The sequence below is a fragment of the Echinicola salinicaeni genome (assembly GCF_014280965.1).
In the GTDB taxonomy this organism is placed as follows: domain Bacteria; phylum Bacteroidota; class Bacteroidia; order Cytophagales; family Cyclobacteriaceae; genus Echinicola; species Echinicola salinicaeni.
Genome location: NZ_JACODZ010000007.1, coordinates 1 through 57,671, shown reverse-complemented (window position 1 = coordinate 57,671; position 57,671 = coordinate 1). Strand labels below are relative to the sequence as shown.

Below are 57,671 nucleotides of genomic sequence, written 5' to 3'. Positions count from 1 at the left end.
AATCCATCCTGGACCATGTTATGGTCCACCATCAGGACCGAAAAAGGAAAGTTGCTTTAAAAGATAATAGGAAGAAGTTTCGCCTGTTCAAAATAGACAGGGGTACTGCAGTAATGCTAGCAGCTTGTTTGGCTTTGGTATTACTTTTTACCGCAACAAGCTATTTTGAATTACAGCATGTTGAAGACGAGTCAGAACAAATCGTTTGGATCACCAAGAAAACTGCGAAAGGTGCCAAATCAACATTTTTTCTTCCAGATGGTACGAAAGTTAAACTAAACTCATCCAGTGAATTGAGTTTTCCTTCCACATTTTCGGACAGTCTAAGGGAGGTGAAGCTGGTCGGGCAAGGATTTTTTGATGTTACCAGGAATGAATCCAAACCTTTTAATGTGAGTACTCATGAATTTAATGTCAAGGTACTGGGGACCTCTTTTGATGTAGATGCCTATAGTGAGTCCAATGTTCAGCAGGTGACGGTATTAACAGGAAAGGTGGCAGTGGAAACGCATGAGGGAATTTCTGAATTGGTGTTGCCATCTGAAAGGGTAAGCTTAAGTGTCGATAAAAAGGAGCTCATCAAAACAAATGTGGATGCCGCATTTTTGTCGGGATGGAAAGACGGTGTCATTGTTTTTGAACAGCAAAAATATGCCGAAGTCTTTAAGGATTTGGAAGAATGGTATGGTGTGGATATAGAAGTCCAAAAAGGGGTGGAATTATCTGGGACTTTCAGTGGCCATTATGAAAATGAATCCCTTGAAAATATCCTAAAGGGCATCAGTTATACCAAACATTTTCAATTTCAAATAGAGAATAAGCAAGTCACGATCAGAAAATAGAACGAATATAAACCTATAAATAAAAATGTTATTGCCTATGAAAAATCACCTTTGCCATTTGCATGGCCGTCACCTGATATTTTATTCATCAGGTATTAATGCACATCATTTAGAAACTAATAAGAATTAATTTATGGAAAAATTTATACGTAAGGAGCTCAGTACTGCCCTATGTGTTTTTGCTTTTTGTATGATGCTGATTTCTCCGATTTATGCCAGCCAATATGCATATGGTGCGGTTGAAAGGAGACAGGTGGATATTGCAAAAATGAAAGTCACCTTAAGGTCTGCAGGTAAGCCTATTACTCAAGTATTGCGTGAGGTTGGCGAAAGAACAGGGCTTTTCTTTGCATACGAGGACCAATTGGATAAGAAAATTTCTGCTGTAACAGTCAATGTTGACGATCAATCTGTTCTGGTTTTACTGGAGAATTTGTCAAAGGATTATGGACTTAAGTTCAAGCAGGTCAATAAAACTATCCATGTTAGCCAAAAGGAAAATGATACCCAGGAAATTGTAGCGGGTATCAAAGTAACCGGTACTGTTTATGATGATCAGGATTTTCCAATTCCAGGAGCCAATATCCTCATCAAGGGAACCTCTACAGGAACCATTACTGATCTTGATGGCAAGTTTGTTTTGGAAGATGTGCCTGAGGACGGCGTCCTTATTGTGAGGTTTGTAGGTTTTGAACCAATGGAAGTTCCCGTAAATGGAAGAAGTTCTATTGAAGTGAAGCTTTCCCAAAATACCATGGGCTTGGACGAAGTGGTTGTGGTAGGTTATGGTATGCAGAAAAAAGCGACTTTGGTAGGAGCGGTTAATTCCATTGATACCAAAGACCTTTTGCAGTCACCAACAGCTAACCTTGGTAATGCCCTTGGTGGTAGATTGCCGGGTTTGATTGTTCAGCAAAGAGGTGGTGCGCCAGGTTCTGATGCTCCGACCATTAGGATTCGTGGTGTGGGTACGACCAATAACGCAGATCCTTTGGTTTTAGTAGATGGTGTGGAAAGACCCTTTAATCAGATTGACCCAAATGAAGTAGAGACCATATCGATTTTGAAGGATGCCTCAGCGACGGCGGTTTTTGGTGTACGTGGTGCCAATGGTGTAATCTTGATTACTACCAAAAGAGGTGAGATTGGTAAGCCTAAAGTAACGGCAACTTTCAACCAGGCTACTCAATCCCCTACACAATTGCCTGATTATTTGGACTCCTATAATACGGCCATGTTGATGAATGAGGGATTAAGAAATGAGGGGCAAGAGGCATTGTTCTCTGATGAGGAATTGGAAAAGTTCAGAACAGGTTCAGATCCTTATCTTTATCCAAATACAGACTGGTATGATGCGGTGTTGAACAGTTCTGCTCCACAATCACAAGCAAATATTAAAATTAGTGGAGGTACCAAAACGGCCAGGTATTTTGTTTCAGGTAGTTATTTGACTCAGAGAGGTCTTTATAAGGATGCCAAAACGCCTGATTACGATGCTACTGATAGGTTCCAACGTTATAATTTCCGTTCTAATTTGGACTTTGATGTGACCAATGATTTTACAGCTTCTGTGAACTTGGCTGGTAGGAGAGAAATTAGAAATGGACCTGCAATTGGTTTAGGGACCATTTTCTCAGGAATGGCCAGATTGAAGCCTTATGAGTCTTCTGTTTACAATCCTGATGGTTCTCTTGCTGCATCCAATGTAGGTGCCAATCCTGTAGGGCAGGTAACCCAATCTGGTTATAACAGACAGTATTTGAATACATTTGAGTTGACCGTAAAGCTTAACCATAAACTTGACTTTATTACGGAAGGTTTGTCTGCCAGGGCCATGGGTGCTTATGATAATGTCTATAGGTATAATGAGCGATGGACAAAGTCATTCATGGAAGTGAGATATAGTTTGGACGAAGATGGTAACCCGGTTTATATTCCAAAGACAGGCGTAGAGACTCCGCTTTCCTTTGGATCTGATTGGGATAATAACAGCAGAAGATTCTATACTGAATTTGCTATTGATTATGCCAGGACATTTGATGAGGACCATGCTGTTTCTGCCTTGGCTTTATTCAATACAGATCGTACTTGGAGAAATGCCAACTGGCCAGCTTCTAAGCTAGGCCTAGTAGGTCGTGTAACTTATGGATATAAGGACAAGTACTTGGCCGAGTTCAATATGGGCTATAATGGTACGGATAACTTTGCACCGGGTCTTAGATTTGGTTTCTTCCCTTCGGCCTCTGCTGGTTGGGTAATCAGTGAAGAATCTTGGATCAAGGATTCTGCACCTTGGGTAAGCTTTTTGAAATTGAGAGGTTCTTACGGTTTGGTAGGTAACTCAGGAATTGGAGGTAGAAGATGGTTGTATTTCCCTGATAAATACGGTAGTGTAGACGGTTATCCTTTTGGGGAGAACCCAAATAATACTGGAGGTTTGGGAGAGACAGAACTGGGTAACCCCTTGGTGACCTGGGAAAAAGCCAAGAAAAGCAATATTGGTATAGAAGCCTTCTTCTATGAAGATAAATTCGGAATTGTTTTCGATCTATTCCGTGAAAGCAGAAACGATATCTTGATGACCAGAAGAGATGTTTCTGGCATTTTGGGACAGTCTTCTCTTCCTCCGGTAAATATTGGTGTGATGGAGAACAACGGTTTCGAGATTGAACTAAGTCATAGAAACAGGATTTCTGGCGATTTTGGGTATTTCGTAACAGGAAATATGTCCTATGCGAGAAACGTTCGTAGCAACCTGACTGAGCCTACACCGGAATATCCATGGATGTCTGAAGAAGGAACCCCACTGGGCCAAATCTTTGGTTATCAGAATTTAGGCTTCTTTGATTCTCAAGAAGAAATTGACAACTGGGCTGATCAATCAGCATTTGGAATGGTGCTTCCTGGAGATATCAAATACAAGGATTTGAACGGTGATGGTATCATCAATGCCGAAGATATGGGGCCAATTGGCTATCCGCTGTTCCCAGAGATTATTTATGGTGCTACTGTAGGTTTTGATTATAAAGGATTTGACTTCAGTATGCTGTTCCAAGGTGCCGCCAATGGAAGCTCTTATTTTCTTCAAGAAGCTGGTTGGGAATTCTTTAATAGTGCCAAAGCGATGGAGCACCACTTGGGAAGATGGACACCTGAAACGAAGGACACAGCTACTTATCCTAGGATCAGTAGTGCTTCAGATGGAGCAAATAATAATTTCCAAGTTTCAGATTTTTGGTTGAAAGACGCTTCTTATTTGAGATTGAAAAACTTGGAGATCGGTTATTCCCTTCCTAAGAGCTTCTTATCGAAATTCAATGCAAGCAATTGCAGAATTTATGTAAATGGTACCAATCTTTTGACTTGGGATGATGTAGAATGGCAAGATCCAGAAATGAGAGATAGCTCGGGAAGTAGGTACTTCAGAGGGTGGCAATATCCTATCATGAGGGTCTTCAATGCAGGTCTTTCAGTTACATTTTAAATTTTGAAAGTTGCTTAAGCTAAAAAATATGAATATAAAATTGAACATAAAGATATACACGCTGTTTTCAGTCTTGATTTTAGCTTTGTCTTCTTGTGCTGAATATTTGGATCCCGAACCTCAGCAAGATGACTTGACTAAAGACATCGTGTTCAGTGATATCTTACAAGCAGAGAAAGTCTTGAATAATGTTTACTCGGGAATTAGATCAGGTCTTCAAGCAGGTACCTATAGTTATGCTATGCTGGCCAGTGCTACTGATGAAGGCGTTAACTCCTTCAGTTGGGCCGGTACCTGGCCTGTTACCAATGGCGCTTGGTCTCCCACTAACCAATTTGATAATATCTGGAGCCGTCAATACCAGTTTATTAGAAAGGCACACCTTTTCTTGGAAAATATCGACCAGGTTCCTGGCAATGACGAGCTAAAGACAAGGATGAAGGCTGAAGCAAGATTCCTAAGGGCTTATTATTATTTCACCTTGGTAGAGAGATATGGAGGGGTGCCTTTGGTAACGGAGTTATTGTCTTTGGATGCTGATCTTGCGCTTCCTCGTAATACCATGGAGGAATGTGTGAATTTCATCGTAAGTGAGTGCGATGCCGTATCAGGGATATTACCGGGCACTTATGGTTCATCTGATTTGGGAAGAGTAACCCGAGGAGCAGCCATGGCATTGAAAGCAAGGGCGCTATTGTATTTTGCCAGTCCATTGCATAATCCTTCCAATGAAACCAGCAGATGGGAAGCGGCAGCAAAGGCCGCTAAGGATGTGATCGATTTGGGGACGTATTCCCTATATCCTGACTACCAGGAATTGTTCCTTGAGCCTTTTAATGAGGAAATCATTTATGCCAGAGTAGATTATGGCAATGGTTTCTTTGATACATGGAACAGACCAAGTGGTAATATTAATGGAGGATGGGGAGGTACCAATCCTACGGTAAACTTTGTGGAGTCTTATGATATGGAAAACGGAAAGACCATTGATGATCCTAGTTCCGGATATAATCCTGAGCAACCATTGGAAAACAGAGATCCTAGATTATATCAAACAGTGGTTATTCCAGGTGATACCTGGTTTGGAGATTCCTACGAATCTTGGGATGGTGGAAAAGATGGTAGAACGCCACCTCCGGGACAAGGAAAAGCAGGAGACGGAACGCGCACAGGTTTTAATCTGAAGAAGTATGTGCAGGAAAACTTCCAAAATAATACCAGAACATGGATTGTATTCAGGCTAGGTGAAATGTACCTCAATTATGCTGAAGCAATGAACGAAGTAAATGGACCGGTAGCAGAGGTCTACGATGCATTGGATATGATCAGGGGTAGACAGACTGTTAGCCTTCCAGCTTTGGAAAGAAACCTTAGTCAGGCAGAGATGAGAGAAAGGATTTGGAAAGAACGTCAAGTAGAATTGGCTTTCGAAGAGCACAGATGGTTTGATGTAAGAAGATGGAAGATTGGTGAAGTACTGGGTGGACCGATGTATGGTTATAAAATGACCAAGAACGCGGATGGATCGCTGACTTACGAAAAGAACGTTTTTCAGGAAAGAAGATACGATGCGCCTAAGTTCAATTTGTATCCAATTCCTCAATCAGAAATCAACATCAACGAGAACCTAGAGCAAAACCCATTGTGGTAGGCACAAGTCTCGGGTATTTCATCTCTAAAATAGAAATATATGATACTACAGATAAGAAATAAATTTCGCTTTCTGAGTGCCTTGTGCTTGGTGTTGATGCTAGGCTTATTCACAGGAAAGCAGGTTGCCTTTGCTGCCAAACATTCCTATTCTTTGGGAATGGAGGACAAAAAGGTAAGTGGAAAAGTAGTCAATGCCGATAGTGAGGCATTGATGGGAATTACAGTTACTTCTGTAAATACCCAGGAAGAAGTAGAAACTGATAGGCTAGGAAATTTCACCATCACCGTTAGCGGTGATGATGATTCCTTGACTATAGAAGGAGCGGCTTATATCAGCCAAACCATTACGGTAGAAGATTTACGGGGAGCAGCTTATATCAGCTTGGAGTCTTCTAAGACTCAAAAGGCCGATTTGATGTGGGGCGAGTTGCCTAGTGAGTATACCACTGAGGCAAGAAGTTCCATAGGTATGGAAGAAGTTCGTCAGAGCCCTGTAGCCAATTTGTCAAACGCCTTGGCTGGTAGATTGCCAGGCTTGGTGACTAGGCAAGGTACCGGTGAGCCAGGCTATGATGGTGCATCCCTTTATATTCGTGGATTGTCTACTTTTGGTAATAATTCTATTAAAGTATTTGTTGATGGTTATGAAAGAGATTTCGGTCAGTTTGATCCAAATGAAATTGAATCCATCACTGTATTGAAGGATGGGGCTGCCAATGCCATGTTCGGTATCTTTGGTGCCAATAAAGTATTGATGGTGAAAACCAAAAGAGGTCAAGCAAACCAAACCAGGATTAATTTCAATACTGAATTTGGTTTCCAATCTCCGATCGATTTGCCAGAATACTTGGATTCTTACCAGTATGCGACCTTATATAATGAGGCATTGAGAAATGATGGTCTCCCTGAGCGTTTCAACTCCGAAGCTATCGAGGCTTATAGGACTGGAAGTAATCCATGGCTGTATCCGAATGTAAACTGGCATGATGAAATCCTTAAGGACCAATCTTCTCAACAAAGACATAATTTCAATATCAGCGGTGGAAATGAAACTGCAAGGTACTTTGTGTCTTTGGGGATGTTGGATCAGAAAGGTCTTTATAAATATACCGACCTGAATGATGGTTATAGCACGGATGCTAATTATACCAGATATAATTTCCGAAGTAATATTGATGTCGACCTGAACCCAAAAACAGCAATTAAGTTGGATTTGGCGGGGAGATTGGAAAACAGGAACTTCCCAGGTTCAGGGTCAGGTATGATTTTCAATAACCTTTCAGGCTATCCTCCGGGATTGTTCCCAATGCTTAATGAAGATGGATCCATCGGTGGAAATGCCCAGTATGGAGCTAACCCTTATGGTTTGATCACAAATACCGGTTTTGTGGAAAACCGTTCTAATTTCTTCTTGGGAACTGTAGAGGCTTCCAGAAAATTGGATGAAATTATCAAAGGTTTGAAATTCCATGTAGGATTTACCATGGATAGTTATTATGACCAATTGGTAAGCCAAAGTAAAGACTTTGCTGTTTTCCAATTGAATCAGGATGGTACCTATACGCAGTTTGGTAATGATGAGCCTCTTTCTGGGAGAGGTCAATCACAGCGTCAGAACAGTAGAGTTGGGGTGAAGACTGGTTTTGATTATAATCGTACTTTCGGTACTGATCATGAAGTAATGGCCAATTTGGTTTATTACCAATCAAAATATACCGTGAACAATATTCCTGATCCTTATGCTACACAACTGGTAGCCTTGCGAGGTACCTATGTAAACAAAGGAAAGTATATCGGTCAATTGTCCATGTCTTATTCAGGATCTGAAAATTTTGCTCCAGGTGAAAGATTTGGATTTTTCCCGACAGTTTCTGCTGGATGGATAGCCTCTAAGGAAGATTTCTTGAAAAATAGCAGTGCCATTGATTACTTAAAGGTTAGAGGTTCCTTTGGCCTACTAGGTAATGATCAAATAGGTGGAGGTAGATTCCCTTATTTGAGCAGGTATACCGGTGGTGGAACTGTTCTTTTTGGCAATCAAGATCGTGCAGGAACGAGAAGAGAGGGCAACCTTCCTAACCTAGGTGCTACTTGGGAAAAAGCCAAGATGGGTAATTTTGGTTTTGACCTAGGATTGGTGGACAATCACTTGAACATCAGTGTAGATGCTTTCTATGAAAGAAGAGAGGATATTCTTTCTCAGCTGAACACTATTCCTGATTTGATGGGGGCTATCCTTCCTGCAAGTAATGTGGGCATTGCTACCAATAAAGGATTCGAATGGGATGTGACCTGGAACAATGAAACTGGTGATCTAAGCTATTTTGTAAGGGCCTTAGGTTCTTTTAACAAAAGTAATATTGTTTATCAAGATGAGCCATTCAGAGAAAATGATTGGGAATACAGAAGAGGAAATCCTATTAATCAAGGATTTGGATTGACCGCTGTTGGTTTCTTTGAAGATGAAGCGGATATAGCCAATAGCCCATTGCAAACTTATGGAACTGTAAAACCTGGAGATATCAAATACAAGGACCTGAATGGTGATGATATCATTGATTACAGGGATGAAAGCGCAATAGGTAAACCAACCCTTCCTCAATTATACTATGGTGGTCAGATCGGCTTGAGCTATAAAGGTTTTGATATCAGTGCCTTGGTTCAGGGTGCAGGTAGTAGAGGTGCGTTTATCTTGAACCGTGCAACTATGGGCTTTGCAGATAATGCCAAACCTACTGAGTTTGTATTGAACAGATGGACACCTGAAACGGCTGACACAGCAGATTATCCTAGGTTGAGTGCAGGCGACAATTCAAACAACTACAGAAATTCTACTTTCTGGTTAAGAGATGTGAAGTACCTGAGGTTGAAAAATGTTGAATTGGGTTATACGCTGCCAGGTCAGTTGACAGAGAGAATCGGTGTTTATAAGGCAAGAATCTATGCGAATGGTTATAATCTCTTGACTTTCGATGATCTAGATTTTGATCCTGAGAATATCCAATCTGGTATCTCAAGCTATCCGATTATGAAAACTGTAAGCCTTGGTGTAAGGGTGAGTTTGTAAGCTGAAAAAAGAGACAGAACATGAATAAAATGCATAAATATATAGGGGTGTGCTTGTTGGCATTAAGTATGTCATCATGCCAAGATTATCTGGATCGCCCTGTAGTATCAGATGTAGATGAAGAGCGTGTATTTACAGATTATAACTTGACTTATCAATTTGTAAACGACCTTTATAGCTATAGAATAGACGAATATCGTGGTGCCAATACTACTAATGGAGATATAGGTACTGTTAGCTTTTTAGGAGCAGGAATGTTGGCTTCTGCCACTGATGATTCCAAGTACTCGGAGCTTTCTTCACCGGTAAACTTCCTAAATTCAGGAAACTGGACGCCTTCTTATAATCCAGCCAATATTTGGTCAGATATGTATTCGGCGGTTAGAAAAGCCAATTTGTTCTTTGAAAATGTGGACAGAATGGTCTTGGAAACCTACGATGAACCTATCCGTGATAATAGTGAATTGGCTCCTGATGGTAATTTGATTACTGCAGAGCAGTTAAAGACCAGATTGACCGGAGAGGTATATTTCTTGAGAGCATATTATTATTATGAGTTGATCAGGAGATATGGAGGTGTACCGATTATTGATCAGACCTATGAGTTAGGAGATGAGGTGAATTCTACCAGAGCATCTTTCGAAGCATGTGTGAATTTTATCTTGGATGATTTGGAATCTGCTAGACCATTATTGCCGGAAAATTATAATTATTATCAGGCCAATAAAGGTAGAGCCACCCAACCAATGGTCGATGCCTTTAAAGCTCAGGTGTTGATGTTGGCAGCCAGTCCTTTACATAATTCAGGCAATGACTTGGATAAATGGCAGGCTGCTGCTGATGCTTATAAAGAAGTAATCGAGTCAGGTGCATATAGCCTTAACAATAATTATGACAGGGCATTTGTAAGAAACCAAGGAAGTCCTGAAACCATTTTCGAAATCATTTATTTTAACAGAAATGATATAGAACGTAACCATACGCCTGTAGGCTACGAAGGTGGTGGGGGAGGAATCAACCCTACCCAGGATTTGGTAGAAGCTTATGAAATGGCGGACGGTACTGCCTTTGACTGGAACAATCCAGTGCATGCGGCAGCTCCTTTCGATAATCGTGACCCACGTTTTTATCTTTCTATTCTTTATAATGGTGCTGACTGGAGAGGAAGGCCGGTAGAGAGTTATGTAGGAGGTCTTGATGGAGAAGGTGTGAACGGCGCTACTTTGACAGGTTACTATATGCGCAAGTTTATGGATCCAGAATTGGATATTTTGAGAGACCAGAGAAGTACCAAAAACTGGGTGATTTTGAGGTATGCTGAAATTCTTTTGGGTTATGCTGAAGCACAAAATGAAGCTGTAGGTCCAGATGCATCTGTTTATGACGCTATCAATGAGGTAAGGGATAGAGCCGGAATGCCAGCTCTTCCTGAAGGATTATCTCAGGATGAAATGCGTGCGAAAATCAGGCATGAAAGAAGAATTGAATTTGCATTTGAAGGTCAAAGGTTCTTTGATACCAGAAGATGGAAAACCGCAGAAGATGAATTCAATGGTCCTGTACATGGTTTGAGAATTACCAAGTCGGGGGATGATTTTGAATATGATGTGATTGAAGTGGAAGACAGGGTATTTACGGAAAAAATGTACCTGTTCCCAATTCCTCAGTCTGAAATCAATAATACCAACGGAAATCTTCAGCAAAATCCAATGTGGTAAACTTTAAAAAAGCAAAATCATGAATCTATATAAAAAAATAATCAATCCAATCGGAGGAATGTTCATGGGCCTAGTGCTCATGACTTCCTGTGATCCGGACTTTGTGGTGGAGCAACCAGAGCAATATACCAAATTGTATATGCCACAGGCAGTAAGTGCTTCTTCAAGTCATAGCCTAGTATTGAAGGACAGCGTTCAGTCTATCGTTTTTGGTGCTGCTTATGGTGCGCCTTACACTTTGGGCACTGAAATCAGCGTTAATTTTGCTGCAGATTTGAGCCTAGTGGATGCCTTTAATGATGCCAATGGAACCAGTTACCCTGCATTGCCTACGGAGAGCTTTGAGCTTTCCAGCAGTTCAGTGAGTATTCCTGCTGGTGATATGGCTTCTGAACCCTTGAAGATCAATATTAATCCGATCAATGGATTTGAGTTTGAGACACAATACTTATTGCCTGTTACTATCACCTCTGTGGATGGTAATATCACTTTGAATGAAGAACTGAAAACTTCTTATTTCTTGGTGGAAGCTAATCCTCCAGTTTATGAGCCATTTGAAAGGACAGGTTGGACCATAGCTTCAGTTTCTTCTGAAGAAACTGAAGGATCCGGAGCAACCAATGGCCATGCAATTCATGCTCTGGATGGTGATATAGGGACTTTCTGGCATACTCAATGGTATAGTGCTACACCCGATTTGCCTCATTCTATAGCCATAGATATGGGAGAAGGTAGACTCGTTAGTGGACTTTCAATTGTACAAAGGCAAAATAGAAGTGTAGGAGATGCGAAAGATATTTATGTTGAATTGAGTGATGATGGAGAAAACTGGACCCGAGTGGATATATTCCCTGGTGTTCTTCCTGATGATAATGCAAATAATTCAGTGTTTTTGAAATCACCTCAGGTAGCTAGATATTTCCAAATAACCATTACTAGTACATATGGAGATACTAAGTTTTCACACCTTGCTGAAATCAATGCTTTCTAATAATTAAACCATATCAGGAAAGGCCATCTCAAAAAGATGGCTTTTCTTGATTTTTATTCTGGAGTTATAATAGCGCTAAAAATATTGTAACTTCGAAGCTGCCTTTCCAAAATAGGTTTTAAAGGTCTATTATATTAATTACCAGGGTTTTACTAGGTGTATATTGGAGAGGAATAACAGCATTCACCCAACAAAAAATGATTACTAATGAAAGGAATTGGTCAATATATATCACTTTCCCTAATTATTGGATTATCCTTTAGCTGCCAAAAGGAAGAGAAGAAGTTGATGTTAGAGGAGCTTTCGCCCGAAAGTACCGGACTTCAATTTGAAAATACCATTAAAGAGACCAAAGACCTCAATATTTTGACTTATGAATATCTCTATAATGGTGGAGGTGTTGCAGTAATTGACTTGAATAATGATGATCTGCCTGATCTTATTTTTACGGGTAATATAGTTGCTAATAAAGTGTTTTTAAACAAAGGAAACCTGCAATTCCAAGATGTGACAGCCAGCACGGGATTGTCAGGTAGGGAAGGTTTTAAGACAGGAGTTTCCGTTGCAGACGTGAATGGAGATGGCCTGCAAGATATTTATTATTGTTATTCTGGCCCGGGAGATAATCCTGTAAGGAGTAATGAACTTTACCTCAATAATGGGGATATGACTTTTAGGGAGGCTGCTGCTGAGTTCGGACTTGATGCTGTAGGTACCTTTTCTACCCAAGCCAGTTTTTTTGATTATGATAATGATGGTGATTTGGACATGTTTTTACTCAATCACGGAAAGACATTTTATAACCCTACTTTTAATACTACACAGTTAAGGAGTACCCGACATCCACAATACGGCAATCGTCTTTATCGAAATGAAGGCAATAAATTTACTGATGTAAGTGAGGAAGCGATGATCGATGGTTCTGGGTTGAATTTCGGGCTAGGACTTTATACCAGTGATGTGAATGGTGACGGCTGGGTGGATATTTACGTTTCCAACGATTATAATGAGCAAGATTTTTTCTATTTGAACCAAAAGGATGGAACCTTCAAGGAAAGCTCAAAACAATCTTTTGATCACTTGTCCAAGTTTTCTATGGGAGGGGATTTGGCCGATTATAATAATGATGGAAGGATAGATGTATTGACTTTGGATATGCTGCCAGAGGACAATAGAAGGCAGAAACTACTGAAGGGCCCCGATAAATATAATACCTATAATTTGCTGGTAGATAGTGGATTTCATCATCAGAACATGAGGAATATGCTTCACCTAAACCGTGGAGAAGATGCTGAGGGTAATCCTGTATTTAGTGAGATAGGTCAGCTTGCAGGGGTGTCCAATACAGATTGGAGCTGGACGGGGCTTTTTGCTGATTTGGATAATGATGGCTGGAAGGATATGATCGTGACCAATGGTTACCTTAGGGATTTTACCAATATGGACTTTTTGAACTTTACCTATGCCAATGCAGCCAGAGAGGCAAGGGCATCCGGAAAGGAGCCTGATTTGATTGGTTTGGTCAATAAAATCCCAGCTACTAAAATCCATAATTATATTTATAAAAATGAAGGGGACTTGACCTTCAAAGATGTAACCAATGATTGGGGATTTGACCAGCCTACCATTTCAAACGGGGCAGTATACGTGGATTTAGATTTAGATGGTGACTTGGATATTGTGGTCAATCATATTAATCAGTTTGCATCTGTTTATGAGAATCATAGCAATAGCCTGAATAATCACCATTACCTATCTCTCAAGCTAAAGGGTGAAGGAGCGAATCCATCGGCCATTGGAGCAAAAGTAAAGGTGACTACTGGTCAGGAGATTCAAGTGCAGGAATTGTTTCCAGTAAGAGGTTATCAGTCCTCCATGTCTAATTTGCTTCATTTTGGCTTAGGAGAGCATAAAGAAGTAAAAGCACTTGAAGTGAACTGGCCAAATGGTAAGCAGACCTTGATCAGGGATTTTGTCGCAGATACCTTATTAGTTTTGGATATTAAAGATGCTGAACAAAGTACAGGTGAGGGTTTATCTCCAAGTTGGGAGATTGAAGAAATGCTTGAGGATGCCACTCAAGTCTCTGGGATTGATTTTGTCCATGTAGAAAATGAATATGTGGATTTTAAAAATGAACGACTTTTACATCAGCAGCTTTCCAAGTTGGGACCTAAGATCGGGACTGGTGATGTGAATGGAGATGGTGTTGAAGATGTTTTTATTGGAGGTGCAGCGGGGCAATCAGGTCAGTTGTTTATATCCAATGCTTCAGGACAATATAAAAAAGCAGTTTCCCAGCCTTGGAATGAAGATAAACAAAGTGAGGATTTGGGTATGGCGTTTTTTGATGCGGATGGAGATGGCGATTTGGACCTCTATATTTGTAGTGGTGGGAATGAATTCGTTGCAGGAGCACCGCAGCTTCAAGACAGACTTTATCTGAATAATGGTGCGGGGAAATTTGTTAAGGACAATGCTGCTTTACCTGATTTAAAGGGAAGTAATATAGCTGTATCCGCAAATGATTTTGATGGGGATGGAGACATGGATCTTTTCGTTGGGGGAAGGGTAAGTCCTGGAAGCTATGGTGTTGCACCAAGAAGCTATTTGTTGAGAAATGTTTCTGAAAAAGGAAAAGTGAAATTTGAGGATATTACTCCTGAAATATTGAGAACCCCTGGGATGGTTACGGATGTAAAGTGGGTGGATTTGACAGGAAACGACACCAAAGAATTGGTTGTCGTAGGGGAGTTGATGCCGCTTATGGTTTTTGATTTTTCTAATGAAGAGGTCGAGGAAATTTCTACTAAGCTTGGACTGGAGAATTTGACAGGGATGTATTGTAGTTTGGTAGTCGGTGACTGGAACAATGATGGTCAAAGCGATTTAATCTTGGGGAATATGGGCTTGAATACCCAGTTTAAAGCAGCAAAGGATCAGCCAATGCGACTTTATGTTGGAGATTTTGATGGCAATGGCTCGGTTGATCCAATTCTTACCTATTATATCGACGGGGTGAGTTATCCGATAGCTTCTAAGGATGAACTGATTGAGCAGATGCCAATTTTAAAGAAAAAGTTTATCCGCTTTGAGGATTATGCAGATGCAACTATTGAGGATGTATTAAGTGCAGAACAGTTGGCCAAAGCTAAAGTGCTAGAAGCAGCCTATTTGGAGAATATGGTAGTTATGAGCGATGACCAAGGGAAATATGCAGCGACTTCTCTCCCATTGGAGGCACAGTTCTCTTCAGTTTTTGGAGCTGAAGAAGTTAATATTACCAATGGTCAATATGAAGACCTTCTGATAGCGGGGAATTTTTACCCTAACAGAGTGGAATGGGGTAAATATGATGCGTCGAAAGGAACTCTCTTGAAAAATGACGGGCAAGGTAATTTTTCTACCAAACCAACCATGGTGAGTGAATTGGATATTTCCGGGGATATTAGGGACATGGTAAAAGTCCAATTGAAGGGAGACCAGTACCTTATTATTGTGGCTAAAAATGATGATAGTGTGCAGGTTTTTAAAAACAAAGCTGTTTCCCGTACAAATCAGTTTGAGCAAGAACATTGATGCTTTAATAATATAAATAACCCTTATGCAGTCTTAGTGTAATTTGAATCCTGAAATAAAAGTTTTGGGGTTGGGGGAAAAGTACTGCCTATTCCAAACCAGTGAATAATGGATTTTTGAGTTAAACTTTCACTAATATAAACCTAAATACAAATGAATTTTAATCACTTTTTGTCCTTTATGGGCATTGGACTGGTGGTTTCGTCCTGCTCCACTGCACAGGTAGAGCCGGTATCTCAAGATGTTAAGAAAGAGAAAAGTTATAATACCTTGGTTATCCCAGCCAATAAATCCTATATGGAGCCTTGGGAGGCTAATAATCCAGCAATGAGGTATAATCCTGACGATGAAGAGGATGTGGTTGCTGGCTGGAAGTCCACAGATCATAGTTTGGTAGGATATTATGAGCTGACACCGGGCGAATATATTTCTGGTCTTTCATTAAAAGTTGGAGAAGGAAAAAAGACGGATTTTAAATTAAAAATCACTTCTCCAAATGATGTGGATTTTCAGGAAGAATCTAGAAAAAAAGTAGACGGAACAGGGGATTTTCAGGAAGAGTTTTTTGATACCATAAAGGTCACTCAAAAAGGTTTTTATAGGTTTGAGCTTGACCCGCAGACTGCTACTGGGAATGAGGTGGCTGAAGTAGAAAGTTTTCTTTTTAAAACTGAAAAGGGCTCAGCTCGATATGCGAAGTGGCTTTCGTCTCCTTCCGTACATTTAAGTTATCAGCCTGATGATCAGGTTTCCCGAGAATATGATTGGTTGTATGGAGAAATCAATGTACCAGAAGGCCATGATCCCATGTATTCCTTTTATATGTGCATCGGTTTTTATAGGGGATATTTTGGAATTCAAGTAAACAGTGCTTCGGAAAGAAGAGTGCTCTTTTCCGTTTGGGATAGTTCGGATGTCCCAGATGATCGAAAAGATGTAGATCCTGAAGACTTGGTTACTTTGGTAGATAAAGGAGATGAAGTCTATGCAGGAGGTTTTGGCAATGAGGGTACTGGAGGCCAATCATATTGGAAGTATCCTTGGGAAACGGCAGTTCCTGTCAAGTTCATTATGAACGTAAGGAAAAACAATGATAATACTGTTTTGTTGTCCGCTTGGTTCAAGGATGTAGAGGCTGAAGGTTGGAAATACATGGCTACTTGGAAAGCTCCTAAAGAGCAGCGGTATTTTGATGGTTTTTATTCCTTCCTAGAAAATTTTGGTAATCGAAATGGGCAGGAAGTAAGAATGGCGCAATATTATAATATGTGGGGCAAAGAAGTGAATGGGGACTGGATTAATTTCAATAGGGCCAGGATGACCCATACCGATGGAGTTCCTGAAGGAAGGGATGATTATGCAGGAGGCTTGGTTCAAGGGAATAGTAATCAATTCTATATGAGTTCTGGGGGATATACCCATGCGGATGAGCAGAAAACAAGTGTAGGGAAAATCCAGACTAAGGTGCCTGATGCTAAGCTTTCTTCATTGGATAACCGTGTAGATGAAGCTATCGCCAATCAGGTAATCCCAATGGATAAGTCATCATGGTCCGTGATTGATTTTTCTTCTGAGGAAACTTCGGGTGAAGGTGCTGATAATGGGAGGGCTGAAGATGTCATTGATGATAATCCTGCGACCTTTTGGCACAGCCAATGGGCAGGTGCTCAGCCGGATTACCCTCACTTTCTTAGTTTAGACTTGGGAGAAAATGTCGACGCCAAGGGGCTGATCATTCAAAATCGTTCCAAGCAAAATGGCAGGCCGAAGGAAATAAGTGTTTCTGTAAGTACAGATAATAGTAACTGGACTTCACTGGGGACTTTAAATATACCTTTGGATGGAGGAGCTATTGATTTTGAAGAAATGGCCAGTTTCAGGTATATCAAATTAACCTTTACCGAGGGGCATCATGATGGGAATGAGGATGATTTCTTCATTCATATGGCAGAGTTTGGCCTTTATTAGTAAATGCATTTTTCGAGTTTTTTATTAATATTAAATCGTATTGACAATGAAAAGAAGTTTTGCTTATTGGGTCATTTTGTTGGGCCTGTTATTCAATGCCTGTTCCACAGAAGATATGGAACCAGATCCTGAACCTATTGAAGAGGAGGAAGAAGAGGAAACTGTTGATTTAGGTGATTATGTGTCGGATTATAGCTACAATTTGAATGTGGTCTACTTTGTCCCGTCGGATATTGAACCATTGGAAAACTACCATGAGCGTCTTTCTGGAATCATGCTTTATATGCAGGATTGGTTCAAAAGTGAAATGACAGCTTTGGGATTCCCTGGAAAAACTTTTGGTTTATTAAAGAGTGAAAAGGATCCTTCATTTGTAAAGGTGATTTTGATACGTGGAGAAGGAGGGCAGGATGACTACCCTTATGATGGTGGAGGCAGTGCGGCGGCAAATGAAATAAGGGCATATTTCAATGCCAATCCAGGGGAAGAAGCCAGCAAGCATACTATGGTGCTTATGCCAAGTAGAGAAGGTGAGAATGGTTGGGATGCCGGAGGGGTACCCTTCTATGGGATAGGCAAATGGTGTTATGCCTTGGATTATAAGAACTTTGATATGAAGTATTTTCAGGATGGGACCAGGCAAGGGGATTCCCACTGGATTGGAGGAACCATTCATGAGTTGGGGCATGGTCTGAACCTTCCTCATAATAAGCATAAAGCTACTGATGATTGGACTTCAATGATGTCATGGGGTAATCATGAATTTAACGGGTCGCCAGATAAAGTACATTTGACCTTAGCAGATGCTTTGATTTTAAACAATAATCAGGTGGTCAACAAGGATGCAAATGCAGGGCATTATGAGGGTGATGCTGGCTTTAATTTGAAATCAATGCGCATTTATGCTGACAGTGAAAATCTTTATGTAAAGAGTAGATTTGAATCTGAAATAGCAGTGAATGGGGCCATTGTTTATAATGATCCCAAAACCAGTGAAGGGGATGCGGATTATAATGCGGTAACTTGGGGGACCTCAAATATTATTGAGGGGGATAGTATCTCATTTGTTATGCCCTTAGCTGGTGTAGATGCCGATTTTAAGCAGTATCCTTTCGAATTGCGGTTAAAATACCTTCATGTTAATGGTAATGTGACGGAATTGAAATATACCTATGTGTATGAATCTGGCAAGCCGAATATTGATTTTGAATTGAAAGAGGTAAATGAATTAGCCAAGGATAGCTGGGAGGTTATTGAGGTGTCTTCTGAAGAATTGGTGGGAGGTGGAACCAATAACGGGGCTGTGGCCAACCTAATGGATGGAAAGGACGATACTTTTTGGCATTCTCAATGGTATAATGCCAAGCCAGATTATCCACACCATTTCACTTTAGATTTAGGGAAAATCGAATCCGTTCATGGAATGGTTTTTAGTCAACGTTTGAACAAATACAATGGGCGTGTAAAAACTGTTGATGTTGAAATTAGCACAGATGGTGAATCATGGGAAGATTTGGGTGTCTTTAATGTGAGTGATTCAACAAGGGACGTGATTGACTTATCTTCTGTTCAAACTTTCAGGTATATAAAAGTTACCGTGACTGAGGGACATGATAATGAAAGTGGGGAGAATGTTTTCTTTACTCACTTGGCTGAGTTTGGTTTATATTAACCCATCAGGTTTATAGCATTAAATAAGGCTGTCTCATAAGTCCCCGTCATAGAGAGAGGTCAATATTTCTCAAATATAAAGGAGCTGTATGACCTGAGCCTCAAATCGGTGTCATGCTGACGACAGGAAGCATCTCTTCCAGTAACAATTAACTAAAGAGATCCTTCCTTTGTCAGGATGACATATTAATCACGTTAATGGTAATCCGATGAATATAGGAAGAAGCAATCTCCTCATACGTGAAATGAAAACACATCGAGATCACTTCGTTTTACTCGTGATGACGGATTTCTTAATGTAAGACAGCCTTATTTTTTATTCATCAATCCCTTAGGATTGATTCTTTGTCTTTATTCTGGACAAAACATGTTTACCAACATTTTCTCCTTGGTCAACCCCGTTTTCAATGGCCGGTATATAGTGTATGCCACCGTAAAAACGGCTTATAGCGGCTTCTGAAGCTGCTTGGTTGAAAGAGTCGAATTCTCGCACTGGTAAGCCGTAAGTTACTTCTGTTGAATCAACTATATGTACTTCATTGCCCAATAAATGGGTCAAGGCGATAGCTGCTGACTTAGAAGCCACGCTGTGACCACTGGTGTATTCTGGAAAAGGAGGTGTCTGAAGTAATGGTGTCCAGTCCTTATCCATATATTGGTTGATATAGGTCTCCGGTCTAATAAGGATACTTCTGTATTTTTCATCCCAGCAAGAAATAAAAGCATCAAAAAGGGCGATAGAAGTAAGGGCCATAACCTCTGTCGTTTCCTTCCAATTCAAATTCTTTGTTTTAGCAGCAATGCCAGCAATCCCCATCCAATGTCCACCTGGGGTGATTTTTTTATCAGCGAACATAACATGTCCCTTGATGTTCATTTTGTAAGGGTTACAATCCCAGAACATGGCGATGTCTTTCTGCTCTTTTGTTAGGTTAAGGCCAGCATCCATCACGGCTTTGGCCTCACTGTAAAAAATGCTACCTTCTTTAGTGTCAAATGCTGTGGGTGGAGCCGGTTTAAATTGGCTGGCTGAGTCCAAGGTAAATGGCCTGATTTGATTCCAATGGGGTTCAATTCCTTCTATATAGGCCGGAGGGGTTGGTTTCCATGTTTCGGCTTCAGAAGTTACCGTGTATTTTGAATAAGAACGCGTCGGGCCATAGTTATCTCCAGACGCATAAGAGAGTACATGTTTGGCCATGTCCTTACCTAGCTGAATGGAATTTTCTTTAACTGATGCTGGAATTCCTTCAACATCCGCTTTATTAAATAATTCAGCCGTGTAGCTGTCAATTTGTTCCTCGGAAAAAACCAAAGCTTTGGCCACATTATAAAAAGCTACTAAGGAAGCCAGTGGATAATGGCATTCCGCCGGAACCTCAAAAGCCCCCTTTTCAAATCCATTAAGCTGTCCTGCAAGGCTTTTATAATTAGGGTCAGCTAGGGCAGTAACCTCATAAGCTGCTATGGAAGAATAAGCATAAATTCTACTGGCAACTGGTGGTGAAAATATATCATGTACCATCACTGCGGTGATATTTAGGTTAGCATCTACCAATGCCTGATTATCTTGTAATGCTGATTGATATTTCCTGTTTTCCTTGCAAGAGAATAAAATGCAAGTAGTAAGGAGAAATAGAAGTATATTTTTTGCCATAATTATATTTGGGATATAATACGCAAGTTACTGTATTGTAACTAGTAATCAAAACTTAAAATTTTCGTTTTGTTTCTTTTGTAAGGTTTAAAATTGTTGAAATAAAAATCCCTGAAGCTATGGCAAACTTCAGGGATTAGAACTTAAATCGAATAGTTTCTACTCACTTACTCGAAGACGTTTGTTGTATATCATTTTATCTTTCACAAAGACTTGGAAGAAATAGCGGCTCTTGGAATAATTGCTTAAATCAAAAGTAATCTTTCCTTCCTGAAAATCCCTGTAGGTATGTTCTTCCACAACCATGCCTCCTGGATCTTTGACCAGTTTTATGGTGACTTCCTCTGGATTGTTTGATAGGAAGTCGAAGGTGGTGGAATCCTTTGCGCGTGTTGGGAATACTCCCAGTGAAATTTGCAATGGATCGATTGGTTCTGGATTTGGACCTACTGCGAAATTATACGTGATTCCACTTCCAAAATCAGAATCAAAGCTTTTCACGATTTTCCCTTCTGCATTTAGTAGCGCTGCTTTTCCACGACCTGCTCTTGTCTTGTACCAGAATTCGAGACCGTCACCAGCTTTATCTTCCAATAATAATTGGTACTGACCCTCCACTAGTTGGACACTATCTTTGTAAGTAGTGTCTGCAAGGAGGCTTCCTGCAGTTCTTTCTGCAATAATTTTTCCCGTATGGTCGAGAATTTTGAAGTGGTTGTCCTCGGGAGTCTTATTGGTCTGGAGGTAGAATATCAAATTCTTGCTATGAACAGGTACTTTGCTATAATCTGAACTAAGGAGGTTATCAGCACGATAATTATCTTTTTTTCCATTAGGTTTTTTAAGCTCAAACTGATAAGCCAATTTTCCTTCCTGAGGAATTAAGCCATGCATTTGAACCGTGTCTGATTGACCTGGTAATAACTCTCCACTCCATTTGAACTTACTTCCTTTATCTTCTACTGCGCCATGAATAATTTCAAGGCTGTTCAAGGCATACTGTCCATTGTTTTTTATGACAATGGTAGGACCAAAACCTGCCGGGTTAATTCTACTGTGGATGGCTTTATCTGATGGTATGATGATATCCTCAATAGCCACATCATATTTTTCTTCTGGGGATTTATATTGGATCACATAAGCTGAAATCAACTCTTGGGCACTTGGCTTGGGAGACTGATAATCCTCCATGGCCAGCTGAACAGTATGTTCTGCATTTTTCAGTTTGAATTCATAAATATCAGGTTGGATCAGATCTCCTGGACACCAATTAGCCCGGTCAAAAATCCAAGTACCGGCTTGTGGATATAGCGGATTGCTGCCACAGGCTTTCCAAATTTGTCTACTGGCGACAAGTTTTCCGTCCAGAAGGAAATCCCTGAATTTATTACAGAACTCTCCACAGCCATCCGGTCGGTCCATACCATGGCCAGTTTGGATGATGCGTATCCTAGCCATTTCAGCATCACCGGTTTTTTTTATACTTACAGGTTTCAAAGCTTCTTCAATCGGATTTTCTTTATCACCGTATTTATAAGCTCCTTGGTAAACTTTGGTAATGGATACAGGTTCTCTTACCGGTTGTCCTTTGATGATGTCAAAGGCAAGGGTAACTTTCCAGCCCCTATCATTATTGGGCTCGTACCCCGTATGCTTGTATTCAATCTCAACACTGTCTCTGAGCAAAAGGCTGAAATCAGTGACATCTACCTGCCAGTCAAATTCCCAATCTTTGCCAAAAGCTCCACCATATGGCGTTAACATTCTGCCAATCTCAAAATCCTTCATTTCACCATTTTCTCCCCCAATTCTTTTGATGGTAATATGGTCTAGATAGTCCCAGTCAGCACAGCGCATATTATCAGGACAGGCAAATTTGACCTTCATGATAATTTTGCGAATGGCTTCATCCTTGTCAGGAAATACAGCCCAATGGGTGTAGTTTTTTTCTCCTTTAGAGGGATCTGTCACCACCGTGATTTCATCATGGCTGACAATTTCCAAGGTATCTGTATTTGCTCCAAAAGTTCTGAAGGAAGTCATCAGAAGTAAAATGAGGAGCAGATTGAGATGTTTCATATTTAAATGAGGTTTTCGGTGATTATAAAATTAAACCCCCTATATCGAAATATAGAGGGCCTAAATGATGTTTTGGAAAAGGTTTATTTATTCTTTAATTCGATCATTTCCTGATTCCAATCATTATGTATTTTCAGTAATTCCTGAAGTTTGTCAGGATGTTGCTTGGCCAGATTGGTAGTTTCCGTTGAATCTGTTGCCATATTGACCAAGTATAATTTGTCATCCTCACCAAACTCTAGTTCTTTTTCCGAATCCCAAGGGTTTCCATGAAGCTTCCAATCTCCTTTTCTTACTGCCCAGGAATTGGTAGTACTTTCAGGATCACCAGTGGCCCAGTGCAGCACTTCATGTTGTGAAGGGGCATTTTTGTCCTTGATAATTGGCATCAAACTTTTTCCATCAATTTCATCTTTATTAGGAATTTCAGTATTGGTCAGTTCAGCCAAGGTAGGTAACCAATCAATGCTATTGGCCATTTGGTTTCGGAGTTCGTTAGCAGGGATAGCCTTTGGATAACGGATCATGGCAGGTACCCTGATGCCTCCTTCTAGCATACAGAATTTAGCACCATGGAAGGGGCCATTATTACCCCCGCCAAAGAATGCCCTTTCTTCGGTACTGTGACCGTGATCAGATTGGTAAACGATAATGGTATTGTCCAACTGTCCTGTAGCTTCCAAATGATCCAAAACTTCACCGATCATTTCATCGAAGGTACTGATGAAAGCGGCATATTCTCTTCTTGGACTTGGCGTATCTTTATAGTGATCTAACCATTTTTTTCTTCCTTGATAGGGATAATGTGGCATGTTGATAGCCCAATAGATAAAGAATGGATCTTCTTTTTCGGGAGCAGTGAATTTTTTTACTTCATCTACCATTAAGTCGCCAAAGAATTCTCCTTGATGATAAACTTCCTCTTCATTTCTATACAGGTCATGCATATTGGGGCCATGCCAATAGAAGAAGTGGGAGAAGTTATCGATACATCCTCTTTGGTGACCAAAGAAATAATCAAAGCCTTGACCATTTGGAAGTTTTTCTGGGCTATGTCCCAAATGCCACTTTCCGATTAAGGCGGTAGAATAATCATTGGCTTTGAAAACCTCTGCCATGGTGATTTCATCGGTAGGCAAGCCAGACTTAAATTCCGGATCAGCATGTGGAGGGGCCACATTGCCAAAAAGCCTAGCGTGGAAGTTGAACTTCCCTGTCAGAAGGCTGGCTCTTGAAGGAGAGCAAACTGGCGCTGCCGCATAAAATTGGGTGAAACGCACCCCTTCATTTGCTATTCTGTCCAGGTTCGGGGTAGTAAGGTCCTTTGAGCCGAAAGCATTGATATCAAAGGTGCCTTGATCATCAGTGAAGATAACCAGTATGTTAGGTTTTGTTTTTTCAGGGGCAGTGGTTTTTGTCTTTGTAGTAGAAGGTCCGCAAGCTCCCAGAAAGAAGCTGAATAAGCCTCCACTAATAAACATCGCCCTGTTTAAATATCTAGATTTTAGTCTTGAAATCATAGTCAATATGTATGGGGTATTAGGATAAGTTTTTATTTTATTTAAGGTAACTTAGGTTTGTTTAGTATTTTTTTAGATAATCTAAGGGGTAAATATATTGAAATATTGTCTAATAAAGCTAGCCATTTTAACTGAGCTGATAAGGCTTGAATGATTGAAAGGTAATTATTTTGTATTAAATGGTAAAATATTATGTAGGTCTTAGGCGGGGATTTAGTTCTTTTATTTTATCGATAGTTTAAGGGTATAAAAATGATTAGGTATGAAATATTCGAGTTTTTTGATTGTTGTGTTGGTATTCTTGAGTGGATGTGATGAATATGTGAAAAAATCCAAAAACCATTGGCCACAGCCTGCTGGCCCCAATGGAGACTGGCAATTGACTACTGCTGCACCAGTACCGACAAGCTTCAGTGTGCGTACAGGTGAAAATATCAAATGGACATCAGCGCTTCCAGAGGGAGGGCAAAGCGGGATTACAGTTTGGGAGGATAGGATTTTTTTGACGGTCATGAAGCCAGTAGAAAAAGTGGAGAACAAACAGGATTTGATGGGAAGTGATGTGTTGGCATTATGTCTAAATGCTGAAAATGGAGAGATACTGTGGAGCAGGGAAATGAAAGGAAGCAGCCTTTCTGAATATATGTATGGCTTTAGCGATAGTTCCACGCCTAGTCCAGTGACTGATGGGGAATATGTTTGGTTTTATAATGCGAGCGGTAATCTCTCTTGTTTTGATTTTGAAGGCAATTTAAAATGGGAAAGAAGATGGGAACCAGTGGAAGAATTAGATGGGGTGCATTTTCCTTTCAATAAACAGTTTGAGCCATTGATTTATGAAGGACTAGTTTTTAATATGGAGCCTTATTGGGTGAAAGATGGTGAGCGAGAGTATGGATGGAACTATATATATGGGGTTGATAAACTCACAGGGGAAGTGGTATGGATTTCAGAAGATGGATTGACGCATTATAATACCCCGTATATGGGCAAGACAGCAAATGGAGTTCCTGCTTTGATGATTGGGAGAGGAGGACATCATGGTGTCCCTGAGCAACCAATAGGTTATTCACTGGTTAATCTTGAAAACGGAAAAAGTATATGGCAGCATCAAGCAGAAAAGGGAATGGCCCTTTATAATGCTACTTGGAACAAAGATTATGCACTATGGTACACGGAGAAAGAAAATGAAGTGCATGTGTTGGACGCAGAGACAGGAATATTGAAAAAGAAGGTGTCCTTGACCAAAAATGCGGATGTAAGTATTTGGGATGAAGATAAGGCGAGTTATCAAGTGCTGGAGAATATTGATATAAGTGAAGAACTTAATCCAGTCGTTTTTCCTGCTTGGTATAGCAATATCCTAGTAAAGGATAAGTTGTTCTTTATGTGTTTTAAAAAGGGGATATATAGAAATAATATTGGTCCTGAGTATGCTCTTGCCAGGGTTGATATAAAAACAGGCAAGGCAGCATATCTTCAGGTGCCTGTGCAGGTAGAATACCATGATAATGTCAAAGAGTATGTATGGAATGAGGAGGCGAAGGCTGCTACCATAAATAATAAAGGGCTTGATGTGGCTCATGACAAAAGGTCCCAGAGAGATGGTTGGCATTGGAATTTCAACGGGAATCCTATTTGTGTTAACGGGAAAGTATTTTTCACCACTATGGCAGGAGTTTGTTATGTGATAGATGCTAATGCTGAGAAGTTTGATGAATCAGCCTTGATTGCAGTAAATGACCTTGGTCCTAAAGGAGGGACATGGTCAGTCAATACCCCTTCTTTTTCGAATGGAAGACTTTATCACAGGACATTGAAAAACCTGATATGTATAGGAGAGGAATGGTGATCTCTATAATGGAAATTGGTTAATAGCTTGCTTTGTATTGGCTTGTTTTGTTAATAGTATATAATGAAACAATAAAATTTTTGTTTTGTTTCGATTTTGTTATTTTTAATATTGTTTTAATTTTATGAAATTATTAAATCTTTAACTAAAGAATAGCACCACTAACTTGAATGTTTAAAACTGAGAGAAATATTGACAAGGAAAAAGTCATTGCGCTTATCTCAGGTTCTGAAGAGGCTTTTGATCATTTGTTTAGGAAATATTCAAAAAAGATCTATCATATCTCCAGGAAAATGCGTTTGGGTCATGAGGATGCTGAAGGAGTCGTCCAGGAAGTTTTTATTAAAGTTTGGAATAACCGTGAACGTTTGGATGCCGAACTATCATTCAATGCTTATTTGATTGCAATAGTGAGGTCCATAGTGATCCGGCAAGTACAGCGAAAGGCAAAGCTATCTTCTTATAAGGAATATGTATCTCCATTTTTAAATGAAAAGGATACGACTACGGAAGATTATGTGATTTTTTCAGATATGATGGACCTTTCTTCCAGAGCAATGGAAAGTCTGCCGCCGAAACAAAAGCAGGTTTTTATGATGAAGAATTTTGAACATTTGAGCATCGATGAAATTGCCGAGAAGCTTCATGTTTCAAAAAAAACTGTCAAAAACCAGATTTTTAGAGCCAGCAAGTCCTTAAAGGAGAAATTAGCTGATTCCAAAATTATCTCTGTTATGCTTTTTATTGTGTTGATTTTCAGTTCGTAATATTGTTTTTGTTAAAAATATTTGACCCCGAGTGGGCCTTTTAGTTCTCTTGTGTCTATATAATAATAGTAACACAAAGTGAATGGACAGGAAAAAACAACTTGACGATTTTATTGAAGGGAAGCTTTCTCAAGAAGAAGCCAAAGATTTTTTGAATTGGTTGATGTCGGAAGAGGGTGAAGAAGAGTTTTCTGCTCTCATAGATGAAGAATGGTTTAGCGGAACAAAGGAGAAGGAGTATGCAGAGTTTGATATGGAAAAGCTCTTGGGGAGGACAAAAAAAGCCAAAGGTGGAGGGCCTTTGTACCTTTCCGGAAAAGCCAGAGTAAGTGACCGTATTCCAAAAAGGAATGGAATCAGATCTACTTGGCTTAAGGTAGCTGCCAGTTTGGTAATTATATTTTCATTGTCATTTCTTTTAATTAAATGGACTGAGGAACCGGTTTCCAAACAAGTAGAGTCCACTTTGGAATTGGTTACAAGAAAGAACCCATCTGGAATTAAAACAAGGATACATTTACCTGATGGCTCCATCGTATACCTGAATGCAGAAAGCACGGTAAGCTACCCCAAAAGCTTTGTTAATAATAGAACAATCCATCTTACTGGAGAGGCATTTTTTGAGGTTAAGAAAGACAGTTTGCATCCTTTTTCAGTAGTAAGTGATCGATTGACCACCGTAGCATTGGGAACTTCCTTTAATATCAGGGCTTTTGAAGGGGATAATTCTGTAGAGGTGACTTTGGCAACAGGAAAGGTAAAGGTAAGTGATGCAATAACAAGCAAATCATTGACACTGCTTCCAGGTGAGGCTGCTAGGATGAAGGCAGGAGGCAAGGAGTTAGAAAAATATTCAGCAGATGTTTCCATGAGCACCCAATGGGTAAGAGGGGTATTGGTATTTAAGAATACCTCATTCAAGAAAATTATAAAAAGATTAGAGCGCTGGTACGGAGTGGAGATCCATTTTAAGGGCAAAGTTGCCGATGAAAAATGTTCAGGTGAATTCATGGAAGGTGAATCACTGGCAAATGTCCTGAGCGTGTTGAGTTACTCCGTTGAGTTTGAATATGAGATAAAAGGAAATCAAGTAATTATTACTCAAAATTAATCACGATAGCTTATGAAATAGAGCATTTTATGGAAAAAATCCTGAAGGGTACTGGTAATACCCTCCAGGCAAACATCGAATTAATCAATAGCAGATCTGAGAATTTGGCGATGCTCGGTTTGCTATGATATGTCTAACCCAATGTTTCAACTAATGGTAAAATTATGAATAAATACTTACGATTAATAATCATGTCAACTAAGTACGCTTTGTACGGGTGCTTGATCATGATTCTTGCTATGTCTTCTGTTGCTGCTGAGTCAGTAAAAGCACAGGTGAAAAGTATAGATGAGGTAGTAGTGGAGCTCCACAAATCCAATGTGTCCCTAAATGATATATTGAAAGAAATAGAGCAAAAAACACCTTTCCATTTCTTTATGGTTGATAAAGGGATGGATACCAACATGAAGATCACCCTTAAAGAAAGAAAAACGACTGTAGCAGATCATTTGAAAGAGATCGCCAAGCAGTCCAAATTGAAGTTTAAGCAGGTCAATGAGACCATCAGCGTAAATAAATCCGGAAAGAACAAGGCTGCTTTTGTTCAGATAAAGCAAATCACTATTTCTGGCCGGGTTACCTCCGAGACTGAACCTGAAGGGATTCCAGGAGTTACAGTCAGGTTGAAAGGAGGGAATACAGGAACTGTAACTGATATCGATGGTAAGTTTAGTTTCAATGTGCCGGATGAAAATTCAGTGATTGTAATCAGTTCCATCGGGTACAAATCAGTAGAAATTACTGTAGGGAACCAGCAGACATTTGATGTAAAGCTTGAAGAAGATACCAAGGCACTGGACGAAGTGGTCGTTGTGGGCTATGGAACGCAGAAGAAGGTGAATTTAACAGGTGCGGTAAGTCAAGTCACCTCAGAAATGCTAGAAAACCGACCTGTAGCAAATATTGGACAAGCACTGCAGGGTACGATAGCCAATCTAAACGTGGGTATTTCCAACGGTAGTCCTAATACCGTTCCATCGTTTAATGTACGTGGAGGTACTTCATTTTCAGGAAATTCATTTACAAACGGAAGTCCTTTGATTCTTGTGGATGGTGTAGAGATGGATATCAATCAACTTAATCCTGAGGATATTGAAAGTGTTTCCGTTTTGAAAGATGCCGCTTCTGCAGCTATTTATGGCGCAAGGGCTGCCTATGGTGTGATGCTGGTAACCACTAAGAAGGGAGCTAGTGCAGAGGGAACAAAGGTCACATATAGTAATTCATTTCAGTGGAATAGGCCGTCTGCAGTTCCTGACCTATTGGATGCTTATACTATTCAAGATGCAGCCATTAAGTCACTTGAATTACAGAACCGAACTCCTTCCACGGATATGCTAGAGAAGAGAGACAGAATTGAAGCATATATGAATGACCCTGAAAATATGAATCCATACTTTATGGATGATGGGGGGAATATTATATGGATAGGTAATACTAGACCTTATGAAGAAGCATTGAGAAGCTCTTCCCCTATGCAAAAGCATAACTTGAATCTTTCAGGTGGAACCAAGAAAACATCATATTATGCTTCTTTAGGTTATCAAGGTCAAGAAGGCCTGTATAAAATCAATACGGATAAATTCCAAAGATATAATATGATGTTGAATGTGAGTTCAGAAGTATCTGATTGGTTTTCAGTAGATTTTAGGACCTCGTACAGCAAGTCAAATTATTCTGAGCCTGTAAGTCCTGCTGGAAAAGGGGGATGGTGGACGGCCATGTCCCAAGAAGCAGGAAGAAATGTCAATATGCCAATCATGACTCCTGAAGATTCACCTGTGGGATCCATGTATACGGATAATATTCTTTCTTTTATGGATTATGGGTCAAGAAATGATCAAAATAAGCAGCATGTGCTCATGGCTGTAGCCCCTACAATTCATCTTCTTAAAGGTTGGGACTTGAAAGCCAATATCTCCTATAAGTCATATGATTTTAGAAGAAAACAATTCATACCTGAATTGGAGCGAATCGATAATAGGTGGGATGCGCCAACTACCGTTCATACTAATCCAAGCTCTGTGCAAAGGTGGAGTCAACATTCGGATCAGTACACGGTAAACGTGTTCTCGGACTATTCATTGGATCTGGATAAACATGAATTTTATTTACTTGGAGGTTTTAACCAAGAATGGTATGAATATGATTATTTAGGAGGAAGAGGTGAGCAAATCTTAACGCCTTTCATTCCTGTAATCAGCCAAACTTTGGGTAATGAATATGCTTATGACAGTGAATCTCACTGGGCGATTAGAGGAGCATTTTACAGGTTTACCTACAATTATGACAATAGGTATCTATTAGAATCAAATGGACGATATGATGGGACTTCTCGTTTCCCTAAAGACAGACGATTTAAATTTTTCCCCTCTTTATCTGGTGCTTGGAGAATTTCAGAGGAGGATTGGGCTTCTGGTCTGAAACCATTGGTTAATGAGTTGAAGTTGAGAGCTTCTTATGGTAGTTTGGGTAACCAAAATGTGGCCAATTATATCTATGTGCCTTCTTATGGAACAATAGCGCAGGTGAGTTATATTTTTAATAATAACCGTCCTGTAGGGGTTACTCCTCCGGGCTTAGTAGATGCTGATCTGACTTGGGAAACTGCTACCACGATAGATTTTGGTCTTGATGTATCCATGTTCAATAAACTGGATGTTTCATTTGATTGGTATGAACGTTCTACCTCTGATATTTTGGTAGCTGGAGATAAGTTTCCAGCAGTATTGGGTACAGGGGCTCCGACCAAGAACTCCGGTGAGATGAAGACAACTGGTTGGGAATTGACCACCAAATGGAGAGATAAACTGGATAATGGCATAAGATACGATATTGCTTTAAACTTGAGTGACTATCAAAGTGAAATCGTTTCATTTGATGGAAATCCAAATAATCTACTCAGTGGTTTATATGTTGGCCGTATCATGGGAGAAATATGGGGATATGAAACTGAGGGAATATTTCAAACTCAGGAACAGATAGATAATGCCCCTAGTCAAGAATTGATCAATTCAGGATTATGGTTTCCGGGGGATGTTCAATACAAGGATTTAAATGCAGATGGTGAGATTGGACCTGGAGCCAGTACACTAGATGACTCTGGTGATAGAAGGATCATTGGAAACAGTACGCCAAGGTATAGGTTTGGTTTGAATATGAATGCATTTTGGAAAGGTTTTGATCTAAATGTGTTCTTTCAGGGAGTTGCCAAAAGGGATGTTTGGATAGGTAATAACCTTTTCTGGGGAGGAATCGCCGGAGGAACTGGTACTTACGAAGTGTATAATAACTCTTGGACTCCAGAAAGAACAGATGCTTATTTTCCTGCATATAGAAGTACAGGAGCCAATAGACAAGTTCAAACCAGATACTTACAGGACGCTTCTTATATCAGGTTGAAAAACCTGACTTTGGGCTATACAATTCCGGCCTACCTTACGGAGCAAATCAATTTGGATAAAGTGAGGGTATATACTTCTGCCTATAATATATGGGAAGGAACGAAGGTGCCGGATACATTTGATCCTGAGGTGCTGAGTGGTAATTATCCAATGCTTCGATCTATGGCTGTAGGTCTTCAAGTTACATTTTAATCCAAAAAAGTCTCAATCATGAAAAAAATATATATCGTAATAACATGTTTTGTAGGGCTCCTTTGGGGGTGTAATGATGAATTCATGGAGCGTTACCCATTGGACCAGATTAGTGATGAAAATTTCTGGAGAACAGAACAGGATCTAGAATTATATTGTAATAATTTTTATCCCACTTACATCAAAGGTTTTGGATCTGGATGGGGGACCAGTACGGTAGCTCCTTATGGTTATAATGAAGCTATTGCATATGGAGATGTGATTACTGATAATGGGGCACCGCAGTCCTATTCAAAAGTAGCCGCAGATCAATATAATGGTCATGTCAGTGGCGGAAGTGGTAGTGGCGGATGGAACTGGAGTGACATGAGGGAGTTGAATTATTTCTTGGATAACTATCAAAGAGGGGATATTGAACCTGCTGTTAGAAATATTTATGCTGGTGAGATCTTGTTTTTCAAGGCTTGGGATTATTTCAAAAAGGTAAAAACCTTCGGTGATGTGCCATGGTTGACACACGTGGTGCAAACTAATTCCCCTGAACTGATGGCTCCAAGAACTCCTAGGGCTGAAGTGATGGATTCTGTGCTACATATTTTGGACAAGGCGATTAGTTATCTGCCTGAAAAAGGGACAGAAAAGCCAGATCGTTTGAATAAAGATGTGGCCTTGCATTTAAAATCCAGGGTTTGTCTTTATGAAGGAACTTATAGAAAGTATCATGCTGATTTAGGCTTGGATGGAACCGAGTTTCTGGAGGAAGCAGCTGCTGCGGCAGAACAGTTAATGTCAGGTACTTATAGTCTTTATTCAACAGGAGATGCGGAGAATGATTATAATGATTTGTTTGCTACCTACAGTTATGACGGGAATCCTGAAGCAATCCTTTGGAAAGAATATTCAGCAGATTTGACTATGGGGGTTGCTTTTAGCCGTTACTATGCCCAAAATTTGCGACATAGACATGGAGCTACTAGGTCATTAGTAGATGAATACCTTTGTGAGGATGGTCTTCCTATTTCTGTTAGCCCCTTATTTATGGGGAAAGATTCTATACAGCGAGAAATGATGAATCGTGATCCAAGATTGACACAAACCATTGCCAATTTTGGTACTTATAATCTTCAGGCAGGGGTTCAGGGAGCCAATAATGCGCCAAAGCCAAATATTCCGGGACTGAATGGCAATAAGTGTCCTACAGGTTATCGGGTAGCCAAGTGGTTTTTGAATGATCCAGCAGACTGGGATCGTGTGACTAACGGAATGCAGGCAGCTATGGTGTTTAGGTATGCTGAAGTACTTTTGAACTATGCGGAAGCCAAATATGAGTTAGGGCAGCTTGACCAGGGCATATTGGATGAAACAGTTAATCTTATACGAGCAAGAGTTGATATGCCTCCTTTGATAATGGGTAATATCCCAGAAGATCCTATCATGGACGGAAATTATGCCACTTATTGTAGTTATGTTCCAGACCCTGTTTTGAGAGAAATAAGAAGAGAAAGAAGGGTGGAATTGGCCTATGAGAGTTTTAGATGGGATGATTTGATGAGATGGAAAGCAGGACGTTTTCTTGAAATTCCAGTGGAAGGAATCAAATTTGTCCAAGAACAATTCCCATCAGTCGTAGTCGATAAGGATGTGTTTTTGAGTGAGGAAGGATATATTTTGCCTTATTTCCAGACCCTTCCTGAAGGAAGGCAATTTGATGAAGGAAAACAATATCTTTTCCCAATTCCGATAGAAGATTTGGTATTGAATCCAAATCTTGAACAAAACCCAGGTTGGGAGTCTGACTAATTCCATTAATCAATTTTTAGCGTGAATAAAGATTTTGGAGGGGCCTTTTGGCTCCTCCATGATCCTTTATTGCCCTTTTTAATATTTAACTAATTATTTAATAAATAAGCTATGCAAAATCTAGTAAGAGTAATTTTTGGAAAAATACTGATGATTTTTGTGTCAGTTGTGGTGATTTCTTGTGAACAAATACCGGATGAATCTACAAAAATAGTAGAAGCCAAACTGGGGCGCGGCGCAGTAACTCATGCTGAAAACCTCAATATTGTTTATTTTGTACCTACGGATAATCCAGAAGTTGATGATTATGAAGAGCGACTAAGTGATTTATTAATCCATTTTCAAGATTTTGTAAAAGACGAAATGGATAGAAATGGTTTTGGAAACAAAACATTTGGCTTGCCATATGACTCGGTGGCTAATCTAGTGAAGCTAATTAAGATTAATGGGGAGCATGATCAGGCTACTTATGGCTACGGAAGTGGAAGTGCCATTATTAATGAGGTCAATGCATATCGGTCAAATTATCCAGAGGATTTCACCAGTCAGCATACATTGATTATCCTTCCCCAAAGAACTGATGGAGGCAGTCAGCCATTTTATGGATATGGAAGATACTGTTTTGCAGTGGATAACCCGAATATTAGTGTAGAGCAAATACCAAGTACTTCTTCTAATTTAATAGCGGGAATGTTACATGAGCTGGGGCATGGTCTTAACTTAGCGCACAATAAAGCTAAAGTTTCAGAACAGCAGACACTTGGTACCTCATTAATGGGGGCAGGAAATTATACCTGGGGTAGGACAGGGACTTTTATCCCATTGGCAGATTGTGCTATTCTCAATAGAAATCAAATTTTTCAGTCGACCCCTGTAGCTGATATTTATGGAAGTGCCAGTACAAGTATGAGCCCTGTGTTGCATTTTGATGCTGCAAACAATGTGATTGAGCTTTCCGGTACATTTACCAGTAATAAAACAGTCAGTGATGTGCTTGTCTGGGTAGATCCTAATGTAAATGGAGAAGGCTCAGGAGTCAATAGGGATTATAATTCAGTTTCTTGGGTAGCAGAAAGGAATGGGAATTCATTTCAAGTAGATATCCCAATGAATGAAATTCAGGATTTTGGAGATTGGTTATATGAGTTAAAAATCAAGCTATTGATGGAGAATGGAACCATAAAAACCCATGGGTATTCTTTTAGCTATGTAAATGGAGAGTTCACGTTACCGGAAGGAGTGGGGGTTTTTCAGCATTCCAGTTACAATGGATGGGGGGTAACCTTGGCTCCAGGGTCATATACCACTAGTGATTTGGAGGACTTAGGAGGTATTGGCAATGACATTAGCTCTATTAAAGTGCCCCTAGGATATGAGGTGTTGTTGTATGACGGAGATAATTTTACAGGAGCGACTTACGAGGCTGGGCCTGGAAATATAAGTTTCTTATCAGGGTTTAATGATAAGGTTTCTTCTATAGTTGTTAAAAAACAATAAGTAAAACCTGTGATTGCATTAGGCGAGGTGATGCCTTGCCTGATGTTTTTCCTTGTTGATCAATTAAAAATGAATTATTATAAAAAAGCCATCAGGTTGTCTATGGCTAAATCAGCTTTAATTTATAAGGTACTTGTTACCTTAAGTTTTATTTTGGGAATTTCAATTAACTCCCTTGCTCAAGGGCGAAAAGAAATTGATTTTAACCAAGGTTGGCTTTTTAAAAAAGGAGCCAAAGACTATGAAAAAGGTGTTTCTTTTGTGTTGGAAGAATGGGAAGAGGTGACCGTGCCCCATACTTTCAATAGTGAGGACATGCAGCTTGGGAAAGATTTTTATACTGGAGATGGTTTTTATCAGAAAGAATTTACAGTAGCTGACTCTTTGAAAGAAAGACGTCTTTTTCTCCGTTTTGAGGGAGTAGGTTCAGTAGCTGATGTGTATGTCAATGGCCGCTTTTTAGGAGAGCATAAGGGAAGTTACTCGGCATTTGCCTTTGAGATTACCCATTCTGTAAATTTTGGCCAGAAAAACACCCTGTTGGTCAAAACGAATAATGAAGCACGTGAGGATGTCTTGCCTGTTAACCATTTTTTGTTTCCTATCTATGGGGGGATTTATAGGCCTGTATCTCTTATTATTACTGATATGGTGAATATCAAGGTGACAGATCATGCTTCTCCGGGAGTATTTATTCGTCAAAAAGATGTCTCAGCCAAACAGGCGACTATAAGGGTAAAAGCGAAACTTGAGAATACGGAAAAAACTTTTAGGCATGTATTACTCCGTACAGAGGTGAAAAATGCAGATGGCAAAAGTGTTAAGGTCATTGAGGAACCTCTGTCCATCAGTCCGCAAGGAGTAACTTTAGGAGAGCAGGAATTGATAATTAAGCAGCCACATCTTTGGAAAGGTGTTGAAGACCCGTATTTATATACGCTTACTACATCATTGATGGATGGGGATCGTGTACTTGATGCGGTTACCCAGCCCTTAGGGATAAGGTCAGTTGAAATTAAGACTGGAAAGGGAGTGTTTTTGAACGGAAAGCCTTATCCAATGCATGGGGTTACCAGGCATCAAGATCGATGGGGGTATGGTAATGCACTCAATAGGTCACAGCATTTGGAAGATATGATGTTGATTAAAGAAATCGGTGCGACCACGATACGTTTGGCCCATTATCAGCAGGCTGAAGATATGTATGCAATAGCAGACAGTTTAGGTTTTTTGATTTGGGCAGAAATCCCTTTTGTCAATACATATACCTTGGAAGAAGCTGCAAATGCCAAGCAACAAATGACAGAGCTGGTTCGTCAGAATTTCAACCATCCTTCCATCTATATTTGGGGCATTCACAACGAGGTGTATTCCAAAACGGAAGATGAGTATGTGGCGGTGCTATCAAGAGAGCTTAATGATATCGCCAAAACCAATGACCCGGACCGACCTACGGTTGCTGTAAGTGGTTATGGAGAAATGTGGCGTCCAGCCAATCTGTCCACTGATGTGCAAGGGATGAATCGTTACTATGGCTGGTATGAGGGTAAGATTGGAGATATGAAACAATGGGTACAAGGCCTGGAAGAAGAGTATCCTGAGCACATTGTAATGCTTGCAGAATACGGAGCAGATGGTAATATGGATCAAGGAGCTGAAAAATTACCTGAAAGCAGGAATCCTGTCAGTGGAAAGTTTTTTCCTGAGAATTATCAAACCGAAACCCATATTCAGCAATGGGCCATTATAGAGGACCATCCCTATATAACTGCCTCCTATTTGTGGAATATGTTTGAGTTTGCTGTGCCAATGTGGAACCGCGGAGGGGTGAATGCAAGAAACCTTAAAGGCTTGATCACTTTTGATCGAAAAAGAAAGAAAGATAGTTTCTACTGGTATAAAGCTAACTGGAATCCTGAACCAATGATTCACTTGGCCAATAGCAGAGATAATAAACGTACCGAAGCGAATACTATCATTCAGCTATTTACCAATTTGTCTTCAGTGGAGCTGACAGTCAACGGGCAGAAAGTAACCAGGGAGCTGAAAGGTGTCAATGCTCATCACAAAAAGTTTGAGGTAAGCCTCCAAGGAGGAAATAATATAATTGTCGCGGTAGGACAGGATGATGCAGGTAATGTGATTTCTGATAAAATGGAATGGACACTTGATTAAAAAGGAATTTACAATTTAATAATTATTAAGAAATGAGTAAAAAAGAAGTTGTATTGGTGGTAGCAATGCTTGCAGGGTTAAACTTTGGGAAAGTAATGGCACAAACTCCAGATAATACACCTAGGTCTTCAATAGCATTGGAGCATGGTTCACATCGTTTAGGGAAAAGGACTGATCCAATGATGGAAAAGTGGAGGAATTATGGCTTGGGACAGTTTATCCATTGGGGCGTTTATTCTATTACGGCAGGTAAGTGGGAGGGAAAGGATTATCCAGGGGCTTCTTCTTGGATTCGTTCTTGGTCAGAAATGCCAGCAGAGGACTATGATCAATTGTATTTGCAATTTGATCCTGAGCGGTTTGATCCCCAGTCATGGGCAAAGCAGGCAAAAGCAATGGGTGCGAAATATATGATCATCACCACCAAACACCATGATGGCTTTTGTCTTTGGCCAAGTAAGTTTACAGAATATGATATAGCCAGTACACCTTATAAGAAAGACTTAATAGGTCCCATGGTGGAGGCCTATGAAGCAGAAGGGATCGATGTGTATTTGTATTTTTCAGTGATGGACTGGAATCACCCGGGATTTAGAACCGATTTGAAAACTGCTGAAGACCGTGAGGCTTATGAGGAATTCAAGACCTTTACCCGAAATCAAATTTTGGAATTATTGGAAAGGTACCCAAATACTAAAGGCCTTTGGTTTGACGGTACTTGGGATGCAGCTTGGAAAGAACAAGCGGATTTTGCAGATAAACTTGAGTCTGAAATGAGGGAAATGATACCAGGGATCATTATAGGCAGTAGGTTCAGACCTGATGATTATGGTAACAGACATTTTGATAGTAATGGTGATTTGATGGGGGATTATGAGCAAGGCTGGGAAAGAAAATTGCCAGAGGGAATTGAAGATGTCAAAGGAAATGATTGGGATTGTGTGATGACCGTTCCCGAAAACCAATGGGGGTACCATTATGATTGGAAAGGGCATGTGAAAACCAGCTTCGAACTGGTGGAAATGTTGGTGAAGTCAGTGTCATTGAATGGGAATTTTGTATTGAATTTTGGTCCTGACAGGTATGGTGAATTCAGGAATGAAGAAAGAAAACTATTTAAAGAAATTGGTGACTGGATGGAAATCAACCAAGAAGCAATTTACGGTTGTGGGTACCTTGATTGGGAAAAACAAGATTGGGGGTATTATACCAAGGATAGGGAGACTGGAAAGATCTATATGGTCGTGTTTAATATGCCGATCAATGGGGCTTTAAGGATCAAAACTCCAGAAAAAGTTCACTTGGACAAAGTTTATGAACTAAAATCCCCGAGTAAAATCTTTGTTCCTGAGGAGATACATAAAGATGAATATTTTGTTCATTATCCAGTGGATCAGCCAGGGAAATCACCAATTGTAATCGTTATAGAATCTTCCAAAACACAAGAGGAGGGGAAGACTTATCAAAGGGCAAAGACTTAACGAGGTGTTTTATCCACTTGTTTTAAAGGTCCATTAAACATGGATAATAAATTAATTTAACCAATATAACTTTATTTAAATAAGATGAAAAAATTGATATGCGGAGCCGCATTATCGGTAATGTTTGCAGGTGGGAATGCTGATTTGGCAATGGCGCAAACACCAAAGAATACACCGAGGGTTTCCATTGCTTTGGAGCATGGTGCCCATAATTTGGGAAAAAGAACTGATCCAATGATGGGAACTTGGAGAAATTATGGCTTAGGCCAGTTCATTCATTGGGGCGTTTATGCAATTGCTGGAGGACACTGGGATGGAAAATATTATGGGGGAGCAGCAGAGTGGATCCGTTCATGGAAAGAAATGCCCAAGGATGCTTATGACAATCTTTATAAGCAGTTTGATCCCAAAGAGTTTGATGCCAAGGCATGGGCCAAACAAGCAAAGGACATGGGAGCAAAATATATGATTATCACCACCAAGCACCATGATGGATTTTGTCTTTGGCCCAGCGAATTTACTGATTATGATGTGAGCAATTCTCCTTATAAAGAGGATATTATAGGTCCTTTAGTGGAGGCATACGACGCAGAGGGCATTGATGTATATCTGTATTTCTCAGTTATAGATTGGAACCATCCTGGTTATCGGTCTGCTTTGAAGTCTGAAAAGGATCGTGAGGAATATGAAGCGTTTAAGGAGTTTACCAAAAACCAGTTAGTGGAATTGTTGGAAAGGTATCCAAGTACCAAGGGGCTTTGGTTTGACGGTACCTGGGATGCAGCTTGGAAAGAGCAGGTGGCCTTTGCAGATGAGTTGGAAGCTGAGCTTAGAGAAATGGTTCCAGGCTTGATTATAGGGAGTAGATTTAGGCCTGATGATTATGGGAATAGGCACTTTGACAGTAATGGCGATCTCATGGGAGATTATGAGCAAGGTTGGGAAAGAAAATTGCCAAAGACCATAGAGGATGTTAAGGGAAATGATTGGGACTGTGTAATGACGGTGCCTGAAAATCAATGGGGGTACCATTCTGATTGGAGAGGGCATGTCAAGACCAGTTTTGAGCTCATTGAGATGCTAGTTCACTCGGTGGCCTTGAATGGAAATTTTGTATTGAATTTTGGTCCAAACGGTGAAGGCGGAATTAGAAAAGAAGAGACCCAATTGGCTACCGAGATTGGAGACTGGATGGCTGTTAATCATGAAGCAATCTATGATTGTGGTTACTTGGACTGGGAAAAACAGGACTGGGGTTACTATACACTGGACCGTAAGACCGGAAAAATCTATATGGTGGTTTTCAATATGCCACTGAATGGTGCGTTAAGGGTGAAGACACCAAATAAAGTAAAATTGGACAAGGTGTATTCACTTAAAGATGGTAAGAACTTTACACCGGAAGAAATACATAAAAATGAATATTTCATTCATTACACTTCAGATAAACAACCAGAATCGCCTATGGTATTTGTGATAGAAAGTAGCTCTGGAGAAGAAGGGAAAGGTCATACCTATCAAAAAGCGAAGACATAATAGGTGTTCACTTTTTAAAAGATTGACTGAAGGGCAGGGATTATTTCCTGCTTTTTTTTGTTGTTGTTCCGACAGGTTAATGAAAATTATTGAAAATTATTGATCGAGGTTTTGTTAAGCGGAACAATGTAGGGATGAATGGTTTTGTGATTTTTGATTGGATTATTGTTGTTAATTAATTTCCTGATATGGTATAATAAATTCTTTTTATTTCTTTTTTTTGTAAATAATCATGTTTCAAAAGAAATATTCTGAAAGTATATTTTTAGAAAAAGTCAGGTTTTGAAACATTGACAACCTAATTTCAATCACTAATTAAAATTTTGTACTTCATGAAGTTCTTAGTTACCACAGCTTTGTGTGCAGTGGCGCTGGTGCATACCACTTTTGCACAGGAAAAGAAAGCTGACCCTATATTTGAAAACCCCAATGTTCAGGAAGAAAATAGGTTGCCGATGAGGTCATCTTATTTTCCGTTTGAAAGTGAAGAATTGGCCCAGAGGAATGATAAAACTGCTTCCAAAAGGTTTTTCGACCTGAATGGAACTTGGAAGTTTTTGTGGACCAATCATTATGAAAAGCTTCCGCAAAACTTTGAATCGGTAGATTTTGATGATGCTGGCTGGGATGATTTCAAAGTGCCTGCCAACTGGGAATTCCATGGTTATGGTACTCCAATTTATGTGAACCATCCATTTGAATTTGCGGTAAAAAATCCAAATCCACCCTATGTGGAACATGAAGACAATCCAGCGGGTGTTTACCGCAGGACCATCACTTTACCAGAGGGTTGGGAAGATGAGCAGGTTTTTATTTATTTAGGAGCCGTAAAATCAGCTTTTAGACTTTACGTGAATGGTGAATATGTAGGTCTTGGTGAAGACAGTAAGCTAGAATCAGAATTTGAGCTTACTGATTATGTGAAGGCTGGTGAAAACCTTATTGCCATAGAAGTGAGAAGATGGCATGATGGTTCTTATTTGGAAGCACAGGATTTCTGGAGAATTTCAGGGATAGAAAGAGACGTTTATTTGTACAGCAGACCAAAGGTTCATTTTTATGACCTGTTTGTAAAAAGCCCATTGACCAATAATTATAGAGATGGGAAATTGAACGTAACGGTTGATCTTTGGAATAGGACCAATGACTCTCAAGGGGAGCACACCGTTACAGCTAAACTTTTTGACCAACATGGTAACTTGATTTATGAAAAATCCCAAAAAACCACGGGGCTTAAGAGAAAGCTAGGTAAGACTGTTTTGAATTTTGCCACTGAGATTGATAATGTGGATGCTTGGTCCGCAGAGATTCCAACTCTTTATGAATTGGAATTGGTACTAGCAGACCAAGAAGGTGAAGCTGTGGAGGTGATCCGCCAAAATGTAGGTTTCAGAACTTATGAGGTGGTAGGGAATCAGTTTTTGGTTAATGGTAAGCCTGTATTGTTTAAAGGTGTAAACCGTCATGAATCACACCCTGAGACACATCACGTGATTACCAGAGAGCAGATGGAGACCGATGTCCGCATCATGAAGGAGTTGAACATGAATGCAGTTAGGCTTTCTCATTATCCTAATGATCCGTATTGGTATGAGTTATGTGATAAATATGGCTTTTATGTAATTGATGAAGCTAATATAGAATCACATGGTATGTATTATAGCCCGGAGAGGTCTTTGGGTAATGCCCCTGAATGGGAACATGCTCACCTTTTGAGAATCAAAAGAATGATTTTCAGAGATAAAAACCACCCTTCAGTGGTAGCTTGGAGTATGGGGAATGAAGCAGGTAATGGCTATAATTTCTATAAAGCTTATGACTGGATCAAAGCTTATGACCCCTCTCGTCCGGTTCAGTATGAAAGATCAACTTATGAGTGGAACACTGATATCATCGTACCACAGTATCCTCATCCAAAATCCATGGAGAGATATGCACAAAGTAATCCTCCAAGACCATTTATCATGAGTGAATATGCGCATGCAATGGGTAACAGCTTGGGGAACTTCAAGGAGTACTGGGAAGTGATCAAAAAATATCCAAGCTTGCAAGGTGGTTATATCTGGGATTGGGTTGACCAAGGTATTTATTTAGAAAAAGATGGTAAGACTGTCTTTGGCTATGGTGGTGATTGGGGACCTGAAGGAACTCCAAGTGATGATAACTTCTTGATCAATGGCGTAATCATGCCGGATAGAAGATGGAATCCACATGCATATGAAGTTAGAAGAGTACATCAAGAAGTCTCGTTTAAGTTGACCAAAGCTGGTAAGCTGGAGATTTTCAATGAATATTTCTTTAGAGATATTTCCAATTATGAATTTGAAGCCATTCTATTGAAAAATGGCAAAGAGCTTAAACGTGAAAAAGTAGGCTCATTTGCTTTGGCTCCAAGGCAAACCATGACAGTTGATTTGCCATTTGAATTAAATACGGATGAATCCGCAGAGTACAGGCTTCAGATCGAAGGTAAGATCATTGAAGAAGAAGGAAGAATGACTCCAGGTACTTTATTGGCTGAAGAAGAGTTTGCATTGACTGCTCCAGTTTTGGCGACTTTTGAGCCAGTGGCAGCTGAAGTGGAAGTGAATGAGGAAGGCAATAACCTTACTATCAATAACAAAAACTTCTCTGTTGTATTTGATAAGACTACAGGACAGTTTCATGACTATACTTTCAAAAAGAAAGCGCTTATTGTGGATGGTCCAAGTTTGTCACTTTTCCGTCCTTTAGTAGATAATGACTTTGGTGGTGGAAGAAGTAAAAACTATGATTACCTCAATGGAGATATCGCCCAGCTGAAAAGTATAGTGCATAAAGCTGTGGAAGATACTTATCAAGTTACCGTAGTATACGATGTGTTGAACGGGGATGCTTCTTTCACTCAAGTTTACAGTTTTGACAATGAAGGAAAAATCAAGGTGGACAATGACTTCAAGGCCATCAAGGGTGAGCATGAGTTATTGTTGAAGCTAGGAACTGACTTGAAGCTTCCAGGTGAATTGGATCATTTTGCTTGGTATGGTAGAGGTCCTTGGGAGAATTATGAAGATAGAAAATATAGTTCGCAAGTAGGTCTTTATGAAGGAAGTGTACTTGAGCAGTATCATCCTTATGTTCGTCCGCAAGAGTCAGGAAACAAAACTGATGTGAGATGGGCAAAAGTGACCAAGCCAGGAAAGCAAGGGGTTAAAATCTCTGCTGTCGGAGACTTGTTGAATGTAAGTGCATTGCCTTATAGCATTGATCAGTTATATCCTGGTAAAGAAAAGAAAAACATTCATTCTGGAGAGCTAGAGCCAAGCGGGTTTACCTATCTACATGTAGATCATATCCAAATGGGTGTAGCTGGTATCAACAGTTGGGGGTCTATAGCACTGGAAGAGTACAGGGTTATGTTCCAGGATTATGCATATAGCTATATCATCGAACCAATCCAAAAATAAACTGAAGAGCTATGAGATTTAAGAGTTTTTTAACTGTATCATTTATTGCAGGCCTGATGGCCTGCAATAATGTTTCCTTGGAAGAAATTGAGAAGGAATATTTGTCAGAAGTGTCTATTCCAGTGGGAGGGAACACTTATGTGACATCTGGTCATGAGGGTGCCAAAATCAGTAGAAGAAGTGGTGCTGTTGAAGACTGGACCAATGAAGAGGCCGTGCTTAGTACATATTTTAAATTGCCACAAGCTGAAAAGGCATTATTGCAATTGGTATTGGATAGTAGGGAGTCGTCTAGTGAATTGCAGGTGACTGTTGGAGAAAATATCCAAACTATTGCTTTGGAGGCCGGAGCTGAAGATACAGTAAGTGTGGGTTTGTTTGAACTTCCTTCAGGTTATGCCCAAGTGGATGTTCAAGGTCTTTCAAAAGCAGGAGCGGCATTCCCTTCTCTAAAATCCCTTATTGTAAGAACAAAAAATGATTTAGAGATTACCTATGTAAAGGATAATGAAAGTAATCGCTTTTATTGGGGTAGAAGAGGTCCTTCTGTTCACTTGTCCTATACATTGCCTAAGGAAAAAGATTTCAAATGGTTTTATAATGAGGTGACCGTTCCTGAAGGTGAAGACCCTAATGGATCCTATTATATGGCCAATGGATTTGGGGAAGGTTATTTTGGCATGCAGGCCAATTCCGATGATGAAAGAAGGGTGCTGTTTTCGGTTTGGAGTCCCTTTCATACCAATAATCCAGATGAAATTCCTGAAGATCAACAAATCAAATTGTTGAAAAAGGGAGAGGGGGTTAATACAGGAGAGTTTGGAAATGAAGGTTCTGGTGGACAGAGCTTTTTCAGATACAAATGGATCACAGGAAATACCTATAAGTTCCTTAACTCTGTTGAGCCTGATGGCAATGGCAATACCATCTATACGGCCTATTTCTTTGCTCCAGAGGTAGGTGAGTGGAAGTTGATCGCCAGTTTCTTGAGACCTAAAACAGATACATGGTATAAGCGTCCACATTCATTTCTGGAAAATTTCAGAGACAGTAATGGTTATATAGGTAGAAAAGGGCTTTATGCCAACCAATGGGCAATGGATACCGAAGGAAATTGGATAGAGCTTACAGAAGCTAAATTTACTGGTGATGATATTGCCAGGAGAGGCTACAGGCAGGATTTTGCTGGTGGAGAAGAAAACGGCGTCTTTTTTATGAGAAATGGAGGATTCTTCAATGAAATGGTCGATTTAAATAGTATGCACACAAGAGAAGCTACAGGTAATCAGCCGGAAATTGATTTTTCAAGCTTGGATTAATCAAACAGTCTCTCGTATAATCTTTTAAAGACCCCATCCTTTTGGTTGGGGTCTTTTATTTATAAAATATTATTTCGAAAGAATGGAAGTGTAAGTTATTGTGTATTGAATATAAAGGTTGTGAGTATTTTTGTTGTAAAAGAAATTGATTCGAAAATTTATTTTTTTACTTTTATGGCCATTATTGAAAAGTGAAGTAGGCAAATACAAGTTTAATGGCGGTATTGAATAGACTTTATGAGGAGAAGACTTCCGAAATAAAAAAGGAAATTCCAGTGATTCAGGAGTATGCTGAAACTGAATTATGGATAGCTTTTTTAAAAGGGAGCAATGCTGCGCTATCAAAAATATATCGTGCCTATTCCAATAAGTTGTTTACCTATGGTAGGCAGTTTACATCCAATGAAGTATTGATTAAGGATGCCATTCAGGATGTTTTTTTTAAGCTGGTAGATCAGAAAGATCAACTTGGAGTAGCCCAGTCCGTTAAATTTTATCTTTTTTCAAGTTTTAGGAGAATACTTCTCAGGTCTCTTAAAAGGGAAAGGAAGTATGTTGATGAGGAAGAAGATGGGGAGTCGTTTTATTTTTTAGTAGATGAGGATCATTTTGCCATGGATGCGCTTCTGAATGAAAATCAAAAGAAGATGGTTCAAAATGCCTGTAATGAATTGACTGCGCGCCAAAGAGAGATTTTAAACCTTAGATTTTTCGAAAATCTTAGCTATATAGAAATAGCAGAAATGCTAGAGCTTGCAAATGCCAAAACGGTGAGAACGATGCTCTACCGGATTCTCAATAAACTTTCAGATAAACTACGTCCGTTCAAGAGAAGTTTATTGTCCCTTATTTTCCTAATATCTTTTCTTTTCTAGAGTATTAAAAGTTTGTTAACGTAAGTTTTAGTATTATTAATTGAAATAATTTGTAAAAAATTATATTTCAATTAGTGGTCTTTTGATATGGGTATGTCTCTTTATTAATACAAACGTAATAAAGAATACATTTTCATATGCAATTTGATCCTAAGACGGAAAAAGACTTTTTACTTAATGAGCATTTTGTTCAGTGGATAATGGCACCTGATCATGAGTCTGACCGTTATTGGTCTAATTGGCTCCTGAAAAATCCAGGAAAGGCCAATATGATGAAACGGGCAAAAGAAAGTGTTCAGGGTTTGATGTTGAGGACTTTTGAAATTGAAGAAGATGAGAGTGAAATGATTCTTGATAGGATCATCAGGCACCACGATAAGACAAAGAATGGACTGACGGAAAGATCAAGCACTCATGTTTTGTTAGATTTTTTGAAGGCCAATAGGGTAGCAGCTGTATTGGTCTTGGTTACTTTGTTTTTAGGGCTGTTGACATTGGATTTTCAGCCAGAAACTCCTTCTGCTGTAAAAAATGAAAAAATAGAATGGCTGACCAAAAGCAGTAAAGCGGGGACTAAAATGTCATTTCATCTTCCTGATGGCTCTTTGGTAAAGCTAAATTCCAATAGTTCAATATCATTTCCAGAGAGATTTTCAGATAGTTTAAGAGAAGTGAAACTTACCGGGCAAGCGTTTTTTGATGTAGAACATAATGAGGACCTCCCTTTTGTAGTTGCTGCTGGTGATTTACAAATAAAGGTAATGGGAACCTCCTTTGATGTAAATAATAAGCCTGAAAATAAAGCACAAAAAGTCTCCCTTCTGAGCGGCAAGGTAAAAGTGACCACCACCAATGGTATGATAGAACAGCTGAGGCCATTGGAGATGGTGAGTTATGAGAAGACAGCGAAGGCATTAGTCAAGAGGGAATTTGATCCCGAAGTAGTGACGGGCTGGAAAGACGGTATCATAAAATTTGAGAATACAGACCATAAAGAAGTCTTTAAGATTTTAGAAGAATGGTATGATGTCAAAATAAAAGTAGAAAATGATGTCAAGTTCAAGGGAGGGATAAACGGGAGGTATGAAAATGAAATCCTGGATAATGTGTTAAAAGGACTCTCCTATTCTGAGAATTTTAAATATAGGATCGAAAATAAAAAAGTGACCATTTTCAAAATATAAACCCTGAGAGATTAAATCCTAAAATGATCTGGCTGATGAAAGACCAGGAAGCTTAGAGTTAAGCAATTAATAATTTTAAAAACTATGATGCATAATTTATTTAAAAAACTGGGAGTTGCTGCCATTTGGACGATGTCCTTATTGGTAGTGTTATCTCCTTTGCAAGCAGAAGAGTATGCCCATAAAGGTACTTCGCTGAGGCAAAACGATCTGGATAAAATGATCTTGTCTGTTGATTTCGTGGATGAGCCATTCAAGAATGTCGTAGAGGAAATCGAAAGAAAGACTGGGTTTCATTTTACGTATAATGACCAGATAGAATCCAAAAGAGTGTCAATTGCCGCCAAGAAAGAAAGTCTTGAAAAGGTCCTTCAAAAATTGGGCAGTGATTATGGATTCAGATTTAAACAGATCAATAAAACCGTTCATATTTTGGCTCCACAAGAAGCTGAAGTTGCTCCTGCTGTTTTGAAGGATGTAAAAGGGACTGTACTAGATGCTACTGGAGAACCATTATTAGGAGTTAGTATTTTGGTAAAAGGAACCACTAAAGGTACTATTACTGATTTTGATGGTACTTTCTCCCTTGTGGGTATTCCTGATGATGCGGTACTTCAAGTTTCTTTTATTGGCTTTAAGTCCAAGGAGGTAGCTATAGGAAATGCTTCCAATTTAGAAATTATACTGGAAGAAGATACTCAAGGTTTGGATGAGGTAGTCGTAACAGGTTATACTACCCAAAAGAGAGAAAACCTAACAGGGTCTATTGCAGTGTTGGATGGGGATAAGCTTAAAGATGTGTCTTCACCAAATATTGGCAATATGCTACAAGGAAAATTGGCTGGTGTAGATATCGCTACCAATAGTGGAGCACCTGGATCTCAGCCAACAATCCGAATCAGGGGGAAAAACTCTATTCGATCTTCAGTGGACCCCATTTGGGTAGTTGATGGTGTAATCTGGCATGGAACACCAAACCTAAACCCTGCTGATGTGGAGAGTATTTCTGTGCTTAAAGATGCCGCTTCTGCTGCATTATACGGCTCTAGAGGTGCGAATGGTGTTGTAGTGGTCACTACCAAAGCTGCTAAAGGTGCTGATGTGAGTTCTATAAACATCAGTGCAAAGACAGGTGTCTCTATGTTCAATACAGGAGGTTTTAAAATCTCTGATTCACAGCAGCTTTATGATTTATGGGGACAATTCCCAAATCAGAATGCGATACCTGAGTATTATAATGAAGATCTTTTGGGAACAGATACTGATTGGCTGGATATAGGGACTCAGACAGGAATGGTCCAAGATTACAATCTTTCTTATACAGGGACTTCCGATAGGGCGCGAGTTTATGCCACAGGTAATTATTTTAAGGAAGAAGGATCTGTTAAAGGATACACTTACGAAAGATTATCAGGTAGGCTTAATGTGGATTATGATATTTCTGATAAGCTGACTTTTAAGCCAAAACTGGCAGCGACCTATACCTCTACGGACAATAGACAGCACAGCATTTATGCAATGTACAGAAATCTTCCTTGGGACAATCCTTATGATGAAGCGGGGAACCCTGTAAACCCACAGATGGGCGATGTTACTTGGTATGGTAGAGATAATAGTAATTATCTATATGATCTGCAGTGGAATTATTCAAATGGCGCAACATTTAATATACTGGCCAATATGGATTTCCAGTATGATATTACTGAGGAGCTTTCTTTCATCTCAACAAATAATATTACCTATTATAACTCAGAGTCACTGAGCTATGTGGATCCAAGATCTAATGCTGGTTTTGCTGATAATGGAAGAGTAAATAATTCTATGGCCAAGAGAATCACCAGGTTTTCTAACCAGATGCTTTCTTATACCAAAAGCTTTGATGATCATTTCATTAATGCTTTGGCAGCATATGAATACAGTGATTATGTCTATAATGGACTGGGTGCAATTGGTAAGGGGATAGTGCCAGGAGCTACCATTATTGATAATACTTCGGAACCGGCTAACATCAGCGGTACAAAAAATGACTATGCCTTCCAGTCTGTTTTGATGAATGTAAACTACGGTTATAAAAACAAGTACAATGCGCAGTTGTCATTCAGAAGGGATGGGGCATCTAGATTTGGAGAAAATCATAAGTACGGTAACTTCTTTGCCATCAGTACTTCTTGGAATATTCACAAGGAAGATTTCTTCAAGAGCGATGCCTTTGATTACCTTAGGTTAAAAGCTGCCTATGGTGGTGTAGGGAATACCCCTTCTTCTTTATATCCTCAGTATGAGCTGTATTCTTTGAAGGCTCAATATGGAGGGGATCCTGCCGCGGTTCCGTCTACATTAGGAAACGATGACCTTACATGGGAAAAGACTTATGATAGCAATATCGGCCTGGAGTTTGGTTTGATAGATAAGTTTGATGGTGTTTTGGAAGTTTATAACAAAAGCACTAGTGGCTTACTTCACTTTGTACCATTGCCTAATATTTCCGGTTATGACGGTTATTATGACAATATCGGTGGTGTAAGAAACAGAGGAATTGAATTTACGCTGGGAGCAGATGTATTGTCCAATCCTACTGGGTTTAATTGGAGACTGGACTTTAATATAGGAAGGAATGTCAATGAGATTACAGAACTGTATGGAGGAAAGAGCCAGATTTCGGGTCAGAAGATCATCCAAGTTGGAGAGGATATTGATACTTGGTATATGAGAGATTGGGTTGGAGTAAACCCTGAAGATGGAACTCCACTATGGGAAACGGTTGATCCTGCTACAGGAGAAATTGGAACTACTGGAAAATATGCTTCTGCTTCACTGCAGAAAGTAGGAACGGCAACCCCTGATTTCTTTGGAGGTCTGAACTCATCCATGAGTTATAAGGGAGTTTATTTGACCGCTGCGTTTGCATACTCTAAAGGAGCCATTGTATATCATGTAGCTAGAGAGATGTTTGACAGTGATGGAGCGTACCCTACATATAATTTCATGCAATTACAGGATGATTGGTCTAGATGGTCTCCAGAAAACACGAGTGCTACTCACCCTCAACCAATGTTTGGAGGGAATAATAATGCGCATAAGGCTTCATCCAGGTATTTGGAAGATGCAAGTTATCTAAGACTAAGAAATGTGACCTTGGGATATAATATTCCTTCGGTAATTACAGATGCTTGGAAGCTAAGCTCTTTAAGTGCATACCTTGCTGTAGATAACCTTTTTACCATTACGGATTACTCCGGCTTGGATCCAGAAGCAGCATTGAACGGAAACAATTCTTCTCCTTACCCTTTGCCAAGAAGGATATCTTTTGGCCTAAACCTTTCTTTCTAACTGAAATCAATTTAGAAGATGAAATACTTAAAAAATACATATTGGATTGGGATCATGGTCATGGTCCTATCTGCTTGTAATATAGATAGAAATCCTTATGATTCTATCACGTCAGATGAACTGGCAAATTCAGAGACAAGTGCCGAATCGGTTACTTTGGGAACCTATAGTAGAATGAAGACTTGGAGCACGGATTGGCACAGGTTGTTTGAATACCCTTCTGATAATGTTGCCTTGAGTGGAATGACAACCAATCCATTTTTCTTTTCCTATAATTACCAACGTGTTCCAAATGGATCAACAGTAGCTGGTTTTTGGAAAAACTCCTACTATATTATTGTAGGGGCTAATAAAGTGATTGAAGCCTTGGCAGAAGGAGCGTCAGATAAGGATGACCAGCTTTTGGCAGAGAATTACTATATCAGGTCATTGATGCATTTTCAGTTGGTTAACCTGTTTGGAAGACCTTATATGCAAGGTAGGGACAATGCAGGAGTGCCATTAAAATTGGATGGCGATCATTTGGATCACCCTGTACGTTCTACTGTGGGAGAAGTGTATGATCAAATATTGGCTGATTTATTGAAATCCGAAACACTGTTTACTGAGGAGAAAACCAATATTTACGCTAGTAAAGAGGCTGTTTGGGCTTTACTTTCCAGGGTATATCTCTATCAAGGAAATAATGAAAAGGCTATTGAATATGCCAATAAGGTGATTGATTCAGGTAAATTCAGTCTGATTCCAACAGATAAATTGGCGGATTATTCTAAAATGGTACCTGAAAATAATTCTGAGACCATTTTTGCCATCAAGTTTGTAAAGGATGCTGATTATTCCAATAACGGATGGTATACCATAGGATCATTGTATGCAAATATTCAAGGTGCAGGTTGGGGAGAAATGTACGCATCAAGACCATATCTTGAGCTAGTGCGTGAGTATCCTACTGATCAACGTTATCAATTTATTCGTCCAGTGGTTTTGGATGAAGAGGTTACTTGGGCACTGTACGTGGATAATGCCAATAAGTACAAATGGAAAGAAGTGATCAAAACAGGGGACGACTATGTCTACGAAGAGAATGGCGAACAGATAGCATTGGATAAGACAGCCAAGGGGCAAGGAGGTTTTGATTACTTTATTCAAACTGAAGAAGGAGCAAAGCGCGTTCTTATTGACAATAAATTGGATGTGCGTAATGGGTATCCAAAATATTTTGTGTTGAAATGTTCAGGACAGGAAGAGCAAACACACCTATGGTCGCCTGTAATATCCAGGTTGGCTGAAGTTTACTTGAACAGAGCCGAGGCCAACGCAAAGCTGGGCAATACAGGTTTAGCTCTTCAAGATGTGAATTTGATTAGAGAGCGTGCAGGTATTCCTGAGTCAGGATTGTATACTACAGATAATCTGGGCGGTAAGACTGTTTTAGATGTTGTACTAGAGGAAAGACAGTTGGAGTTAGCCTATGAAGGGCATAGAAAAATTGATGTGTTCCGTAATAATCGAACTATGGATAGAGGATATCCAGGTACACATTTGGCAGGAAATTCACCGGTATCTAGTGTTTCTCCAAATGATAATGCGATCATTGAATACCTTCCAGAGGCGCAATTATTGGTTCATGATGGTTTGACTCAAAACCCTTAAACCTTTATATTTTAACTAAAAGGCCACTTTTGATCCAAAAGTGGCCTTTTTTTGTGCCTAATTTTTCCAAATCAGTAAACTGTTAGAAGAATTTATACAGATATTATCGATAGGTTAATCAAACAATAGAAAAAGATCGATTTTGTTTTTTTTGATTCGTGAGTAGATTAGGAATTGAAAAATTTCATGTTTTTAGTAAAGTATAGGCCTGCAAATGTGTAAGGGTGTGTTTTTTTAGGCGTTTATTCAGTTTACAATACAATATTCATTTTAGTTGGTTCTTTCAGCTTAAAAACTTTTTCTAATGTCTTATAATTACACAAATATGTAAAATTCTTACTTATTGATGTGTTTTTATTGCATATAAATATTTTTAACAATAATTGTCTTTTTTGTAGTTAATTTTGAATTGTTGTAATGAATGGTTTGTCTACAAACTGGTGTTTTAGTTTAGTTAAGTGTGGCTTACCGGTGGTTTTGTGAGTATTAACTGTGAGTTAATGAAAACGAAATTGTTTGAAAGTTTTCATTGGATAAGGATGTTTTTTGAATTTAAATAGTAATAATAAAAAAATATAAAATACAATTTTAAACTGTTGACCCTAGTGTGTAAATGGTGATAATAACTTTATCTATTAAAGTTTTATCACAGAAACAACTTTAAGGATTTCTATACCAATTATTTAAAGTATTTGATTTATGGAATTAATTTTTACCAAATCAAGGTGGTTTAAACCATTATGGTTTTTAACTGCCTTACTTCTATTTCAGGCATTCATGAGTTTTGGTCAGGGGACCAAGACGGTGGCTGATGAGTTGACTTATTCTAGCCCTAATGTACCGGCTAGCTTAGCGGAATCCCTTGGTCCATCATCTGGCTATACCAAGGAAACCGTGGAAAATCCAGACAATGCCGCGGTGGACGATGATAATTTTGCCCGGTTATTGGCAAGTCCTGGATTACTTTTAGGATTAGGGTCTTATGGAGGTGAAATAGAATTGAAATATCCTTCTATGCGATCAGCAAATACAACAAGTTATATTAGATTGGATGCTGATGGAAATTTACTGGATGCATTATTGGGAGGAAATCTTGGTGAACTACTAGGGAGTTTATTGGGTATAGTGGCCCTAGGAGAACAAGAGATCATTGTTACTGCCAAAAATGTTTCCATGGATGTTTATTCCAGGAGCTCACAGGATGGCTTTAATATTGACAGGGCGAGGTTGATTACTGATGCTGCTGGGAATTATTATCTCGCCATCACTCCTGATGCAATTTATGATAGAATCACTATTTCCAACCAGTCTTTATCGCTGTTGGGGTTGGGTGATGAAGTGAGCACCGATGTATATAGTGTATTTGATTTTGATTCTGGCAGTATTTGCGGAAGTCCATTGGGAACTTCCTATGATGTCAGTGGTGTGAATCTAGATTTGTTGAACCTAACAGGTTCAGTAGCGGATGATTTGAATTTAGCCATTGATGGGGATGAAAGTACTTATACTTCTCTGAGCCCTGGGGTTTTAAGTTTGGCTGGAGTCCTTGAACAACATTTTTATTTTGACGGAGAAGGTGAAACTAGTGATGAGGTGCAGTTCACCTTAAGTAGTGCTCCTGGTGTTTTGGATGTAGATCTTTTAGAAAACATAGAAATAGTCGCCTATAATGGGACAACTGAAGTGGCCAGGCAAGATTTAGAAACTTTAGGAACTGATTTATTAGGAATAGCCCAAGTTGACCTCTTGGGCCTTTTGGCAGATGGAAACCCTGTTACATTTGCTTATACTCCAGGATTGGCTTTTGACAAAGTTGTCATCGAAGTAGGGACACTTTTGAACCTTGGTACTTCAGAGAGCTTGAGGGTACATGAAGTGGTAAGGACTCCAGGAAGACCAGATATCCAAGGGGTTGATGATGAGCAGAATTTATTGGTATGTGCAGGAACAGATGTCACCCTAATGGCTGATGTGGCTACTGGTGATCAAGTAAAATGGTATGATGCGCCTACGTTAGGGAATTTAGTGCATACGGGAGCTAGTTTCCCTCTTGGAGCAATTGGCTCTAAAACAACTTATTATGCGGCTGCTGAAAGACCCGGCTGTCCAATAGAATCCGTCAGAGTCCCTGTAACAGTGGATATAAATCCAGATCCATTGATCTCATTAAATGGTGCTGCTGTTTATAATGTGGCTATTGGGGAGTCCCTCACTCTTCCTCCTGCAACTGCAGTGGATGAAGATGATAATTCTGTGCCTGTTATCTGGTCTGGATTGGATGGAGCGCCGTTGACACTTCCAAATACAGCAGGGGTATTTAACAGTGGAGGAAGATATATATATAGAGTTTCCGCAACGGGTAATACCTGTACCAATTACGTGGATGTTATAGTCAACGTATTTGATCCAGATGCATGTCCATTGGTATATAATAGAATGTATGCCACCAGTGCAGACGACTTTACCACTAGTAGTTTATTGGGTATTCAATTAGGATCAGTTACTAATCATACACTTGCAGCTGGAAATAACCTTGCTGATTATTCTCTTTTGTCAGAAACCGTTGGAACTAGTCTTTTGGGACTGACAGGGGAGACTTCCCAAACGATAAGATGGAATACTATGGTTCCTGCTGGAACACCAGTGACAATTAAGCTTGGCCGTGAATATGGTGCAGCAGGAGTTTCTGGAGGTATATATGTTCAAGCTTTAGATGGAGATCCGGTAAATGGTGATGATTTATTAGGCATTAGGCAATTGGCAGATGGAGGGTTGGTGTCCGCTGTTAATGGTATAAACGAGTTTGAATATACCTTTATTCCTACCGATGAAAATGGTGTTCCAGTTGCTTATAATGGCGTGAAAGTTTCTTTGTCGTCTTTGCTTAATGCGGAACAAAATGTTCGCGTTTATGCGGCTTACTATCATGAAACTAGTGCAACGCTTTCTAGCTGTACTTTTGGAAGCATAGATATATTGACTGGTTTTGAGTCAATCATTGATGGCTTGGATGTGGCTAGTGGACTGACTTCTGTGCAAGACCCTGAATTATCAGTGGATGGAGACCTGGATACTTATGCCACTATTTTTAATAATGTAGGAGTTAATATTAGCAGTAAACTGGATGTAAGTTTTGCTGCGCCGGTAATAGCTGGAGACTCTGTGTCGATTAAGGTCGGGTCTAGTACTGGGCTATTGGATTTGAACCTCCTTCAAGGCTATGAAATCCAGCGGTATTTGGGGAACCAAGCTGTTGGGAATCCAATTGATTTGAGTTCGAACTTTTTGACCTTGACTTTACTGGGCGGAGGAGCTACTCAATCTTTGAGTTTCATTAACGATGTGCCTTTTGATAGGATTAAAATTCTTTCAGGTGGTGTGGTCAGTGCATTAGAAGAATTATGGGTTTATGAAATAGAATTGTTCCCAACCAGTGAAATACCAGGAGAAGAATATGATGATATCAATGATCTCTATTTTATAGAAATATGCCCTGGAGATGTAATAGACCTACCTTCATTGGCTTGTGATGAGATCAAATTGTATGATGCACTTGTTGGTGGTAATGAAATTACACCAGCTGATATAGCGACATGGGCCCCAGAGACAACCCAGACAGTTTATGTTCAAATTGTAAGGTTTGGCTGCGAAGATGGCATAGACAGAAGGCCTTTGGAGATCAGGGTAAAAGGAAGCTCCGATCAACTACTTGAAGAGGTGCTGATTAATGGTACTACGGATGATGTTTTCTGTCAAGATGTAGACCCAATAACGCTACAAGCAAACCTTATTGCTGGAGCTCCTGCTGGAGTGACCTATCAATGGTTCAGTGATAATAACGGAACACCTGAGCTTATAGATACCGAAACAGCAGCAAACCTTACTTTGACCGGTTTAGCTGCAGGAGATTATACTTATTATGTTCAGCTAATGGCTGATGACTACTGTACAGCTGAGCCTACAGCTGTTGATTTCACTATCAATAGGAATGCAACAGATGGAGATATTAATCTAGATGGTCCAATTGTTCAATGTGTAGGTGTTCCAGTAGTTTTGACACCGTCCACTAGCATAACTAATCCAATATTTAACTGGTATCTAGATGAGAATAAAACCGGCCCTATCAATGATGGAGATGTAGATGGAGCTATTACTTATAATGTTTCTGCATCTGGTGAATTAACCGTATCAGGATTGGTTGATGGTGCTGATGTAAATTATTATGTAACGGTAACAGGTGATGATGTTTGTGAAAATGTTCTAGGAAAAGAGATCAATGTTCAGGTTTCCAATAACTTGCCTGCGCCTACATTATTGGATGCAGATTTAGAATTATGCGGGCCTGGAAATGATGCTGTTTTTGAAATCACCAATTATGCAGGTGGCCTTACTTATAAGATTTTTGATGCAGCAACAGGTGGAACTGAAATAACCACTGATGTAACAGTAGTGGATAATATAATTACCATCAGTAATGTAAATGTAGATGTAACTTATTTTGTGGAAGTAACAGGTGCTGGTGGATGTGTAGGTGTAGACCGCTCTGAAGTCTCCGTTACTATTAATGGTTTTGCTACGGATGCAGATATTGATGCAGTCGGAACGACAATTTGTGAGGGAGATACTTTCAGCCTAACGGCTAGTAGTGCTACCGTTACCAATCCAGTATTCACTTGGTATACAGATGCTAGTTTGAGTACAGAACTAACTGACCTTGACGTTTCGCCATCAACGACGACAAGTTATTTTGTAACGGTAAGCGGGGATGGAATATGTGAGAACCAGGCAGGAAATGCTAAAGAGGTTGTAGTAACAGTAAACAGGAATGCGACAGCTGCGGATATAGAAGCTGTTGGTGGAACAATCTGTGAAGGCGAGACCTTCACCTTGACAGCAAGCAGTCCTACGGTCAGCAATGCGGTATTCAGATGGTATTCGGATTCTGATCTTACCACAGAAGTTCTGGATCCAAATGTAAGCCCAAGCAGTACGACTACCTATTATGTAACAGTAAGCGGGGACGGAGTATGTGAGAACAATGCAGGTGAAGCCGCCGCCGTAACCGTAACAGTGAACAGGAATGCGACAGCCGCAGATATAGAAGCTAATGGTGGAACAATCTGTGAAGGTGAGACTTTCAGCTTGACAGCAGGCAGCAGTACGGTTACCAATGCGGTGTTTACCTGGTATACGGATTCAGACTTGACGAATGTGTTGGCAAGTACGGATGTATCCCCATCGACAACTACAACCTATTATGTGACAGTTAGTGGTGATGGCGTATGTGAAAACAATGCGGGCGATGCCGCTGCCGTAACAGTGACAGTAAACAGGAATGCAACGGCTGCAGATATAGAAGCTGTTGGCGGTACAATCTGTGAGGGCGAGACTTTCAGCTTAACAGCAAGCAGCCCAACAGTAGTTAACCCTGTGTTTACTTGGTATACAGATCCAGCGCTAACAATTTTGGTTACTAATACGGAGGTATCTCCATCGGCGACCACCACTTATTATGTAACAGTAAGCGGGGACGGCGTATGTGAGAACAATGCAGGTGATGCCGCTGCCGTAACAGTAACAGTAAACAGGAATGCGACAGGTGCGGATATAGAAGCTGTTGGTGGAACAATCTGTGAAGGCGAGACCTTCAGTTTAACAGCAAGCAGTCCTACGGTAAGCAATGCGGTATTCAGATGGTATTCAGATTCTGATCTTACCACAGAAGTTCTGGATCCAAATGTAAGCCCAAGCAGTACGACTACCTATTATGTAACAGTCAGTGGAGACGGCGTATGTGAAAACAATGCAGGTGAAGCCGCC

General features: G+C 39.8%; 28 protein-coding genes (1 of these 28 running past the window's edge). 25 read left to right on the top strand and 3 right to left on the bottom strand.

What is annotated here, in order from left to right:
• From H7U17_RS14410 to H7U17_RS14370, 9 genes are all read left to right on the top strand, one after another.
• A protein-coding gene (locus H7U17_RS14410) for a FecR family protein (protein ID WP_186757456.1) crosses the window boundary here: on the top strand, positions 1 to 842 show its 3' portion. 208 nt of this gene lie to the left of the window's left edge; only the last 842 of its 1,050 coding nucleotides appear in the window; its start codon lies off the left edge, out of view; it ends in the stop codon at positions 840 to 842.
• Between the two features lie 133 nt (positions 843 to 975).
• Positions 976 to 4,326 carry a SusC/RagA family TonB-linked outer membrane protein gene (locus tag H7U17_RS14405; RefSeq protein ID WP_186757455.1) on the top strand — a complete coding sequence of 1,117 codons (3,351 nt, stop codon included), beginning with the start codon at positions 976 to 978 and terminating at the stop codon, positions 4,324 to 4,326.
• Positions 4,327 to 4,354: 28 nt separating this feature from the next.
• Entirely contained in the window at positions 4,355 to 5,977 is a 1,623-nt protein-coding gene (locus tag H7U17_RS14400; protein WP_186757454.1) for a RagB/SusD family nutrient uptake outer membrane protein, read from the top strand.
• Positions 5,978 to 6,016: 39 nt separating this feature from the next.
• The gene (locus tag H7U17_RS14395; protein WP_186757453.1) at positions 6,017 to 9,046 is read left to right on the top strand and encodes a SusC/RagA family TonB-linked outer membrane protein; all 3,030 of its coding nucleotides are present in this window, start codon (positions 6,017 to 6,019) and stop codon (positions 9,044 to 9,046) included.
• Between the two features lie 29 nt (positions 9,047 to 9,075).
• Entirely contained in the window at positions 9,076 to 10,764 is a 1,689-nt protein-coding gene (locus tag H7U17_RS14390; protein WP_186757452.1) for a RagB/SusD family nutrient uptake outer membrane protein, read from the top strand.
• Positions 10,765 to 10,783: 19 nt separating this feature from the next.
• A complete protein-coding gene (locus H7U17_RS14385) occupies positions 10,784 to 11,755 on the top strand; it encodes a BT_3987 domain-containing protein (RefSeq protein WP_186757451.1) in 972 nt (323 codons plus the stop codon).
• A gap of 207 nt (positions 11,756 to 11,962) precedes the next feature.
• Positions 11,963 to 15,334 carry a VCBS repeat-containing protein gene (locus H7U17_RS14380; RefSeq protein WP_186757450.1) on the top strand — a complete coding sequence of 1,124 codons (3,372 nt, stop codon included), beginning with the start codon at positions 11,963 to 11,965 and terminating at the stop codon, positions 15,332 to 15,334.
• A gap of 153 nt (positions 15,335 to 15,487) precedes the next feature.
• Complete coding sequence (locus H7U17_RS14375) at positions 15,488 to 17,302, top strand: DUF3472 domain-containing protein (protein ID WP_186757449.1); 1,815 nt, start codon at positions 15,488 to 15,490, stop codon at positions 17,300 to 17,302.
• 46 nt (positions 17,303 to 17,348) lie between these two features.
• Positions 17,349 to 18,974 (top strand): discoidin domain-containing protein, encoded by a 1,626-nt coding sequence (locus tag H7U17_RS14370; RefSeq protein ID WP_186757448.1) that lies wholly within the window; start codon positions 17,349 to 17,351, stop codon positions 18,972 to 18,974.
• A 330-nt stretch (positions 18,975 to 19,304) separates the two neighbouring features.
• Here H7U17_RS14370 and H7U17_RS14365 read toward each other — a convergent pair whose 3' ends face one another.
• The 3 genes from H7U17_RS14365 to H7U17_RS14355 all read right to left on the bottom strand — a co-directional run bounded on the left by H7U17_RS14365 (position 19,305) and on the right by H7U17_RS14355 (position 24,229).
• Complete coding sequence (locus tag H7U17_RS14365; protein ID WP_186757447.1) at positions 19,305 to 20,630, bottom strand: vanadium-dependent haloperoxidase; 1,326 nt, start codon at positions 20,628 to 20,630, stop codon at positions 19,305 to 19,307.
• Between the two features lie 159 nt (positions 20,631 to 20,789).
• Positions 20,790 to 22,709 carry a peptide-N-glycosidase F-related protein gene (locus tag H7U17_RS14360; protein WP_186757446.1) on the bottom strand — a complete coding sequence of 640 codons (1,920 nt, stop codon included), beginning with the start codon at positions 22,707 to 22,709 and terminating at the stop codon, positions 20,790 to 20,792.
• A gap of 83 nt (positions 22,710 to 22,792) precedes the next feature.
• Positions 22,793 to 24,229, bottom strand: coding sequence for a sulfatase-like hydrolase/transferase (locus H7U17_RS14355; protein ID WP_230981430.1), 1,437 nt, complete (start codon positions 24,227 to 24,229; stop codon positions 22,793 to 22,795).
• A 262-nt stretch (positions 24,230 to 24,491) separates the two neighbouring features.
• Here H7U17_RS14355 and H7U17_RS14350 point away from each other — a divergent pair, with 262 nt between their 5' ends.
• The 16 genes from H7U17_RS14350 to H7U17_RS14275 all read left to right on the top strand — a co-directional run.
• A complete protein-coding gene (locus tag H7U17_RS14350) occupies positions 24,492 to 26,081 on the top strand; it encodes an outer membrane protein assembly factor BamB family protein (RefSeq protein ID WP_186757445.1) in 1,590 nt (529 codons plus the stop codon).
• A 170-nt stretch (positions 26,082 to 26,251) separates the two neighbouring features.
• Entirely contained in the window at positions 26,252 to 26,848 is a 597-nt protein-coding gene (locus H7U17_RS14345) for an RNA polymerase sigma factor (RefSeq protein ID WP_186757444.1), read from the top strand.
• A gap of 82 nt (positions 26,849 to 26,930) precedes the next feature.
• Positions 26,931 to 27,959 carry a FecR family protein gene (locus H7U17_RS14340; protein ID WP_186757443.1) on the top strand — a complete coding sequence of 343 codons (1,029 nt, stop codon included), beginning with the start codon at positions 26,931 to 26,933 and terminating at the stop codon, positions 27,957 to 27,959.
• Between the two features lie 191 nt (positions 27,960 to 28,150).
• Positions 28,151 to 31,555 carry a SusC/RagA family TonB-linked outer membrane protein gene (locus tag H7U17_RS14335; RefSeq protein WP_230981429.1) on the top strand — a complete coding sequence of 1,135 codons (3,405 nt, stop codon included), beginning with the start codon at positions 28,151 to 28,153 and terminating at the stop codon, positions 31,553 to 31,555.
• Positions 31,556 to 31,573: 18 nt separating this feature from the next.
• Positions 31,574 to 33,355, top strand: coding sequence for a RagB/SusD family nutrient uptake outer membrane protein (locus tag H7U17_RS14330; RefSeq protein ID WP_186757441.1), 1,782 nt, complete (start codon positions 31,574 to 31,576; stop codon positions 33,353 to 33,355).
• Positions 33,356 to 33,466: 111 nt separating this feature from the next.
• Positions 33,467 to 34,852: a hypothetical protein gene (locus H7U17_RS14325; protein WP_186757440.1), complete on the top strand. Its 1,386-nt coding sequence runs from the start codon at positions 33,467 to 33,469 to the stop codon at positions 34,850 to 34,852.
• 69 nt (positions 34,853 to 34,921) lie between these two features.
• Positions 34,922 to 37,027: a glycoside hydrolase family 2 protein gene (locus H7U17_RS14320; protein ID WP_222439216.1), complete on the top strand. Its 2,106-nt coding sequence runs from the start codon at positions 34,922 to 34,924 to the stop codon at positions 37,025 to 37,027.
• Between the two features lie 32 nt (positions 37,028 to 37,059).
• On the top strand, positions 37,060 to 38,508 hold the full coding sequence (locus H7U17_RS14315; protein WP_186757439.1) for an alpha-L-fucosidase: 1,449 nt from the start codon (positions 37,060 to 37,062) through the stop codon (positions 38,506 to 38,508).
• A gap of 84 nt (positions 38,509 to 38,592) precedes the next feature.
• Entirely contained in the window at positions 38,593 to 40,044 is a 1,452-nt protein-coding gene (locus H7U17_RS14310) for an alpha-L-fucosidase (RefSeq protein ID WP_186757438.1), read from the top strand.
• Positions 40,045 to 40,376: 332 nt separating this feature from the next.
• Positions 40,377 to 43,490, top strand: a complete 3,114-nt coding sequence (locus H7U17_RS14305) for a glycoside hydrolase family 2 TIM barrel-domain containing protein (protein WP_186757437.1) — start codon at positions 40,377 to 40,379, stop codon at positions 43,488 to 43,490.
• 11 nt (positions 43,491 to 43,501) lie between these two features.
• Positions 43,502 to 44,809: a DUF3472 domain-containing protein gene (locus tag H7U17_RS14300; protein ID WP_186757436.1), complete on the top strand. Its 1,308-nt coding sequence runs from the start codon at positions 43,502 to 43,504 to the stop codon at positions 44,807 to 44,809.
• 215 nt (positions 44,810 to 45,024) lie between these two features.
• The gene (locus H7U17_RS14295; protein WP_186757435.1) at positions 45,025 to 45,684 is read left to right on the top strand and encodes an RNA polymerase sigma factor; all 660 of its coding nucleotides are present in this window, start codon (positions 45,025 to 45,027) and stop codon (positions 45,682 to 45,684) included.
• Between the two features lie 137 nt (positions 45,685 to 45,821).
• Positions 45,822 to 46,868: a FecR family protein gene (locus H7U17_RS14290; protein ID WP_186757434.1), complete on the top strand. Its 1,047-nt coding sequence runs from the start codon at positions 45,822 to 45,824 to the stop codon at positions 46,866 to 46,868.
• A gap of 84 nt (positions 46,869 to 46,952) precedes the next feature.
• Positions 46,953 to 50,198 carry a SusC/RagA family TonB-linked outer membrane protein gene (locus H7U17_RS14285; protein ID WP_230981426.1) on the top strand — a complete coding sequence of 1,082 codons (3,246 nt, stop codon included), beginning with the start codon at positions 46,953 to 46,955 and terminating at the stop codon, positions 50,196 to 50,198.
• 18 nt (positions 50,199 to 50,216) lie between these two features.
• Positions 50,217 to 51,851 carry a RagB/SusD family nutrient uptake outer membrane protein gene (locus tag H7U17_RS14280; RefSeq protein ID WP_186757433.1) on the top strand — a complete coding sequence of 545 codons (1,635 nt, stop codon included), beginning with the start codon at positions 50,217 to 50,219 and terminating at the stop codon, positions 51,849 to 51,851.
• 699 nt (positions 51,852 to 52,550) lie between these two features.
• On the top strand, positions 52,551 to 57,671 hold a 5,121-nt coding region (locus tag H7U17_RS14275; protein WP_222439215.1), incomplete at its 3' end, for an immunoglobulin domain-containing protein.

Bases quoted from the DNA above. Each gene is read 5' to 3' on its own strand.
- H7U17_RS14370 (WP_186757448.1), top strand. From the start codon at position 17,349: ATGAAAAGAAGTTTTGCTTATTGGGTCATTTTGTTGGGCCTGTTATTC.
- H7U17_RS14390 (WP_186757452.1), top strand. From the start codon at position 9,076: ATGCATAAATATATAGGGGTGTGCTTGTTGGCATTAAGTATGTCATCA.
- H7U17_RS14365 (WP_186757447.1), bottom strand. From the start codon at position 20,630: ATGGCAAAAAATATACTTCTATTTCTCCTTACTACTTGCATTTTATTC.
- H7U17_RS14325 (WP_186757440.1), top strand. From the start codon at position 33,467: ATGCAAAATCTAGTAAGAGTAATTTTTGGAAAAATACTGATGATTTTT.
- H7U17_RS14315 (WP_186757439.1), top strand. From the start codon at position 37,060: ATGAGTAAAAAAGAAGTTGTATTGGTGGTAGCAATGCTTGCAGGGTTA.
- H7U17_RS14290 (WP_186757434.1), top strand. From the start codon at position 45,822: ATGCAATTTGATCCTAAGACGGAAAAAGACTTTTTACTTAATGAGCAT.
- H7U17_RS14345 (WP_186757444.1), top strand. From the start codon at position 26,252: ATGTTTAAAACTGAGAGAAATATTGACAAGGAAAAAGTCATTGCGCTT.
- H7U17_RS14385 (WP_186757451.1), top strand. From the start codon at position 10,784: ATGAATCTATATAAAAAAATAATCAATCCAATCGGAGGAATGTTCATG.
- H7U17_RS14280 (WP_186757433.1), top strand. From the start codon at position 50,217: ATGAAATACTTAAAAAATACATATTGGATTGGGATCATGGTCATGGTC.
- H7U17_RS14295 (WP_186757435.1), top strand. From the start codon at position 45,025: ATGGCGGTATTGAATAGACTTTATGAGGAGAAGACTTCCGAAATAAAA.
- H7U17_RS14310 (WP_186757438.1), top strand. From the start codon at position 38,593: ATGAAAAAATTGATATGCGGAGCCGCATTATCGGTAATGTTTGCAGGT.
- H7U17_RS14335 (WP_230981429.1), top strand. From the start codon at position 28,151: ATGTCAACTAAGTACGCTTTGTACGGGTGCTTGATCATGATTCTTGCT.
- H7U17_RS14360 (WP_186757446.1), bottom strand. From the start codon at position 22,709: ATGAAACATCTCAATCTGCTCCTCATTTTACTTCTGATGACTTCCTTC.
- H7U17_RS14330 (WP_186757441.1), top strand. From the start codon at position 31,574: ATGAAAAAAATATATATCGTAATAACATGTTTTGTAGGGCTCCTTTGG.
- H7U17_RS14350 (WP_186757445.1), top strand. From the start codon at position 24,492: ATGAAATATTCGAGTTTTTTGATTGTTGTGTTGGTATTCTTGAGTGGA.
- H7U17_RS14340 (WP_186757443.1), top strand. From the start codon at position 26,931: ATGGACAGGAAAAAACAACTTGACGATTTTATTGAAGGGAAGCTTTCT.
- H7U17_RS14305 (WP_186757437.1), top strand. From the start codon at position 40,377: ATGAAGTTCTTAGTTACCACAGCTTTGTGTGCAGTGGCGCTGGTGCAT.
- H7U17_RS14320 (WP_222439216.1), top strand. From the start codon at position 34,922: ATGAATTATTATAAAAAAGCCATCAGGTTGTCTATGGCTAAATCAGCT.
- H7U17_RS14405 (WP_186757455.1), top strand. From the start codon at position 976: ATGGAAAAATTTATACGTAAGGAGCTCAGTACTGCCCTATGTGTTTTT.
- H7U17_RS14285 (WP_230981426.1), top strand. From the start codon at position 46,953: ATGATGCATAATTTATTTAAAAAACTGGGAGTTGCTGCCATTTGGACG.
- H7U17_RS14300 (WP_186757436.1), top strand. From the start codon at position 43,502: ATGAGATTTAAGAGTTTTTTAACTGTATCATTTATTGCAGGCCTGATG.
- H7U17_RS14380 (WP_186757450.1), top strand. From the start codon at position 11,963: ATGAAAGGAATTGGTCAATATATATCACTTTCCCTAATTATTGGATTA.
- H7U17_RS14395 (WP_186757453.1), top strand. From the start codon at position 6,017: ATGATACTACAGATAAGAAATAAATTTCGCTTTCTGAGTGCCTTGTGC.
- H7U17_RS14400 (WP_186757454.1), top strand. From the start codon at position 4,355: ATGAATATAAAATTGAACATAAAGATATACACGCTGTTTTCAGTCTTG.
- H7U17_RS14355 (WP_230981430.1), bottom strand. From the start codon at position 24,229: ATGATTTCAAGACTAAAATCTAGATATTTAAACAGGGCGATGTTTATT.
- H7U17_RS14375 (WP_186757449.1), top strand. From the start codon at position 15,488: ATGAATTTTAATCACTTTTTGTCCTTTATGGGCATTGGACTGGTGGTT.